The sequence below is a fragment of the Microbacterium sp. BH-3-3-3 genome (assembly GCF_007679045.1).
GTDB lineage: Bacteria > Actinomycetota > Actinomycetes > Actinomycetales > Microbacteriaceae > Microbacterium > Microbacterium algihabitans.
Genome location: NZ_VEFS01000001.1, coordinates 295,534 through 353,204 on the forward strand (window position 1 = coordinate 295,534; position 57,671 = coordinate 353,204).

A 57,671-nucleotide genomic window follows, 5' to 3' on the forward strand; every position below is an offset into this window, starting at 1 on the left:
GGTGAAGTCCTCGAGCGAGATGCGCTTGCGGGCCTTGGCCAGCTGGGCGTTGCGCTCGGCCGCTTCACGCTTCTCGGCGATCTGACGGGCGGTGCGGTCTTCTTCGGTGACGATGAAGACGTCGCCGGCGCGGGGCACGGAGTTGAGTCCCTGAACCGAGACGGGACGCGACGGGTAGGCCTCGTCGACCGCTTCGCCGTTCTCGTCCATCATCGCGCGGACGCGGCCGTAAGCCGTTCCTGCGACGATCGCGTCGCCGACGCGGAGGGTTCCGGACTGGATGAGCACCGTGGCGACCGAACCGCGACCCTTGTCGAGCTTCGCTTCGATCGCGACACCGCGGGCCGCCTTGTTCGGGTTGGCCGTGAGGTCGAGACCGGCGTCGGCGGTGAGCAGGACCGCATCCAGGAGGGCCTGGATGTTGAGGTTCTCTCGGGCCGAGACGTCGACGAACATGACGTCTCCGCCGTACTCCTCGGCGACCAGACCGTACTCGGTGAGCTGCTGGCGCACCTTGGCCGGATTGGCGTCGGGCTTGTCGACCTTGTTGACCGCGACCACGATCGGCACATTGGCCGCCTGGGCGTGGTTCAGTGCCTCGACCGTCTGGGGCATGATGCCGTCGTCGGCCGCGACCACGAGGATCGCGATGTCGGTCACCTGCGCACCACGGGCACGCATGGCGGTGAACGCCTCGTGACCCGGGGTGTCGATGAAGGTGATCGCGCGCTCGATGCCCTCGTGCTCGGTCCAGATCTGGTACGCACCGATGTGCTGCGTGATGCCGCCGGCCTCGCCCGCGACCACGTTGGTCTGGCGGATGGCGTCGAGCAGTCGCGTCTTACCGTGGTCGACGTGGCCCATGACGGTGACCACGGGAGGACGGATCTCGAGATCGTCCTCGCTCTCGGCCTCGAGCTCGGCGTCGAGGTCGAGACCGAAGCCCTCGAGGAGCTCCTTGTCTTCGTCCTCGGGCGAGACCATCTGGATCTTGTAGCCGAGCTCGGCTCCGAGCACCTCGAAGGTGGCCTCGTCGAGCGACTCGGTCGCGGTGGCCATCTCGCCCAGGTTGAACAGGATGGTCACGAGCGTGCCGGGCTGCACGGTGTAGCCGCGCAGGGCCTCGAGCTTGTCCGCGAAGTCGGCGATGGAGGCACCGCGACGCAGGCGGATGATCTCGCCGTTGCCCTTCGAGACGTTGACGCCGCCGACGACCGGCGCCGACCGCATCTCGAATTCCTGCCGCTTCGCCCGACGCGACTTACGCTGCTTGGACTTGCCGCCACCCTTACCGAAGGCACCTGCGGTACCACCGCCGGGGCCACGGCCACGGCCGCCACCACCGCCGGGACGACCGGCGAAACCGCCGGCCGGAGGACCGCCACCGGGGCGCTGGAAGCCGCCACCGGCACCGCCGGGACGACCGGGACCGCCGGGACGCTGCTGGAACGGAGCGCCGGGACGACCGCCACCACCGGGACGACCGGCACCACCGGGGCGCGGAGCACCGGGACGCGGGGCGCCGGGGCGCGGAGCCTGCGGACGCGGGATGTTGCCGGGGGTCGGGCGCTGGCCCATGCCCTGCGCCGAGGCGAAGGGGTTGTTACCCGGACGGGGGCCGGAGGGACGCTGGCCCATGCCCTGCGCCGAGGCGAAGGGGTTGTTGCCGGGACGGGCTCCACCCGGACGCGGGGGCGAGCTCGGGCCGGGCTTGGGGGCACCGGCGCCGGGAGCTGCGGCACCGGGGGTCGGAGGGGTCGAACCGGGGCTCGGCGGCGACGACGGAGTCGAGGGCTTGGCCGCCGACGGGGCCGCGGGGGCCTCGGGGGCGGATGCCGCGGGGGCGGCCTCGACCGGAGCCGCTTCGGGAGCGGCCGGAGCCGCGGGCTTCGCGGGTCCGGGCGTGGGACCCGACGGGCGGTTGCCGGGGGTCGCGGCCGGACGAGCCGGGCCGGGACGGGCACCGGGGCGCGCCGCGGAAGCGGCGGGCTTGGCATCCGAAGAGGAAGACGAGCCTTCGGAGGCCAGCGCAGCGCGGAGCTTACGGGCGACCGGGGGTTCGATGGTGGATGAGGGGCTCTTGACGAATTCGCCGAGCTCCTTCAGCTTCGCAAGCGCGACCTTGCTGTCGACGCCGAGCTCGGAAGCGATCTCGTGCACGCGTGGTTTTGCCACAATTCTCCTGTCTGAGGGCCTACCCCGGACAGGGCAGACCGTTAGTTGCGGACGGGTCTCATTTCGAGCCGTTCACTTCGTGTCCATAGCCGTTCAGCCTTTTCGCTGGTGGTGTGATTCGAAGGTCTGCGTGTCAAGCGGGCCTGACACACGCAATGCTCGTACGAAGGCGCGACGTGCGAGCGCTTTGCTCACACACGCGTCCGTCTCGTGCACCCACGCGCCCCGACCGGGAAGAACCGCCCGCTCGTCTGCGACGAGGACGGATCCGTCCGCGACCACACGCAGAAGCGAGGATCGGGGGGCACGTGCGCGGCATCCGACGCACGTTCGTACGGGTTCCATCCTACACCTCGCGATCGTGGGGACGATCGGTCGCTCAGTTGTCTTCGAGGATGCTGTCGGGCTGGATGTCGATCTTCGCACCGGTGAGCTTGGCGGCCAGGCGGGCGTTCTGGCCCTCCTTGCCGATCGCGAGCGACAGCTGGTAGTCGGGAACGAGGGCGCGCACCGCCTTGGTCGAGGCGTCGAGCACGAACGACGAGGTCACCTTCGCGGGCGACAGGGCGTTGGCGACGAAGCGCGGCAGCTCGGCGTCGTAGTCGATGATGTCGATCTTCTCGCCGGCGAGCTCCTCGGTGACGGCGCGCACGCGGCGTCCGAGCTCTCCGATGCAGGCGCCCTTGGCGTTCACCGTCGGGTCGTTCGCCTTGACGGCGATCTTCGAGCGGTGCCCGGCCTCGCGGGCGAGGGAGACGATCTCGACGAGTCCTGCGGCGATCTCGGGCACCTCGAGGGCGAAGAGCTTGCGCACGAGACCCGGGTGGGTGCGCGAGACGGTGATCTGCGGACCCTTGTTGCCCTTGGAGACGCTGGTCACGTACACGCGCAGACGCGAGCCGTGCGCGTAGGTCTCGCCGGGCACCTGCTCCTCGGGCGGGAGGATGGCCTCGACGGTGCCGAGGTCGACGTGCACCATGCGCGGGTTGGGACCCTGCTGCACGACGCCGGCGACGATGTCGCCCTCTTTGCCGCGGAACTCGCCCAGCACGGCGTCGTCGGCGATGTCGCGCAGACGCTGGCTGATGACCTGCTTGGCGGCGAAGGCGGCGATGCGACCGAAGTCGTCGGGGGCCTGCTCCTCTTCGCCGACGATCGCGCCCTCGTCGTCGGTGACGGGGGTGAAGATGCCGACGTGACCGGTCTTGCGGTCGAGAGTGGCGCGCGCTCCCGTGGGGATCTCACCGGTCGGCGAGATGTGCTTGGCGTAGGCCGTCAGGATCGCCTGCTCGATGATGCGCGCGAGTTCGTCGAAGGGGATCTCCTTCTCGCGTTCGATCGTCTTGAGTAGTGCGAGATCGATGTCCACAAGGCCCTCCGTTGTTCAGCTTTCGTCGGCACGACCGGCGCCGACAACCCTCCTACGATACCCGGGATAACCGGCCGCTCGCATCTCGGCGGGCGATCCCGGATGCCGCGACGTCGGGGATCAGAGGGTTTCGAGCGGATTCGCGGCGAGCTTGGCCACCACTCCCCCGTCGACGAGTCGTCGGGCGGCGGTGTCGGGCTTGCGGACGGCCTGATCGAGCACGCACGCGCCGAACTCCGCGGCGAGGGCTCCGCGCGGGTGGGCGGCGAGCACCTCGCGGCGGAAGTCCTCGGGCAGCGCGTCGGGGCGGGCGCCCGAGATGTCGAGGCCCGTCGCGATCTCGAGCAGGTGCCCCTCGGCATCCATCGCCGGATCCACGCGCGGCCAGTTGTGCCGCACGATCACCTCGAGCACGCGCTCGCGGCGGGGCTGGTCCCACCCCGCGCCCGCGGTGAGCGCGACGCCGACGTGCCCTCCCGCGTGTTCGTACGACAGCGTGTGGTTGTCGAATGAGCCGACGGTGCCGATGTCGTGCAGCACCGCGCCGACGTACAGCAGCTCGTGGTCGATGTCCCGGATGCCGTCGATGACGGCGAACGCCTCGGCCCACAACCACGACCGCAGCGCGTGCGCGGTGATCGCGGGCGATTGGTACTGCCGGGCGAGCGAGAGGGCCCCGCGGCCGGCGAGGGTGTCGGGAACGGGGAAGTCGCTGATGCGCACGGGGCCTCCGGGGTCGAGAGGCTTCCACTCTCGCGCAGGTCGCCCCTCGACGCCGTCGCCGGTCGGCCAGCCTTCGCAGCCTTTCCGCCAGCGCGCGTGCACAACGCAGGAGATGACGGCGCCGCGCGCGGTGATGCACGCGCGATGACGGGGTGCGCGGTCGGCGCGGCATCCGAATCTCCGGAGTTGTGCACGCACCGCGCCCGTCACCGACCCAGATTCAGACGCCGGAACGACGGATGCCGCGTCAGCTCACCGGGGTGGCGTGCCAGATGCGGTCCAGGTAGTCGCGCATGGCGCGGTCGGACGAGAAGTAGCCGCTGCGCGCGACGTTGAGGATGGCCGAGCGCACCCAGCCGTCCTGGTCGGCGTAGGCGGCGTCGACGCGGTCCTGGGCGTCGAGGTACGTCGAGAAGTCGGCGAGCGCCATGAAGCGGTCTTCGTACAGCAGGTTCGACACGAGCGGCTCGAATACGGTGCGGTCGCCGCCCGAGAAGGCCCCCGAGGCGATGAGGTCGATCGCGCTGCGCAGCCGTTCGTCCTTCTGGTAGAAGTCGGCGGGGCGGTAGCCCTCGGCCCACAGTTCCTCGACCTCGGGCTCGCTCATGCCGAAGAGGAAGAAGTTGTCGTCGCCGACGAGCTTGCGGATTTCGACGTTCGCGCCGTCGTCGGTGCCGATGGTGAGGGCGCCGTTGAGGGCGAGCTTCATGTTGCCCGTGCCCGAGGCCTCTTTGCCGGCGAGCGAGATCTGCTCCGAGAGGTCGGCCGCGGGGATGATGCGCTCGGCCAGGGTCACGTTGTAGTTGGCCGGGTAGACGACCTTGAGCTTGCCCTTGACCCGCTCGTCGGCGCTGACCACCTCGCCGACGGCGTTGATGAGGTGGATGATGCGCTTGGCCATGCCGTAGCCGGGCGCGGCCTTCGCGCCGAAGAGGAACGTGCGCGCCTGCACCTCGTCGACGTCGAGGCGGCCTGAGACGATGCCCTCGTAGGTGCTGACGATGTGCAGCACCTTGAGCGTCTGGCGCTTGTACTCGTGCAGGCGCTTGATCATGACGTCGAGCATGTGACCGTCGTCGAGAGGCGCTTCTCCGCGGGCCTCGAGCACGCTGCTGAGGCGACGCTTGTTCGAGGCCTTCACCGCGGCGAAGCGCTCGCGGAAGTCGGCGTCGTCGGCCAGGGCCTCGAGGCCGCGCAGGCGTTCGAGGTCGACGGTCCATCCGGCACCGAGGGCCTCGGTGATGAGGCTCGACAGGTCGGGGTTGGCCAGGCGCAGGAAGCGGCGCGGGGTCACGCCGTTGGTGACGTTGGTGAACTTGTCGGGCCACATGGTGGCGAAGTCCTTCAGCACGTTGTCGCGCAGCAGCTGCGAGTGCAGCTCCGCGACGCCGTTGACCTTCGACCCGGCGACCGTGGCGAGGTAGGCCATGCGCACCGAGCGCGAAGGGTGCTCGCCGATGATCGACATGTTGCGGATGAGCATCTCGTCGTCGCCGAAGCGCTCGCGCACCTCGAGCAGGAACTCGTCGTTGATGCGGTAGATGATCTCGAGGTGACGCGGCAGCAGGTGACCGAGCAGGTCGACCGACCAGACCTCGAGCGCCTCGGGCAGCAGCGTGTGGCAGGTGTAGGCGAAGCACTTCTGCGTGATCGCCCACGCGGCATCCCACTCGAGCTTCTTCTCGTCGACGAGCACGCGCATCAGCTCGGGCACCCCGATCACCGGGTGGGTGTCGTTGAGCTGGAAGATCACGCGCTCGGGGAGCTTCTCGATGTCGAAGTCGTCGGGCAGCACGTTGTCGATGAAGTCGGCGATGGATGCCGCCACGAAGAAGTACTGCTGCTGCAGGCGCAGCTCCTTGCCCTGGGGCGTGGAGTCCTCGGGGTAGAGCACCTTCGAGATGTTCTCGGCGAAGGTCTGCGCGCGCACCGACTCGACGTAGTCGCCGGAGTTGAAGGTGTGCAGGTCGAAGGCGTTGGTGGCCACCGCACGCCACAGGCGCAGGGTGTTCACGCGGCCGTTGTGGTAGCCCGGGACCATCATGTTGTACGGCACGGCGAGCACGTTCCACTCGGGTACCCAGCGCGTGCGCTCCACGCCCTCGTCGTCGTAGGTCTCGGTGGTGCCGGCGAACGAGATCGTCTGCGCGGCCTCGGGGTGGGCGAAGTCCCACGGCGAGCCCATGCGCAGCCACGCGTCGGGCTGCTCGACCTGCTGCCCCTCGTTGAAGGCCTGGCGGAAGATGCCGTATTCGTAGCGGATGCCGTAACCGATGGTGGGGATGCTCATCGTCGCGAGCGAGTCGATGAAGCAGGCCGCGAGGCGACCGAGGCCGCCGTTGCCGAGTCCGGGCTCGATCTCGACCTGGCGCAGGTCGTCGATGTCGATGCCGCACTGCGCGAGCGCCTCGGTCGCGATGTCGGTCAGTCGCGCGGCGAGGAGGTTGTTGTCGAGCTGGCGTCCCAGCAGGTACTCGGCCGAGAGGTAGCAGACGGTCTTGTTCTGCTGGGCCTTCTGCTGCGCGCGATCGTCGAACCAGCGCGCCATGAGGTAGTCGCGCACCGTGTACGCCAGGGCGAGGTACTGGTCGTTGACGTCGGAGTTCGACAGCGTGACGCCCTGGTCGAAGTTGAGGTTCTGCAGGAACTGCTTCGCGAAGCCGTCGACGGATGCCGCGGGGGCGACGACCGGCGCGATCGCGAGCGGGTGAGTGGGGCGCAGCTCAGCGGTGTTCTCGGGCATTCTCCGACCGTAATGAGTACGGCCCCCTTGCGCCAACGCGGAACGGGAACGACACACGATCTTCACTCCGGCGCCGTATTGCGCGGAGCGCGTGTCAGCGCAGGCCGCAGCCGTCGATCACCTGGTCTTTGCGTTCGATGAGCTTCTTCGTCCAGTCGTAGAGCACGGGCAGGAATCGCGACTTGGGCAGGATCGGGCGCAGGTGGTCGTAGCCCGCGTAGGTCGCCCAGCGCACGTCCTGACCCTCGGCGCAGAGCTTCGCGACGTAGTCGCGCTGCAGCTTCGGCGGGATCACCTCGTCGTCGGCGCCCCAGGCCACCAGCATGGGCGTGCCCAACGGGGCGGTCATCGCGTTCTCGGCCAGCCGCTCCCCGAGCGCCCCGTCGGTGAGGTCGGCGCTGTAGAGCGGCCTGTCCTCCGACACCCCGAGGGCGGCGAGCACCGACACGACCACGCCGGGTTCGCTCGGGCAGCGCTGCGTCATCTCGAGCACGATCGATCGCGAACCCTCGGCGATGTAATCGTCGAGGCGCACGTCGGGGTACGTGTCGGAGTAGGGCACCAGCACCCAGGAGGTGATCACCGACAGCATCGCGTTGGGCGGCCCCGACAGCAGCTCCTCGGCGAGCGCGGGCGGATCGGCGACGGGGGCGACCACCGCGGTGCCGAGCACGTCGAGGCCGGGCGCGTAGTCCTTCGCGATCGCGGTGGTCCACAGTGCCGCGTGACCGCCCTGGGAGTGACCCCACACGACGGTGTCGGGCGAGAGCGTCAGGTCGGTGCGCAGTTCGGCGGTCGCGAGCACCGCGTCGAGCGATGAGCGGGCCTCGCCCTCGCCGATCAGGTACGGGTAGGCCCCCGGTGCCCCCTGGCCGGAGAAGTCGGATGCCACGACCACCCACCCCGCTTTGAGCGCCTGTTCGAGGGCCGGGATCGACCACTTCGTCGCCGAAGCGTCGCGCAGGCTCGGCGCGCAGCCCTGGGCCACCCCGGTCGTGCCGTGGTTCCACACGATGACGGGGCGGGGGCCGGCGGGCGGGTCTTTGGGCACGATGACGAGCGCGCTGGCGACGGCCGGACCATCGAGCGCGTCGCGCGTGGTGTACAGGATGCGCGAGACGTCGCCGTTCTCGGGGAGTCGGCCGAGATAGGCGTCGGAGCGGATGAGGCGACCGTGCCCGCTCGGCACCTGCGCGGGCGGGTCGTAGAACGCGTCGACCACCGGGGCGCCGTCGTCGAGCCAGTCGTTGAGCCACCATCCGCCCGCCGCCGTCGCCACGAGCACGAGCGACAGGGCGTAGCGACCGGCCGCTGCCCAGCGGGCGCGGATCACCCGTCGGCGCACCGCGCGCTGCGCGTCGAAGGGCTCCTTCCGCTGCCGCGGGCGCCGGATGCCGACCACCCCGCGCCAGAACACGCCCAGGCCGAACACGACCGTGCGCACACCGAAGACGACCGCCAGCACCAACACCGTGACATCGGGCCACGTGAACGACAGCAGCCCGAACGCGATCTGAGCGACGCCCCACGCGAGCGCGAGGATGCGTGCGCTCGCGGGACCCGCGCCGGTCGCGCGCCCCACCGAGGCGAGACCACCGATCACCAGCAGCACCGCGAGCACGGGCGGAAGCAGCTCGAGGCTGCGGCCGAGCCATACGAGCACGGCGAGACCGGCGACGATCCACGCGGCCGAGACCGCGCGCTGCCACCAGCCCGCGGGCCGCCCCACGAGCTCGACGACGCCCATGGCCACGGCGCTCGCGCCGACGTACACGCCGAGCAGCACGAGGGAGGTCAGCGGACGCGACACGATGAGCACGCCCAGGGCCACCACGATCGCCCCGACCAGCAGCAGCACCCGCGGCGGCGCGTTGCGCACGAGCGCGGGGAGAGCGTTCCACCGGCGCAGGTGCGGTCGGCGGGTCGCGGGCATTAGGCAATGATAAGCACCGTCGCGCGGCGACCCGGGCGGGCCGCCGCGTGCGCTACCGGCTCGCGGGCGGGTGCCGTCGGCCGCTCCCCCGGCGGTCGGAGAGTGGCACGGTCAGGCGGTCGCGACCGGCTGCTGCAGCTCGGTGACCCAGTCGGACTGATCGTCGGACTCGGCCCGCACGTACAGCTCGCGGCACGGACCCGCGGGAACGAACCCCCGCGCGAGGATCTGGGAGTGGATCGACTGCCAGCTCTCCGCGATGCCGTCCATGGGGCCCAGGTGGATGCCGCATACAGCCTGATCGACAGCGGCCAGATCGACGAGGTCTATCCCCTCCCGCGCCGCCCCGCTGTACACGTACCCGGCCACGATCTCGAGCCCGTCCTCGACCGCGGTGTACTGCGCGATCGGGGTCTCGAGTGCACCGCCGACGTCGCCGATCACCGCGGCGACCTCGTCGGAGGCCGGACCGACGATGTCGGCGATTGCCGCCGACGACGGGGCGATCGTGCGCCGAGCCGCCAGGCGGACGGCGGGGAGGGGCTTCTGGATGGTCTCGATCTCGCGCATGCGCGTCTCTCTCTCGATCAGATGGAGCCGCCGTTCCACGTCGACGAGTCGAGCGGCCGCGATCCGGTGCTCTCGCTCGACCTCTGCGCGACGCGCGTGCAGCAGACCGGCGATGCGGTCGGCATCCACCCCCTGATCGAGGATGAGGGCGACGTCGTCGAGGCCGAAACCGAGCTGGCGCAGAGCCACGATCCGGTGCAGCCTCTCCAGCTGCGACGGGTCGTAGGAGCGGTAGCCGCTGAACTCGTCCACGTGCGCGGGCACGAGCAGACCCGCCGTGTCCCAGTGCCGGAGCATCCGGTGGGTCACCTGGCCGATCTGCGCGAACGCTCCGATGGACAACATGATTCCGTTATCCCCCCTCACACGGTGTCAGGGTCAAGCATCCCAGGAGCCGCGCGGCGCAACCGGCGCGGGGTAGGGCACGGAACCGCGTACGGTGCAGAGGTGTCCACCCCCGCCCGCGCCGCCGCCCGAGACGCGGAGGCCAACCCCGCGTTCCGCATCGCCGCGCGCGCGGGGTACGCGGCCAACGGCATCCTGCACCTGCTCATCGGCGGGCTCGTGATCGCGGTCGGCCTCGGCGCGAAGGAGGACAGCGATCAGACCGGAGCGTTCCGCGCGGTCGCCGCGGCGCCCCTCGGCGCCGCCGCTCTGTGGGCCCTGGCCGTCGGACTCGTGGCCCTCGGCGCCTGGCACCTGCTGCAGGCGTTCGCCCCGCGTCACCTCTCGGTGTGGCGCCGGATCGGCCGGATCTTCGCCGAGGCCCCGCAGGGCCTCGTCTTCGCCGCGGTCGGGCTGGTGTCGGCATCCGTCGCCCTGGGGGCCCGTCCACGCGCCGAGCAGGCGGCCGAAGACCTCAGCCAGGGCGTGCTCACCTGGCCGATCGGCGGATTCGTGCTCGGCGTGGTCGGTCTCGCGGTGGCCGCGGTCGGCGTCGGCTTCGTCTGGATGGGCCTGCGCCGGTCGTTCCACTCCAGGGTGCGCACGCCGGCAGGCCCCGGCGGCTTCGCCCTCACGGTGCTCGGCGTCGTCGGATTCGTCACGAAGGGCGTGGCCCTGCTGATCGTGGGGGTGCTCGTGGTCGTCGCCGCCGTCACCGTCGAGCCCGACACCGCGGGCGGGCTCGACGGAGCGACCGCCGCCGTCGTGGCCCTGCCCGCCGGCCCCGTGCTCGCCTGTCTCGTCGGTGTGGGATTCCTCGCCTACGGCGTCTTCACGGTCTTCCGCGCGCGGTACGCACGGCTCGACGCCTGAGCTCGGGCCTCAGTCGAGGTCGGGGTTGCGGCCCGTGCGCTCGCCCGTGTCGAGGGTCGCGATGACGGTGTGGTCGTCCTCGTCGAGCGTGAAGTCGAAAACGTCGCCGTTCTCGCGGATGCGGTCGAGCGACACCGACTTCGGGAACACCACGAGGTCGCGATCGAGGTGCCAGCGGATGACGACCTGGGCCGGCGTCTTGCCGTATTTCTCGGCGATGCGGGCGAGCACCGGCTCGTCGAGCAGGCCGCCGCGCGCGAGCGGCGCCCACGACTCGGTCACGATGCCGTTCGCGACGTGCCAGTCGACCAGCTCGTTCTGCGGGAAGCGCGGGTGCAGCTCGACCTGGTTCACGGCCGGCAGCAGTCCGGTCTCGTCGCGCAGGCGATCGAGGTGCACGACCGAGAAGTTGCTGACGCCGATCGAGGCCGCTCGTCCCTCCTGCTGCAGGCGCTGGAGCGCCCTCCAGGTGTCGACGTAGCGGTCGGCACTGGGGATCGGCCAGTGGATGAGGTAGAGGTCGACGCGGTCGAGACCGAGCTTCGCGGCGCTGGCGTCGAAGGCCCGCAGCGTTTCATCGAACCCCTGGTCGTCGTTCCACACCTTCGTGGTGACGAACACCTCGTCGCGCTCGAGGCCCGAGGCGCGCAGCCCTTCGCCGACCTCGGCCTCGTTGCCGTAGAGCGCGGCCGTGTCGATGTGGCGGTACCCGGCGGCGAGCGCGCCCTCGACGAGACCGGCGGTGACGTCTGCGGGCACCTTGTACGTGCCGACGCCGAGCTGCGGGATGGTGGAGCCGTCGCTCAGCGACAGGCGGGGTGCGGCGATCATGGCATCCACGCTACCGAGTCGCCCGCGCGTGCCGGGTCGCTTGACCACCCGCCCCGACTTGCTGCGTCGAAGACCGCGAAACTGCATCTCGCTGACATGTCGGTTGCAACCTGCAGCCGTGTCGTCAGCGAGATGCAGTCTCGCGATGAAAAGGCGGGGCGAAGGCTCAGCGCGTGAGCGCCGCCACGGCGTCGTCGACCGACACGGTGTCGCGTTCGCCCGTGCGGCGGTCCCAGAGCTCGACCTGACCCTCGGCCGCGCCGCGACCCACGATGAGGATGCGCGGGATGCCGACGAGCTCGGCGTCGCCGAACTTCACGCCGGGCGACACCTTGGGGCGGTCGTCGTAGAGCACGTCGAGACCGGCTGCCTCGAGCTGGTCGGAGACGGATGCCGCGAGCTCGAACGCCACGGCGTCGCGGCCGGTCGCGACCACGTGCACGTCGAACGGCGCGACGGACTCCGGCCAGATCAGGCCCTTGGCGTCGTTGTTGAGCTCGGCGATGATCGCGAGGATGCGGGTGACGCCGATGCCGTACGAGCCCATCGTGACGGTGGCGAGCTTGCCGTTCTCGTCGAGCACCTTCAGGCCCAGAGCCTCGGCGTACTTGCGGCCGAGCTGGAAGACGTGGCCGATCTCCATGCCGCGCGCCAATTCCACCGGGCCGGAGCCGTCGGGGGCGGGGTCGCCCGCGCGCACGGTCGAGACCTCGACGACGCCGTCGCCGACGAAGTCGCGGCCTGCGACGAGGGAGTGCACGTGCTTCTGGTCGATGTTGGCGCCCGTGATCCACGCCGTGCCGTCGACCACGCGGGGGTCGAGCACGTAGCGGATGTTCGTCGCCGACTCCTCGCCCAGCACGGGACCGGTCGGCGACCAGGGGCCGATGTAGCCCTTGACCAGCAGCGGGTTCTTCGCGAAGTCGGCCTCGGTGGCCGCCTCGACCTCGGCGGGGGCGAAGGCGACCTCGACGCGCTTGTCGTCGACGTCGCGGTCGCCGGGAAGGCCCACGACGACGAGCTCGCGCGTGCCGTCGAGGTGTGTGAGGGCGAGCACGACGTTCTTGAGCGTGTGCGCGGCCGTCCACTGGGTGGCCTCGGCGGTGGCCGGACCGGCGATGCCGGGCGCGGGGGCCTCGAGGTGCGCGTTCGCGTGGTCGACGAGGGTCGCGATCGTCGGAGTGTTCGGCGAGTCGAAGACCACGGCCTCGGGCTGCCCCTCGATGGGCAGCGACTCGGGAACGACGGTCGTGAAGGCCTCGACGTTCGCCGCGTAGCCGCCGGCCGAGCGCACGAAGGTGTCTTCGCCGATCGGGGTCGGGTGCAGGAACTCCTCCGACTTCGATCCGCCCATCGCGCCGGCGTCGGCGGCGACGATCACGTACTCGAGGCCCAGGCGGGTGAAGATGCGCTCGTAAGCGTCGCGCTGAGCCTGGTACGAGGCGTCGAGACCGGCATCCGTCGCGTCGAACGAGTACGCGTCCTTCATCGTGAACTCGCGGCCGCGGAGGAGGCCGGCGCGGGGACGCGCCTCGTCGCGGTACTTGTCCTGGATCTGATAGATCGTCAGCGGCAGGTCTTTGTACGACGAGTACAGGTCCTTCACCAGCAGGGTGAACATCTCCTCGTGCGTGGGCGCGAGAAGGTAGTCGGCGCCCTTGCGGTCCTGCAGGCGGAACAGCGCGTCGCCGTACTCCTCCCAGCGTCCCGTGACCTCATACGGCTCGCGGGGCAGCAGCGCCGGGAAGTGCACCTCGAACGCTCCGGCGTTCGCCATCTCCTCGCGGACGACGGCCTCGATCTTGGCCTTGACCCTCAGACCCAGAGGGAGCCACGCGAAGACGCCCGGGGCGTTGCGACGGATGTAACCGGCGCGCACGAGCAGGCGGTGGCTCGTGACCTCGGCATCCGAGGGATCTTCGCGGAGCGTGCGGAGGAAGTAGTTCGACAGACGGGTGACCACGAGAGACGAGTCTAGGCCTCAGCCGTAGACGCCCTCGAAGACCAGCTCGGCGATGCTCTTCACCGCCGCGGGACGATCACCCTCCGTCATGGACCAGGGCAGGGCGACGCGCACCCAGTTCCCGTCGACGAGAACGTCCGCGTAGTAGACGGTGCCCCCGCCCAGCGGCCCCTCGCTGAGTCGCGCGGCGTCGGTCGTTCGCCCGCCGGTCGCCGAAATCGGCTGGCCGGTGACCGCGGCGTCGAAGGCCCACTCGCCGCCCGGCAGCCAGGTCACGCGAACCGACTCCGTGTCGAGATCGTTCGTGGCACTCGCGGGGTAGTAGTGGCAGAGAGGTGCGTCCCAGTAGCCGTCGAGCATCCATGCCTGCACGCTCCATCCTCCCCACCCGTCTTCGACGGATTTGAGGCCGGGGATGCCGACGATCGGTCCCAACCGTTCCGGAGGAAGGACCGTCGCGCACTCACCCGGGAGCGCCCTCGACCCGGTCGGCGGGACCCATCGCGACGCGGATGGCGGAGACGCGCGGATGAGATCGCCGATCTGCGAGGCCGCGACCGCGCTCAGCGCGTCGTCCTCGGGCGTTCGCCCGACCTCGCCATCCGAGGTTCCCACGACGGAGAGGAAGGCGCCCTCGATGAGTTCGCACGGGAACTCGGCGCTACAGGTGTCGCCGAGCACGGCACGATGATGCTCCACGACGCCCTCGGCGTCGGGAACGATCGAAACCTCCGCCGAGCGCCCGTTGAGCTCACCGAACTCGCAGTAGAGCGCGCCCGCCTGCTCGAAGGAGTACTGCATCGGCCCGGGCAGCCAGGCGTTCCCCGTGAGACGCGGAATCGTGGAAGCGATCTCGGGCACCTCCCCACCGAAGAACGACGCGACGAATGGAGCCACGTCGGCGCAGCCGAACGAGAAGCGCGACGCGGGTTGTGCCACGATCCGCGCCGGCGGCGCCGTCGGGGTCGGAGTCTGCGAGGCCGTCGGGGTCGGCACCGGCGCCACGGTGGCCGTGGGGCTGGGCGACGGGGTGTTCGCGATCGGCGGTGCGCTGAGCGTCGTCGTGGCCGCCACTCCCCCGGCGAGCGCGACCACGAGCAGGGCCGCGACGGATCCGGCGATCCAGGCGCCGCGGTGGGCACCCGCGGGCTTGATGTCGCGGGCTCCGCCCACGATGCGGGCGCGCAGGGCGGCGCGCTCGTCGGGTGTCAGCTGGTCGATCATGCCCGGACCCCTTCCAGCGCGAGCTCGTCGCGCAACTTCGCCTTCGCGCGGGACAGCCGCGACTTCACCGTTCCGGCCGGAATGCCGAGTGCCTGAGCGATCTCGCGCTCGGGGTAGCCCTCGAGCACCGACAGCACCACGACCGCCTGTTCGCGCTCGGGCAACCGCTTGAGCGCCGAGAGCACTCCGCTGTCGTCGTGTCCCGACGTCGCGGTCGCCGCGACCGGTGCGCGATCGAGCAGGGCGCGGTACCTCCTGCTCGAGCGCTCGAGGTTCCGCGCGCAGTGGGCGACCGTCGTCAGCAGCCACGGCAGGGGCGACCCGTCGACCAGACGCACCGAGGCGCGTTTGCGCCACAGCTCGAAGAACGCCACGGTCACGGCGTCCTTGGCGTCCTCCCGATGGGTCAGCAGGCGCGACGCGTGCCGGAACAGCCGCGCGTCGTACCGATCGAACAGAGCGGCGAGCGCGAGCTCGTCGCCTTGGCGCACCCGGGTCCACAGCCCGGCGTCGTCGTCATCCACACTCTGTAATGTCCACGATCCGTCGATCGGTTCACGACCGACGTGGCGGTTTCGATAACGAAAAGGTGACGGGTCCGTCGCTCTCGAGACGGCCGTGCTCGCACGTCCCGTGCGATCACGAACGGAGGGGGCCGATTCGCCATCGCGCTTCGGCCCCCTCCGTCGCTCCTCTATCGACGCGAGGCGGTCCGTCGTGCGGTCCGCGCCCGTCGAACGGCCATCAGGGCCGCCCCGCCGCCCAGCAATAGCGACGCAGCCGTCACCGGTCCGGCTGGCGCGGCATCCGTTCCCATGACCGCGAGGGCACCCGCCGGCGATCCCGTGGCCGGGGCGGAGGTCGGCGTGGCCCCTGCCCCACCCGTGCCGGCACCCGCACCGGGACCGGTGCTCGACGACGGGCTCGGCGTGGGCGTCGGGCTCGGCGCGGCTTCAGCGGTGAACACGGCGCGCGCCACCTCCGCGCGGCCGGCGCACCAGCGACCCCGTCGACGTCAGCGTCAGGGCGAGGACGACGAGAAGACCGGCTCGGGCGCGGGCCGGGCGTCCGGAGGTCGAGCGGGACATGGAGCCACCTCGGGTGCGGGGGATCGGAAGGAGAGCGACGGCGTGCACCGGGCGTTCGCCGGATCGCCGCGGGCTCATGAAACCACTCGGAGAGAGTCACGCCCTCCGACGAAGCACAGAAGTAGTCGAGCATTCACCAGCTCTCGCGGCAGAATCACCTCCCTGCGCGCGGGCTCACAGGAAAAAGTCCGACCGCTCACGTCTCACCACTGAACGGCGAGGCCTGCCAGCCGAGAGAACGCGTCGTCGCTGCTGAGAAGCGTGAGGGACTCCACCATCGCCTGCGCGGCGAGCATCCGGTCGAACGGGTCACGATGATCCCACTGCAGGGCTCCGGCGAGGAGCGCATGCGTCTCGTCGATCGGGAGCCTCTCCGCGCCGAGGCGATCGAGATGGCGTGCGTAGCCCCCGACGAGCGCGTCGGCGTGCGGGAGTTTGCCGATCCGCTGCTTCGTCGAGATCTCCCACGCAGAGGCGGCGGACACGACGATCGTCGACGACGGGTCGGCAAGGATCGTCGAGGAGGCCGGGCCGAGGCGATCCGGGGCGGTCAGCGCCCAGAGAAGCGTGTGCGTGTCGAGCAGATACCTCACGCACCGGCCTCCCAGGCCGAGAGCTCCTCTTCGGGCAGGGGGTCGGAGAACGACTCCGGGATCGCGTAGGCCACGAAGCCCAACTCCCGCTCCGCCGGCGGCTCGACGGCGACCAGCCGCGCGGCCGGGGTATCGCCCCGCGCGATGACGACCTCGTCGCCGCGTTGCACGGAGGCGATGAGGGCGGACAGATGCGTCTTGGCGTATTGCACCTTCACTCGCGACGTCTTCATGAGAGCAGACTCGCACCCACCTCCGACATCGGTCAACCGCACTTGGTCAACCTGGTCACGCGGCGCGACGCCGCCCCACGTGCAGCACGGTGCGCACCACGAGCCCCGCCAGCAGGGCCCAGAACGCCGCGCTGACCCCGAAGACGGCGATCCCGGATGCCGCGACGAGGAACGTCACCACGGCGGGAACCCGCTCGCCGGGGTCGTCGATGGCCTGCTGCACGGCCGAGCCGAACGCACCGAACAGGGCCACGCCGGCCACCGCGGGGATGACCCCCGCCGGGGCGAGAAGCACGATCGCGGCGAACGCGGCCGACAGCGCGCCGAGCACGAGGTAGGTGCCCCCGGCCGAGACTCCGGCGACCCAGCGTCTTTTCGGGTCGGGGTGCGAGTCGGGGCCGGCGGCGATCGCCGCGCTGATCGCGCCGAGGTTCATCACGTGCCCGCCGAAGCCCGCGGCCGCGGCCGAGCCGAGGCCGGTGACGAGCATCGCGGGGCGCCACGGGATCGTGAACCCGAGGCTGCGCATGACCGCGACGCCGGGCACGTTCTGCGACGCCATCGTCACCACGAACAGGGGCAGCCCGACGCCCACCACCGCGCCGAGGGTGAGGGTCGGGGCGGTGAACTCCAGATGCGGCAGGAGCGAGGCGGCATCCGCGTTCACGCCCGTGCGCGCCAGCTCGATCGCCACCACGACGATCGCGGCGACGAACGCCAGCGGCACGGCCCATCGGGGAAGAACCCGCGAGGCGACCAGCCACACGATCAGCACCGGCGCGACACCCCACGGGTCGTCGACGAGGCCGACGAAAGGCGCGACGCACAGCGGCAGCAGCACCCCCGCGAGCATCGCCTGCGCGATCGAGGGCGGGATGCGCGCGATGAGCGCCCCCAACGGCGGGAACAGCGCCGTGCACAGGATCAGCGCCGCGCACACGAAGAACCCGCCCACCACGGCCGACCAGCCGCCGTCGACCGTGCCGGTGGCCGCGAGCAGCGCGACACCCGGCGTCGACCACGCCACGGTGATCGGGATGCGATACCGCGACGCGAGGATCACGCAGCCGATGCCGACCACGAGGGTGATCGCGAGCAGACCGCTCGCCGCCTGCGCGGGCGAGGCGCCCACCGAGCGAAGACCCGTCAGCACGACGGCGAAGGTGCTGGTGAAACCGACCAGGGCGGTGACGACCCCGGCGATGAGGGGACGAGCGAGGGAGGCGGGGGGAGTCTCGGTCATGAGAATCCCGACGCTATCGGACCGCGGGGGTCGCTCCCGGACGCGGGTGCGTTCGGCGGCCGGGCGTCGCGCCCGGGTGAATCAGGCCGTGATGACCTGGGCCGTCCCGGTCGCGGCATCCGGACCCATCTCCGCAGCGAGGCGGTTCGCCTCGGCGATGAGGGTCGCCACGATCTCGCTCTCGGGAACGGTCTTGACGACCTCTCCCTTGACGAAGATCTGGCCCTTGCCGTTGCCGGAGGCCACACCCAGGTCGGCGTCGCGCGCCTCGCCGGGTCCGTTGACGACGCAGCCCATGACGGCCACGCGCAGCGGAACAGTCATGTCCTTGAGGCCCTCGGTCACGTCGTCGGCGAGCGTGTACACGTCGACCTGGGCGCGACCGCACGAGGGGCACGAGACGATCTCGAGCTTGCGCTCGCGCAGGTTCAGCGACTGCAGGATCTGGTGGCCGACCTTGACCTCTTCGGCCGGCGGGGCCGACAGCGAGACGCGGATCGTGTCGCCGATGCCCTCGGACAGCAGGATGCCGAACGCCGTGGCGCTCTTGATCGTGCCCTGGAACGCGGGGCCGGCCTCGGTCACACCGAGGTGCAGGGGCCAGTCGCCCCGCTCGGCGAGCATGCGATACGCCTTCACCATCACGACGGGGTCGTTGTGCTTGACCGAGATCTTGAAGTCGTGGAAGTCGTGCTCTTCGAACAGCGAGGCCTCCCACACGGCGCTCTCGACGAGGGCTTCGGGCGTGGCCTTGCCGTACTTCTCGAGCAGGCGACGGTCGAGCGATCCGGCGTTGACGCCGATGCGCAGCGAAACGCCGGCGTCTTTCGCGGCCTTGGCGATCGCGCCGACCTGGTCGTCGAACTTGCGGATGTTGCCCGGGTTCACGCGCACCGCGCCGCATCCGGCGTCGATCGCCTGGAACACGTACTTCGGCTGGAAGTGGATGTCGGCGATGACCGGGATCTGGCTCTTCTTGGCGATGATGTGCAGCACGTCGGCATCGTCCTGCGACGGCACCGCCACGCGCACGATCTCGCATCCGGATGCCGTGAGCTCGGCGATCTGCTGCAGCGTGGCGTTGATGTTGGTGGTGGGCGTCGTGGTCATCGACTGGACGCTGACGGGGGCGTCGCCACCGACGAGCACCTTGCCGACCCGGATCTGACGGGTCTTGCGACGAGGCGCGAGGGTCTCCGGCACGCGGGGCATTCCGAGGTTCACAGCAGGCACGGGCTCAGCCTACGCCGCCCGCACCGCACGGGGCCTGAACCGCCGCCGAGAGCCCCCTGTGGTAGGTTCGGCGCCATGCATGCACCCCTGTCTTGGTGGCCCACCGTCTAGGCGGTGAGCACGCATGCGCAGACCGCCCCTCCCCTGGAGATCCGGGCGGTCTTGTTGTTTCCGGCGGCCGCTTTGGACCCACGATCACAGACGGAAGTACCTCGATGACCGGGCCCGACCCCTCCACCCTGCTCGCCGACCTCGCGGCGGGATCCGCCCCCTTCGCCCTCATCGCCCGTGACGGCGAGTCGGTCGAGGTGCTCACCGGCGATGTCGTCGACGTCGAGCTGCTCGCCGACATCCCGCTGATCGACGCCTCGGGCGCGCCGCGCGAGGTGCTCGCCCTCGTGCCGTACCGCCAGGTGCGCGAGCGCGGGTTCGTCTGCCACGACGACGGCGCGCCGCTGCGGTGCCTCGTGATCGACGAGCGGGTGGCCCTGCCGCGCGCCGAGGCCATGGCCGCCCTGCCCTCCTCCCCCGTGCCGCTCGACGACGCCGGCTTCGACCTCGCCGACGAGGACTACGCCGACATCGTGCGCCGGGTGATCGCCGACGAGATCGGTCGCGGCGAGGGGGCGAACTTCGTGATCCGTCGCGACTTCGTCGCCGGCGTCGACGTCGATCCGCGCGTCGCCGCCCTCACGTGGTTCCGCGCTCTGCTCGAGCACGAGAAGGGCGCCTACTGGACCTTCGCGGTCGTGACCGAGGGGCACATCGCCGTGGGCGCGAGCCCCGAGGCGCACGTGAGCGCCAAAGACGGCATCGTCACGATGAACCCCATCTCGGGCACCTTCCGTCACCCCGCCGGCGGGGCGACCGCCGAGACCCTCGCGGAATTCCTGCGCTCGACCAAAGAGACCGAAGAGCTCTTCATGGTCGTCGACGAGGAGCTGAAGATGATGAGCGCCGTCTGCAGCGACGGCGGACGCATCACGGGCCCGCACCTCAAAGAGATGTCGCGCCTGACCCACACCGAGTACATGCTGCGCGGCCGCAGCGACCTCGACCCGCGCGACATCCTGCGCGAGACGATGTTCGCCCCCACCGTGACCGGCTCGCCCATGCAGAACGCGTGCACGGTGATCGCGCGCCACGAGACGACGCCGCGCGGGTACTACTCCGGCGTCGCCGCGCTCTTCACCCCGAACGGCAACGCCGAGGGGCCCACGCACGACCTCGACGCCCCGATCCTCATCCGCACGGCCTATCTGGTGGACGGCCGCCTGCGCGTGCCGGTGGGAGCCACCCTCGTGCGCCACTCCGACCCCTACGGCGAGGTCGGCGAGACCCACGGCAAGGCCGCCGGCGTGCTCGGTGCGATCGGCGCCATCCCCCGCGACGTGCCCGTGGCCCCCGCCGACGCCGATCCCGACGCCCCGGCCACCGCACGTCGGCCGCTGGCCGAGGATCCCGCGATCGCCGAGCTGCTGGCATCCCGCAACGAACGCCTCGCGCCGTTCTGGATGAACCCGCAGGACCCCGACGGATCGGGTCCCTTCGCCGGTCGCACCGCCCTCGTGGTCGACGCCGAGGACCGCTTCACCACGATGCTCGCGCACCAGCTGCGTCACCTCGGCCTCGACACCCGCATCGTCCACTGGTCGGAGGCGTCGGATGCCGACGTCGACGGCGCCGACCTCGTCGTGTCGGGCCCCGGGCCCGGCGACCCGCGCGACGACAGCGCGCGCATGAGCGCGATGCGCCACGTGGTCTCGCGGCGGCTGACGAACGACGCCCCGCTGCTCGCGGTGTGCCTCAGCCACCAGATCCTCGCCGACCGGCTCGGCCTCGACCTCGCCCCGCTCGCGCAGCCCCACCAGGGTCTGCAGAAGAGCGTCGACGTGTTCGGCGAGCCCGCCTCGATCGGGTTCTACAACACCTTCACGGCACGGGCGACGGATGCCGCGGCCCCGGGCGTCGACATCGCCGCGGATGCCGAGACGGGCGACGTCTACGCGCTGCGGGGCCCCGGCTTCGCGAGCGTGCAGGGCCACCTGGAGTCGATCCTGTCGCGCGACGGCATGCGCACCCTCGAGCGTCTCATCGCCCACGCGCTCTGACGCGCGCCGAGGTGGCTGAGCCTGTCGAAGCCCCCGCCACCCGCGAACTCCCGGGCCCTTCGACAAGCTCAGGGACCTCTGCTCCCAGGGTGGCTGAGCCCGTCGAAGCCCCGCCACCCGCGAACTCCCGGGCCCTTCGACAAGCTCAGGGACCTCTGTTCCCAGGGTGGCTGAGCCCGTCGAAGCCCCCGCCACCCGCGGCGCGGAGCGCTAGAGCAGCTGCACCGGGTTGAAGACGTCGGCGAGGAACAGCACCCCGCCCATGCCCACCAGCAGCACGACCACCACGAAGGTCAGGGGCACCAGCTTCGTCGCGTCGACCGGCCGGGCGACCGTGCCGCGCAGCCGCGCGAACCAGCGCTTGATGCCGTCCCACAGCGCGACGACGACGTGACCGCCGTCGAGGGGCAGCAGCGGGATGAGGTTGAACACGAACAGCGCGATGTTCAGCGCCGCGAGCAGACCGATGATCGCGCCCACGCGATCGAGGATCGGCGCGTCGATGGCGGCGAACTCGCCGGCCAGGCGCCCGGCGCCGACGACGCTCAGCGGACCGTTCGGGTCGCGCGGCTGACCGGTGAACAGGTCGACGGCCGTGTCGTAGACGCGCACCGGGAGCTGCGTCATGATCTGCGCGACGCTGCCCACCTGCTGGATGGTCGCCTCGGGGCCGGCCCAGATCGGCTGCGGAACCAAAGTCTGCTGCGCGGTGAGCCCGGCGAAGCCGAGGGTCTCGTACTCGGGCGCGCCGGAGGCGTCGGTGACGGCCTTGCCCTGCGCGTCGGTGACGGCGCGATCGGTCTGCGCCGGCGTCACGCTGACCGTCCGCTGCGTGCCGTCGCGGTCGATGACGACCGACAGCGCCTGGCCCGGCGACTTCTGGATGATCGCCGCGGCTTCTGCGAACGTCGACACCGGGGTCCCGTCGACCGACACGATCTTGTCGCCGGGCTGGATGCCGGCGGCGGCGGCCGGGGCGACGGGGTCGGTCGAGGTGCAGTCGGTGCGGTTGTCGCTGGCCGGGATCACGCACTGCGACACCGCCGCGACGGTCGTGGTGGCCGTGGCCACGCCGATACCGCTGAGCGCGATGGCAGAGAGCACGAACGCCAGGATGAGGTTCATGATCGGTCCGCCGAGCATGACGATGATGCGCTTGTAGACCGGCAGCTTGTAGAAGACGCGGTCGTCGGCGGCGATCAACGTCTCGGCGTTCGCGTCGCGGGCGTCCTGCACCATCGTGGCGAAGAAGCGCGAGCGCTTCTTCTCGGGGGTGCCGTCGTCGGGGGCCGGCGGGTACATGCCCGCCATCGAGATGAATCCCCCCAGGGGAAGCAGCTTGAAGCCGTACTCGGTCTCGCCGATGCGCTTGGACCACAGCGTCGGTCCGAAGCCGATCATGTACTGGCCCACGCGCACGCCGAAGAGCTTGGCGGGCAGCAGATGTCCGATCTCGTGCAGCGCGATCGAAACGGCGAGTCCGACGACGAGCACGACGACGCCGATGAGGAACGCGATCGCAGTCACCCGCCGACGATACCGCCGCGGGCCTTTGAACCGCCCGTGCGGCCGCGATGCGGTGTCTGTGCGACCCCGGATGAGACAATGGTGGGGATGTCCTCCGACGCCCCCTCGAACCTGCCGCCCGTCCTCCGACCGGAGCGTCCGCCCCGCCGCGACCTCGCCGAGCTCGCCCGCCGCTACGGCGTGCGCACCGTGGGAGATGTCGAGGGCACGACCCTGACCGGCATCACGCTGGCCACCGCCGATCTGCGCGCGGGCGAGGCCTTCGTGGCGATCCGCGGCGTCAACCGTCACGGCGCGGAGTTCGCCGCCACCGCCGCCGAGCGCGGCGCCGTCGCGGTGATCACCGACGACGCGGGCGCCGAGATCGCCGCCCCCACGGGGCTTCCCATCGTCGTGGTCGACGACCCGCGCGCGCTGCTCGGCGACCTGTCGGCCTGGGTCTACGGCACTGGCCCCGACGACCGGCTTCCTCAACTGTTGGCGACCACCGGCACCAACGGTAAGACGAGCGTCTCGCACCTGCTCGAGGGCATCCTCGGCCAGCTCGGCGTCGTGACCGGACTGTCGTCGACCGCCGAGCGTCACATCGCGGGTGAGGTCATCGTTTCTCGACTGACCACGCCCGAGGCCTCGGAGTTCCACGCCCTGCTCGCCCTCATGCGCGAACGAGGCGTCGAAGCCGTCGCCGTCGAGGTCAGCGCGCAGGCCCTCACCCGGCACCGCGTCGACGGCCTCGTCTTCGACCTCGCGGGCTTCACCAACCTCACGCACGACCACCTCGACGACTACGCCGACATGCGCGAGTACTTCGAGGCGAAGCTCCCCCTCTTCCGCCCCGATCGCGCGCACCGCGGCGTGGTGTGCCTCGACTCCGCCTCGGGCGCCGAGATCGCCGCGCGGGCCGAGATCCCCGTCGTGACCATCGCGACCCCCGCCATCGCCGAAGACGCCGCCTCCGCGGCATCCGCCGACTGGACCGTCGAGATCGTGGACGAACGACAGGAGGGCACCGAGTTCACCCTCAGCGACGGCAAGGGTCGCGCGTTGACCACCGTCGTGCCCGTGATCGGCCGACACATGGCCGCCAACGCGGGCCTCGCGATCGTCATGCTGCTCGAGGTCGGCTACACCTGGGAGCACGTGTTCAGCACCCTCGACGGCGAGCGCATCGACGCGTCGTTGCCGGGTCGCACGCAGCTCATCTCGGGCCCCGAGGGTCCCGCGGTCTACGTCGACTTCGGTCACTCCCCCGACGCCTTCGAGAAGACGCTCGCCGCCGTGCGCCGCGTCACGCCCGGCCGCGTCGTCATGCTCTTCGGCGCCGACGGCGACCGCGACGCCACGAAGCGCCACGACATGGGGCGCACCGCGGTCGAGGGCAGCGACATCCTCATCGTGACCGATCACCACCCGCGTCACGAGAATCCCGACACGATCCGCGAGGTGCTCGTCGAGGGCGCTCGTCGTGCGCGTCCGGATGCCGAGATCCATGAGTTCACCCCGCCCGAGCGCGCGATCCTCGAGGCCGTGAAACTCGTCGGCGAGGGCGACGCGATCCTCTGGGCCGGCCCCGGGCACCAGGACTACCGCGACATCCGCGGAGTGCGCACGCCCTACTCGGCGCGCGAGCTGTCCCGCCGTGCCCTGCGGGCCGCAGGGTGGGCTGTGCCCGACCCCCAGTGGCCCGTGCCGTACCCGGCCGACAGCACGCCGTCGTCCGACCCCGAGCGCCCGGTCGACTTCCCCGCCTGAGAACGCGAGGGCCGCGCCCCTTCGCACGCGAGGTCGCTGAGCCCGTCGAAGGCCCCGGGGCCGACGCACGCCCGAACGCAAGGTGGCTGAGCCTGTCGAAGGCACCGGGGCTGCGCACGCGCTAACGCAAGGTGGCTGAGCCTGTCGAAGCCACCGGGGCCTGCGCACGCGCGAACGCGAGGTGGCTGAGCCCGTCGAAGCCACCGGGGCCGACGCGCGCGCGAACGCAAGGTGGCTGAGCCTGTCGAAGCCACCGTGGCCGGCGCACGCCCGAACGCGAGGTGGCTGAGCCTGTCGAAGCCACCGGAGCAAACGCACGCCCGAACGCAAGGTGGCTGAGCCCGTCGAAGCCACCGGAGCAAACGCACGCCCGAACGCAAGGTGGCTGAGCCTGTCGAAGCCACCGGGGCCAACGCACGCCCGGCCCCTTCGACAAGCTCAGGGACCTCCCGAACGCGAAGGTCCAACGCACGCGCGAACGCAAGGTGGCTGAGCCTGTCGAAGCCACCGGGGCCAACGCACGCCCGGCCCCTTCGACAAGCTCAGGGACCTCCCGAACGCGAAGGTCCAACGCACGCGCGAACGCAAGGTGGCTGAGCCTGTCGAAGCCACCGGGGCCAACGCACGCCCGGTCCCTTCGACAAGCTCAGGGACCTCACGAACGCGAAGGTCCAACGCACGCGCGAACGCAAGGTGGCTGAGCCTGTCGAAGCCACCGGGACCCATGTAAGCCCGGTCCCTTCGACAAGCTCAGGGACCTCCCGAACACGAGGGTCCAGCGCACGCCCGGTCCCTTCGACAAGTTCAGGGACCTCCCGAACGCGAGGGTCCAACGCACGCCCGGTCCCTTCGACAAGCTCAGAGACCTCCTACCCCCGGGGTCAGCGCGCGGCGATGATCTCGTCGGCGGTGCGGCGCGCCCAGGTCTCGGCCTCGGCGAGCGACGCGCGCGTGAGCTGCGCCGGGGCCTCGTGGCGGTCGACGACGCGCTCGATGAGCTCGACGATGTCGAGGAAGCCGAGGCGCCCCTCGTGGAACGCGTCGACGGCCTGCTCGTTCGCGGCGTTGAACACGGCCGGGTAGGTCGCCCCCGCGCGTCCGACGCGCTTGGCGAGCGCGACCGAGCCGAAGGCCTCCTCGTCGAGCGGCTCGAAGGTCCACTGCGAGGCGCGGGTCCAGTCCAGGGGCACTCCGACGCCGCCGACGCGGTGCGGCCAGTCGAGGCCGAGCGAGATGGGCAGGCGCATGTCGGGCGGCGATGCCTGCGCGATCGTCGAGCCGTCGACGAACTCGACCATCGAGTGCACGATCGACTGCGGGTGCACGGTGACGTCGATGCGGTCGTAGTCGACGTCGAACAGCAGATGCGCCTCGATCACCTCGAGGCCCTTGTTGACGAGGGTCGCGGAGTTCGTCGTGACGACGCGGCCCATGTCCCACGTCGGGTGGGCGAGCGCCTCGGCGGGGGTGACGTCGACGAGCTGATCGCGCGAGCGTCCACGGAAGGGGCCTCCGGATGCCGTGAGCACGAGCCGGCGCACCTCCGACGCCTCGCCCGAGCGCAACGCCTGCGCGATGGCTGAGTGCTCGGAGTCGACGGGGACGATCTGTCCCGGGGCAGCGAGCGCGGTGACGAGGTCGCCGCCGACGATCAACGACTCCTTGTTGGCGAGGGCGAGAGTGCGCCCTTCTTCGAGCGCGGCGATGGTGGGGCCGAGCCCGACCGAGCCGGTGATCCCGTTGAGCACCACGTCGGCCTTGACGTCGCGGACCAGCTGCTCGGCCTCGACCGCGCCGAGGGCGAGGTGCTCGACGCCGAACTCGCGCGCCTGCGCCTCGACGCCGGCACGGTCGCTGCCGGCGGCGAGGCCCACGACCTCGAAGCGTTCGGGGTTGGCCCGGATGACGTCGAGCGCCTGCGTGCCGATCGAACCGGTGGACCCGAGGATGAGGACGCGGCGCATCCCGTCAGCCTACCGAGCCGGTGCCCGTCGGGTGCCGGGCGCCGGACGCGGCCTGCTTATCCGGCGGCGGTCGCGTGCTGGACGCCGAGGATGTCGACGACGAAGACGAGCGTCGAGTTCGCGGGGATCTCGCCCTGCGCCTGATCGCCGTAGCCCGAAGCGGGCGGGATCACGACGACGACCTGCGAGCCGACGGTCTGTCCCTCGAGCGCCTGGCGGAAGCCGTCGACCACCTGGTTGGTGACGAACTGGGCGGGCTCGCCGCGCTGCCAGCTCGAGTCGAACACGGTGCCGCCGTCGTACAGCGCACCGGTGTACTGCACGATGACCTGGTCGCCGGGGTTGACGACGTCGCCGGTGCCCTGGCGGAGGTTCTCGATGCGCACGTCGGTGGGGGCCGGAGCGTCGGGCATGGTGATGGTGGGGGCGCCCGAGTCGTCGAAGGTGACGGTGGGCATGCCGTCGACGGGGGCGACCTCGGCACCGTCGGCGCGGGTGGGCAACTCCGAGATCGCGTCGGCGACCAGCACGAAGGCGGGCGAGCCCTCGCCGAGCGTTCCGGCGGGGAACGACGAGACCGTGCGCGCGCCGATGTTCTCGCACTCGAGGGCGGCTCCGAAGATCTGCTGCGAGTTGATCAAGGTGTCCATGCCGGCGGGCGCGGTGTCGAGCGACTGCAGCTGCACCTGGCCGGAAGCCGCGTCGATGAGCGTGTAGTTCGCCTTCAGGACGTCGCCGGCCTTGACCTGCTGGCCGGAGCCCTCGACGAGGGTCGTGCGCTGCAGCTCGGTGGGGGCGTACCCCGAGGGGAGGGTCACGTTCACCTTGCCCTGGAAGTCGCCGGAGACGACGAGGCCGTCGGGCGCAGGAGCGTCCGTCAGAGCGCTCTGGCACTGGCCGGCGTCGGCGGAGGCCGTGGCATTCGGAGTCTCCGCGGCGTCGGGCGAGCCGGCGCACCCGGCCAGCAGCAACGCCGCAGCGGCGGCGACGGACAGGGAAGCGATCGGGCGGAAGCGCACAGGTGACCTCTCGAAGAAGACGGGGAAGCTCCATCCTCGCGTATCCGGCTTTGGCGGGGCTGAGAGAGCGCAGCCGATCACCCCCATGCACACGCGGGCATGCTGCGGCGAGTAGCCTCGTCGAGTGAGTTCCGACGTGCCCGCCGAGACCCCCGCCGCACCGCCGCAGCAGATGGGCGCGGCCTACGGCCTGGGGCGGTTCTTCATCGCCCCCCTTGCCCGCGCCGTCTATCGGCCCCGCATCGAGGGGCGCGAGAACGTCCCCCGCACGGGACCGGTGATCTTCGCGAGCAACCACCTGTCGTTCATCGACTCGATCGCCATTCCCGTGGCCGCTCCCCGCCCGGTGCACTTCATGGCGAAGTCGGCGTACTTCGAGAAGTGGGCCTCGCGGCAGTTCTTCACCGCCATCGGGGCGATCCCTGTCGAGCGCGGCGCCGGCCAGAAGGCGCTCGACGCCCTCGATCAGCAGCGTGCGTTCCTCGATGACGGGCGCGCCGTGGCGCTCTACCCCGAGGGCACGCGCTCGCTCGATGGCCGCCTCTACAAGGGCCGCACCGGCGTCGCCTTCCTCGCCCTGCAGACGGGAGCCCCGGTCGTGCCGGTCGGGCTGATCGGCACCGACAAGGCCATGCCCGTGGGGGCGAAGTTCCCGAGCACCTCCGAGCGCATCACGGTGCGCTTCGGCAAGCCGCTCGATCTCTCACCGCACGGCCCCGCCACCTCGGGGCGCGCGCGCCGCGGCGCCACCGACGAGATCATGGCGGCCATCCACGCCCTCAGCGGGCAGGAACTCGCGAACGCGTACAACGAGGCCCCCGCGCAGAACCCTCTCGAGCGCATCAAGCAGGTGCTCCCGCACGAGCGTCTCTGACGAACCCGCTCCTCTCGCGCACCGACCCTTGACGTGAAGCCGCGCGGCGACCAGGGTCGTGACTGACGGCCCGAACCGTCGACGCCACAACGAGGAGGCAGCGTGAAGAAGTTCGTCAACGACCCCGCGAACGTGCTGGCAGAGGCCCTGCGCGGCATCGAGGCAGCGCACCCGGATCTGCGGGTGGATGCCGAGAATCGGGTCATCCTGCGGGCCGAACCGACCCGCGCCGGCAAGGTCGCCCTCGTTTCGGGCGGAGGCTCCGGCCACGAGCCGATGCACGGCGGGTTCGTCGGTCGCGGCATGCTCGACGCCGCCGCCGCCGGAGAGGTGTTCACCTCCCCCACTCCCGACCAGGTGCTCGCGGCGACGCAGGCCGTCGACTCGGGTGCGGGCGTGCTCCATATCGTGAAGAACTACACCGGCGACGTGCTGAACTTCGAGATGGCCGCCGAACTCGCCGCCGGTGAGGGCGTGCAGGTCGAATCCGTCGTCGTGGCCGACGACGTCGCGGTCACCGACTCCACCTGGACCGCGGGTCGCCGCGGCACCGGCACCACCGTCATCCTCGAGAAGGTCGTCGGAGCCCTCGCCGAAGAGGGCGCCGACCTCGCCGCCGTCGCCGCCCTCGCGCGCCGCGTGTCCGAGGCCGGTCGGTCGATGGGCGTCGCGCTCACCAGCTGCACGGTCCCCGCCGCGGGGCGGCCCACCTTCGAACTGCCCGACGACGAGATGGAGGTCGGCGTCGGCATCCACGGCGAGCCCGGCCGTTCGCGGGTGAAGTTGGCATCCGCTCACGAGATCGCGAAGCTCATGGTCGATCCGATCGTGCACGACTTCGGCGAGGCCGTGGGCCCGGCGATCGTTCTGCTGTCGGGTCTGGGCGGCACCCCGCTCATCGAGCAGTACCTGCTCTACGGCGAGATCGCCCCGCTGCTGGCCGAGGCGGGCGTCGACGTGCAGCGCGTGCTGATCGGCGACTACATCACGAGCCTCGACATGGCGGGCGCCTCGCTCACCGTGGTGAAGGCCGACGACGAGATGATCCGCCTGTGGGACGCGCCGGTCGTCACCCCCGGCCTGCGGTGGGGCGCATGAGCGACGCCGTCTCGACCGACGACCTCGTCGCGTGGATCCGCGCGTTCCGCGACGCCGTGCACGCGCACAAAGACGAGCTGACGCAGCTCGACTCCGAGATCGGCGACGCCGACCACGGCTCGAACATGGCGCGCGGTCTCGACGCGGTCGTCGCCAAGCTCGACCCCGTGCCGGCCACCGCGTCCGACCTGTTCAAGACGGTCGGGATGACGCTCGTCTCGTCGGTGGGCGGGGCGAGCGGGCCCCTCTACGGCACGCTCTTCCTGCGCATGGGTCCGCCCCTCGCGGGTGACGGAGAGGCGGATGCCGCCGCGCTCGGCGCCGCACTGCGCGCGGGCGTCGAGGGCGTCGTCGCCCGCGGCAAGGCCGAGCTCGGCGACAAGACCATGATCGACGCCCTCTCCCCCGCGCTCGACGCGTGGGACGCCGCCGTCGCCGACGGACCGGCCGCCGCCGCGCGCGCCGCCGCCGACGCCGCAGCGCGCGGGCGCGACGCCACCGAACCGCTCGTGGCGCGCAAGGGCCGCGCGAGCTACCTCGGCGAGCGCAGCGCCGGACACATCGACCCGGGCGCGACCTCGGCGACCCTGCTGCTCGAGGCATTGCGCGACACACTGGCGGGCGCGGAGTGATCGGCATCGTCGCGGTCTCGCACTCGCGCGCGCTCGCGGAGGCCGCCGTGCATCTGGCCCTGCAGATGGGCGGGGATCAGCCGCCCGCGGTGCGCGTGGCCGCGGGCGGGCCCGACGACGATCTGGGCACGGATGCCGTGGCGATCGCCGCGGCCATCGACGAGGCCGACTCCGGAGACGGGGTGCTCGTGCTGATGGACCTCGGCTCGGCGATCCTCAGCGCCGAGACGGCGGTGGAGTTCGTCACGGCGCCGGAGCGGGTTCGGCTGAGTCCCGCGCCGTTCGTGGAGGGCCTCGTCGCCGCAGTGGTCACGGCCGCGGGTGGGGCCGATCTCGCCGCGGTGGCGGCGGAGTGCGCCACCGCGGGCGAGGCGAAGCGCCGTCAGCTCGGCGACGGGGCGTCGACGGTTCCGGATGCCGCGCCCCCGGCATCCGCCGATGACACCGCCGGCGACTCGCTGTCGTTCGAGGCGGTCGTGTCGAACCCCTCGGGGCTGCACGCCCGGCCGGCCGCGACGTTCGTCAAAGCCGCGTCGCGCTTCGGCGCGGAGGTGCGCATCGCCGACCTCGACACGGGGAGCGCCGAGGTGTCGGGGCACAGCCTGCTCGCGCTCATGGCCCTCGGGGTGCGTCAGGGTTCGCGCGTGCGCGTCAGCGCCTCCGGGCCGCAGGCGCGGCAGGCGCTCGACGAGCTGCGGGCGCTGATCGACGACGGCTTCGGCGAGCGCTGATCCGGGCGTTCCGGCTCCTCGGACGCCCGCGGGTCAGCGGGTGACGGCGAGGAGTCGGCGCGCGAGGGACTCCTCGACGACGAGCTCGGTGATCAGTCCCGCGGCGAGCGCCCCGCGCAGCCCGTCGAGCTTCGACAGGCTCGACACGACGCAGAAGCGTCGCGGGATGCGCCGCACCGTGTCGAGGTCGGGTCCGCTGGAGCGCGCGTTCAACTCGGGGATGTCGCTCGACCCGTCGGCGCGGTAGAACACCGTCGCGCAGTCGCCGACCACGCCTTCGCGCTCGATGACCGCGCGGTCGCGCTCGTCGAAGTAGTCGCCGCTGTAGACGTGCGAGGGGACGTCGGCGTGGGGCGAGCCGAGTCCGAACACGAACAGACCGACGCGCTGCTGGATCTCGAGCACCGAGCGCACCGACCGTTCGCGCCACATGGCCTGCTTCGTGCGGGGATCGTCGAAGAGGGCCGGCACCGGGAATTGGTGCACCGACGACGACCACGCCGCACCGAACTTCGACAGGATCTCGCCCGCGTAGGGGATGCCGGAGGTGCGCACGTTGGCGGCGCCGTTCATCTGCACGATGTGCGTGTCGTGCACGTCTTTCTGCGGCACGTGGCGCGCCATCGCCGACAGGGTCGAGCCCCACGCGACGCCGACCGTCATCGACGATTCCACCCGCTCGGCGAGGATGCGCGCTGCCGTCAGAGCGGTTCGCTCCAGGCGCTCGGCCTCGGAGGTGCGCGCGGGCGTGGGCACGATGTGCGCCGTGATGCCGAACCGGTCGGCGATGCGCTGCGCCATCTGTCCGCGCGCGTCGTCGGGCGGGCTGATCGAAATGGTCACCAGGCCCACGTCGCGCGCGTGCTGCAGCAACCGCGACACCGAGGAACGCGACACCCGCATCTCGTGCGCGATGGCGTCCATCGTGAGGTCTTGCATGTAGTAGAGCTGCGCCGCGCGCAGCGCGTCGCGGGAGCGCTCTTCGGCCTGTGTGGTCATGGTCTTCTCACCCGCATGAACACCATTGTGCACGTTTGTTCAAGGGGCTTGCAACAACGTGCAGACGAGCGCAATGTGGTCGACGTACCAACTACGAAAGGTCGCAGTCGACATGTCGTCCCCTACTTCTTCGCTCCGCGCCGACGTCCAGGCGCTCCGTGACGCCGAAGACCTCGACGTCCTGATCATCGGTGGGGGCATCAACGGCCTCGCCACCCTCCGCGACCTCGCGCTCCAGGGCGTCAGCGTCGCCCTCGTGGAGCGCGGCGACTTCGTGTCGGGCGCCTCCTCGGCCTCCAGCCACATGGTGCACGGCGGCATCCGCTACCTCGAGAACGGCGAGTTCCGTCTCGTGAAAGAGGCGGTCACCGAGCGCAACGACCTGCTCAAGACGGCCCCGCACTACGTCAAGCCGCTCGAGACGACCATCCCGATCTACAAGACGTTCTCGGGCATCCTCTCGGCGCCCTTCCGCCTGCTCGTCACACACGGCCGCGGCAAGCCCAACGAGCGCGGCGCCCTGCTGATCAAGGTCGGCCTGATCATGTACGACACCTTCTCGCGCGACGGTGGCTCGGTTCCCCGCCACACGTTCCTCGGCAAGAAGAAGTCGCTGCAGGCCCTCCCGCAGCTCAACCACGACCTGCGCTACACCGCGACCTACTTCGACGCGTCGATGCACGACCCTGAGCGCATCGCCCTCGACGTGCTGCGCGACGGCATCGAGGCCGGCGGCGGCCGTACTCAGGCCGTCAACTACGTCTCGGCCGTCGGCGCCGACGCGAACGGCGTCCGCGTGCGCGACGAGGTCTCCGGCGAGGAATTCAGCGTGAAAGCGAAGGTCGTGCTCAACACGGCCGGGCCCTGGACCGACCTGGCCAACTCCGCGATGGGCCTCGACACGAAGTTCATGGGCGGCACCAAGGGCTCGCACATCGTGCTCGACAACCCCGAGCTGCTGGCCGCCACCGGCGGGCGCGAGATCTTCTTCGAGCACTCCGACGGCCGTATCGTGCTCATCTACCCGCTCAAGGACCGCGTCCTCGTCGGCACCACCGACATCGACGCCGACCCCTCGAAGCCCGTGGTGTGCACCGACGACGAGATCGAGTACTTCTTCGACCTCATCGGACACGTCTTCCCGAAGGTGGGCGTCGACCGCTCGCAGATCGTCTACACGTTCAGCGGCATCCGCCCCCTCCCCCGCCACGACGACACCGCGCCCGGCTTCGTCTCGCGCGACTACCGCATCGTCGAGGACGAGGTCGCCGGCGTCCCCGCGATGAGCCTGGTCGGCGGCAAGTGGACCACCTTCCGCGCCCTCGCCGAGCACCTCAGCATGAAGACGCTGCAGAAGCTGCGTCGCCCGCACCGTGTGAGCACCCAGGGTCTCGCGATCGGCGGCGGCGCCGGCTTCCCCGCCACGCCCGAGCAGCGACGCCGCTGGGTGTCCGCACGCACGAATGCGCACTCCGGCGAGATCGTCGAGGCCATGCTCGAGCGCTACGGCACGCGCGCCGACGCCATCCTCGCCGCCCTCCCCACGGAGCCGACGCCCGTCCCCGACGCGCCCGGCTACTACCGCGAGGAGCTCGCCTGGATCGCCGCGAACGAGCAGGTCGTGCACCTCATCGACGTGCTGCTGCGCCGTACGCACCTCGCCTTCGTCGGCGGCATGACCGAGCGGACCCTCCGCGAGGTCGCCGAGGCCGTCGCCGAGCCGCTCGGGTGGGACTCCGCCCGCGTCGACGACGAGGTCGCCCGCTCGACGGAGATCCTGCGCTCCGCGCACCGCGTGGATCTGGCACAGGCCGGGGTCGCTCGAATCTGAGAGAACGTGCGGGCGCGCCGACTATTGCGCGCCCGCACGTGACCCATAGGTTCGGATCACCGAGCCGCATCACGCTCGAGCCGATGGAGGCCGAGCAGTAGGAGAAAGGTCGATGACGACATGCAAGATGTGAACCTGGGGCTGTACTTCCTCTCGGAGGTGGTCGGAACCGCGATGCTCATCCTCTTGGGCTGTGGTGTGGTGGCCAACGTGGCCCTCGCCAAGACCAAGGGCAACGGCGGCGGAACCCTGATGGTCAACTGGGGCTGGGGCCTGGCGGTGTTCGCCGGTGTCATCGTCTCCGCGTACTCCGGAGCACAGCTGAACCCCGCCGTGTCGATCGGTCTGCTGGTGGCCGGCAAGATCGGCATCGCGCAGTTCTTCGTGGCCGTGGCCGCGCAGATGGTCGGTGCCATCATCGGTGCCGTACTCGCCTGGGCCTCGTACAAGCAGCACTTCGACGACGAGCCCGACCCCGCCGCCAAGCTGGGCGTGTTCTCGACGGGCCCCGCGATCCGTTCGTACGGCTTCAACTTCCTCACCGAGGTCATCGCCACCTTCGTGCTGGTCTTCGTGATCTTCGGCTTCGGCGACTACGGCGTGGCCGACATCGGCGTCCCGGGCGGGATCGGCGGCCTCGCGGCCGTGCCCGTCGCCCTGCTCGTGGTCGGTATCGGTGCGAGCCTCGGTGGCCCCACCGGCTACGCGATCAACCCGGCCCGTGACCTCGGCCCGCGTATCGCCCACGCCATCCTCCCGATCAAGGGCAAGGGCTCCAGCGACTGGGGCTACGCCTGGGTCCCGGTCGCCGGCCCCCTCGTCGGTGGTCTGCTCGCGGGTCTGCTGGCCCCCGTGCTGCTCGGCCTCGGCAAGTAATACCTCCGCGGGGGCGTCACCCGGCGCCCCCGCCTCCCTTCTCCACCTCTTCACCTCTCACTGATTCAGACAAAGGAGTCCATCCATGGCTGACTACGTCCTCGCCATCGACCAGGGCACGACCTCGACGCGCGCGATGATCTTCGACAAGTCCGGGAGCGTCGTCTCCGTCGGGCAGAAGGAGCACGAGCAGATCTTCCCGCGCGCGGGATGGGTCGAGCACGACCCCGCCGAGATCTGGCGCAACACCCAGGAGGTGATCGGCCTGGCCCTCAGCCGCGCCGACATCACCCGTCACGACATCGCCGCCGTCGGCATCACCAACCAGCGCGAGACCGCGGTGGTCTGGGACAAGAACACCGGTAAGCCCGCGTACAACGCCATCGTCTGGCAGGACACGCGCACGCAGTCGATCGTCGACCGTCTCGCCGATGGCGACCCCGAGCGTTACAAGAGCATCGTCGGCCTGCCGCTGGCGACCTACTTCTCGGGCACCAAGATCGTGTGGATCCTCGAAAACGTCGAGGGAGCCCGCGAGAAGGCCGAGGCCGGCGACCTCATCTTCGGCACCACCGACTCCTGGGTGCTGTGGAACCTCACCGGCGGCATCGACGGTGGCGTGCACGCCACCGACGTCACCAACGCCAGCCGCACGCTGTTCATGGACCTCGAGACCCTCGAGTGGCGCGACGACATCCTCGCCGACTTCGGTGTTCCGCGCTCGATGATGCCCGAGATCCGCTCCTCCTCCGAGGTGTACGGCACGGTCGAGTCGTCGTCGCTGCTGCGCGAGACGCCGATCGCCGGCATCCTGGGCGACCAGCAGGCCGCGACCTTCGGCCAGGCCGCCTTCGATCCGGGCGAGAGCAAGAACACCTACGGCACGGGCAACTTCCTCATCTTCCAGACGGGCGAAGAGATCGTCCACTCGAAGAACGGTCTGCTCACCACCCTCGGCTACAAGCTCGGCGACCAGCCCGCCCGGTACGCGCTCGAGGGCTCGATCGCGGTGACCGGTTCGCTGATCCAGTGGCTGCGCGACCAGCTCGGCATCATCTCCTCGGCCCCCGAGGTCGAGGCGCTGGCCAGCTCGGTCGACGACAACGGCGGCGTGTACTTCGTGCCGGCGTTCTCGGGCCTGTTCGCCCCGTACTGGCGTCCCGACGCCCGCGGCGCGATCGTCGGCATGACCCGCTACGTCAACAAGGGCCACATCGCGCGCGCTGCGCTCGAAGCGACGGCCTTCCAGACGCGCGAGGTGCTCGACGCCGTCAACGCCGACTCCGGTGTCGACCTGGCCGAGCTCAAGGTCGACGGCGGCATGACCGCCAACGACGCGCTGATGCAGTTCCAGGCCGACATCCTGGGCGTGCCGGTCGTGCGTCCGGTCGTCGCCGAGACCACCGCCCTGGGCGCCGCGTACGCCGCGGGCCTCGCGGTCGGCTTCTGGGACAACCTCGACGACCTGCGTGCCAACTGGCAGGAAGACAAGCGCTGGGAGCCGAACATGGACGGCGTCGAGCGCGACCGCGAGCTGCGCCTGTGGAAGAAGGCCGTCACCAAGTCGATGGACTGGGTCGACGACGACGTGCAGTAAGCACCACCGAACGATACGGAACCCCGTCGGCATCGCGCCGGCGGGGTTCCGTCGTTCTTCGTGGGGGGCTGAGCCCGTCGAAGAGGGTCCCTGAGCCTGTCGAAGGGGGTCCCTGAGCCTGTCGAAGGGCCGGATGCCGCGCCCTCAGCGCTGCGGCTTGGGGAACGCCGCACGCACGGGATCCGACTGCAGGTAGTCCGAGACGCCGATGAGCAGGATCGCGAAGAGGATCTGCTCGGTCACGACCCAGAAGGGATACAGCCCCGGGATCGCGGCGAGCACGAGGGCGACGATCGGGAAGATGCGACTGAACAGCTGCAGGCGCCGGAACGCCCAGTACCACCCGGCATGAGCGCGCCAGAGGAAGTAGAACAGCGTCGTCGTGATCGCCAGCACCACCAGGCACCGCATCCACACCGCGAAGCCGACGTCGTCGCCGTTCAGCGTCATCACCAGCGCGATGACGACGGTCGCGACGCCGAGCACGAATCCCGCGGCCAGCAGCAGCGTGATGGCTCGGAACGCACGGCGCACCTTCGGGTCGTCCGAGACGTCGACGCGGTGGTCGGCCTGCCGCCCGCCGGCCAGGCGGTCGAGTCGGCGCAGGGTCGGTTCGAGCTGCATCCGCTCACTCTACGATCAGCCGACGGTGACCTCGGGCTCGTGGTGCACCGGGAAGTTGACGGAGTTGGCGATGAAGCACCACTCCCGCGCCTGCTTGTGTGCGGCGAGAGCCGCCTCGACCATCGACTCGTCGGCGACGCGCACGCGCGGGCGCAGCGTCACCTCGGTGAAGGCTCCCCCGCTGTTGCCGTCCTCCTGCAGGGTCCCCGAGGCGTCGTCCTCGTACCCGGTCACGACGACCCCCGTGGTCACGCACGCGTGCAGGTACGACAGCAGGTGGCATTCGCTGAGGGCGCCCAGCAGCAGCTCCTCGGGGTTCCACTTGGCGGGGTCGCCGCGGAAGGGTTTGTCGGCGGATGCCGCGATGGCGGGCTTGCCGTCGACCTCGAGGGTCACGGCGCGGTCGTACTCGCGGTACCCGCTCGTGCCGGTGCCCCGGTCGCCGGTCCAGGTCGAGCGCAGGCGGTAGTGGTGCTCTCCGTTCATGCCTCCAGTCTGCCCCTCTCCGTCGCGTGCGTCGCCGGAATCCGTCCCTTCGAGAGGACCGGAGGCGACGGATCCCTGCGACTCGCACCGGCGTCCACCCGGGGGCGGAGCGACCCTGCGCGATACGATGAAGGGATGCCCGCCACGCCCCCCGCCTCCGTCGAACTCGCCGTCGTCGATCGCAACGGATTCGTCGAATCACGCCACTTCGGCGTCGCCGTCGTGCTCGCTCCCGACGGCACCGAGAAGATCACCCTCGGCGATGCGTCGGCGCCGTTCCTCCCGCGATCGAGCATGAAGCCCCTGCAGGCGCTGGCGTGCCTGTCGGCCGGAGCCGATCTCGCCGACGAGCGGCTCGCGATCTCGATGGCGAGCCACTGCGGCACCGACCGCCACGCCGAGCTCGCCCGCGACATCCTGCAGTCGGCCGGTCTCACCGAAGACGACCTCGGCTGCCCCGCGGCGTGGCCCACCGACACCGCCTCGCGCGACGAGCTCGTGCGCGATCACGGCGCCCCCTCCCCCCTGCGCATGAACTGCTCGGGTAAGCACGCCGCGATGCTGCTCACGTGCGTCGCCAACGGCTGGTCGACGACCGACTACCTCGACCCGCAGCACCCGCTGCAGGTGCACATCCGCGAGGTGCTCGAGCGTCTCGTGGGCGAGCGCATGACGACCACCGCGATCGACGGCTGCGGCGCCCCCGTCTACGCGATGAGCATGGTCGGCCTCGCCCGGGCGATCCAGCGCATCGCGACCTCGTCGGAGCGCTCGCCCTTCGCCCTGCACCGCAGCGCCGGCGCTCTCGTGCGCGCGGTCAAGGAGCACCCGTGGACCATCGACGGTCCGGGCCGCCCCGACACGATCGTCATCGAGCGCCTCGGGGTGTTCTCGAAGATGGGCGCCGAAGGCGTGCAGGTCATGACCGCGCCCGACGGCACGACCGTCGCGTTGAAGATGTTCGACGGCTCCAACCGCGCCGCGCACGCCGTGGCGCTCCGCCTCCTCGAGCGCGCCGGTTCTCTCACCCCCGAGGCGGTCTCCGACACCCTCGCGCTGCTGCCCCTGACGGTGTCGGGCGGCGGAGGCGTGGTCGGCTCGATCCGCGCCGTCGTCTGAGCCCTGCCGCACCGCGCTTCGCGGCACGACCGCGAACACACGCACGGCCACCGCACGGCATCCGCCCGCCCTTTTCGAGAGCGGATGCCGTCACGCCTCAGATTCCGCCGTCGACCGACCGCGGGTAGGCGATCGGCTCGTCGGGCACGAGCACCTCGGTCTCGCGATTGAGGCTCTCGCCGCGGAAGAAGGGCTTCGACCCGGGGAACGCGAACCACACGAGCATGAGCACCACGCCGATCGCGAGGGCGCCGATGCCCACGACGAACGTGCCGCCGATTCCGAGCAGCACGGTGTTGCCGTACTCGGGGTCGTACATGTCGATCGCCGACTGGATGAACGCGTAGGTCAGCATGAGCGCACCCAGCAGCGGCAGGATGCCGCGGTAGAACAGGCTCTTCGCCGACGAGAACAGCTCGCGGCGGTAGTACCAGACGCACGCGTACCCGGTCATGGCGTAGTAGAACGCGATCGCGAGCCCGAGCGACAGGATCGAGTCCTGCAGGATGTTGTCACTGATGAGCGTCATGCCGATGTAGTACAGGCTCGCCACGATGCCCATGACGAGCGTCGAGAACGACGGCGTCTTGTACTGCGGGTGCACCGTCTTGAACCGCTCGGGCAGCGCCTTGTACGCCGCCATCGCGAGGGTGCCGCGCGCGGTGGGGAGGATCGTGGTCTGCGTCGACGAGACGGCCGAGATGAGCACGGCGACGATCAGCAGCCACCCGAACGGGCCGAAGAGGCCGTCCTTGAGGGCGAGAAAGACGTCGTCGGCGTTATCGGGGTTGGCCAGGCCCGCCCCGTCCTCGCCGACCCCGGCGTACATCATCGCGGCGACGGTGACGGTGACGTAGGTGCCGAGCAGGATCACCGTCGTCAGGAGGGCCGCCCGACCGGGGATGCGCTTGGGGTCTTTGGTCTCTTCGTTCAGCGCCAGGCACGTGTCCCAGCCCCAGTAGATGAACAGCGCGAGCAGCACGGCCTCGGTGAAGCCGCTCCAATCGGTGAACCCGAGCGGGTTGAACCAGGCCAGGTCGAAGGGGGTGGGGTTCGGAGCCGTGCCGTCGAAGAACTTCCACAGCGCCAGCACCACGAACAGGGCGAGCACGAGGTACTGCACCGCGAGCAGCACGTTCTGCAGCTTTTCGCCGATCTCGACGCCGCGGTAGCTGACGTAGGTCATCGCCGCGATGAAGGCGACTCCGGTGGCGGTCACCAGCGGCACGTTCTCGGCGAGCGAGCCGTCGCCGATCAGCGACCAGAGGTAGATGCCGGCGATCTGCGAGAGGTTGGCGAGCACGACCATGCCGGCCACGGCGACACCCCAGCCGCCCATCCAGCCGACCCACGGACCGAACGCCTTGGTCCCCCACGTGAACGTGGTGCCGCAGTCGGGGATCTCGTTGTTCAGCTCGCGATAGGCGAAGGCGATGAACAACATCGGCACGAAGGCGACGACGAAGGCGATCGGCGCTTGAGCGCCCACGGCCAGCACGACGAATCCGAGGGTGGCGACGAGCGAATACACGGGGGCGGTGGATGCCAGACCGATCACGGTCGAGCCCCATAGGCCCAGGGTGCCGGTGGCCAGGCCCTTGCCGGCCGTCCGTTCGGGTGCGGAGGTCATATGCCGAACGTAGAATCCGCGGCCAGCCGCGGTCAAGAGCGGATTCTCAGGAAGAGCGGCGCGCGACGTCGAGCACGACGATGGTGATGTTGTCGCGGCCGCCGTTCTCGAGCGCGGCGGCCATCATCGCTTCGACGGCCGCGGCGGGGTCGGCGTTGTTGTCGAGGAAGTGGCGGATGCCGAAGTCGGTGAGCTCTTTCGTCAGCCCGTCGGAGCAGATGACGAAGCGGTCGCCGTCGAGCACGTCGAGGCGGAGGTAGTCGGGCTTGACGCTGTCGCTCGGGCCCACCGCGCGCGTGATGACGTTGCCGTACGGGTGGTTCTCGGCCTCTTCGGGGCTCAGACGCCCGGCGGCGATCAGCTCCTGCACGACCGAGTGATCCGTCGTGACCTGCACGATCTCGCCGTCGCGGAGCAGGTACACCCGGGAGTCGCCGATGTTCAGCGTGACCCAGTGCGGCTCGTCGGTGTGCGTCTCGAGATAGAGACCGGTGAGGGTCGTGCCGGTGCCCTCGTCGGTGGTCTCGGGGTGGGCGATGATGTCTTTGACGGCGCGCGAGAGGGCCTTCTCGATGTTCTTCGTCGAGACGGTCTGATTGTCGACGACGGCGCGGAGGCGGTCGACCGTGCTGGCGCTGGCGATCTCGCCGCCGAGATGCCCGCCCATGCCGTCGGCGACGACGAACAGGGGGTACTCCGCGAGGACCGCGTCCTGATTGACTTCGCGGCGACGGCCGGTGTCGGTGCTGGCCGCCCACGACAGATCGAGCGTCGCGTCGTCGAGAGCGACGGTACGCGTGTGGGTGGTCACCTCGGGCACGAACGATCCTCCGGTTGGCCGACAGCTTCGCCGGCGGAAACGCACGGCCCTGTCATCTTAGTCGACGAGGGCACGCGAACCGCGGATACGCGGGCGCGTTGCATGACGGATGCGGCATCCACCGTCGAGGTTTACCCGGCTGCGGGGTCGGCGGGCAGGGGCAGGATCCCGTCGAGCTCGGCGATGTCGGCCGCGCTCGGGGTCCACGCGGTCGCTGCGGCGACGTTCGCGCGGACCTGCTCGGGGCTCGTCGCGCCCGCGATGACGCTCGAGACGACCGGGTGCGCGAGGAACCATCCGAACGTGGCCTCGAGCATGCTGATCTCGCGCGCGTCGCAGAACGCCTGGTATCGCTCGAGCGCGTCCCACGGGGCGTCGCGCCACAGGTGCGGGCGCTGACGCATGATGCGACTGCCCTCGGGTCCGCCCTCGCGCGTGAACTTTCCGGTCAGCAGACCGTTGTGCAGGGGGAAGAAGGGGAAGAACCCGAGCCCCCATCGCTCGGCGGCCGGGAGCACCTCGCGCTCCGCCGCGCGCGCCAGCAGGCTGTACTGGTTCTGCGCCGAGACGAAGCGCACTCCGGATGCCGCGTACTCGGCCTCGGCGATCTGCCATCCCGCGAAGTTCGAGTGACCGACGTAGCGCACCTTCCCCTCGCGGACGAGATCCGCCAGGGCGTCGAGCGTCTCGTCGACGGGCGTGGAGGGATCGGGCGTGTGCAGCTGGTACAGGTCGATCCAGTCTGTGCGCAGCCGCCGCAGGGAGTCCTCCACCGCCCGGCGGACGTGCGTGCGCGAGCCCTTCGCGCCGCCGCGGACGGGCGGGGCGAAGTCCGCGTGGCCGAACTTCGTCGCGAGGACGACCTCGTCACGGCGCCCCTCGAGCGCCTCCCCCATCAACGTCTCCGACAACCCGAACTCGCGGCCGTACATGTCGGCCGTGTCGAGGAAGGTGACTCCCGCCTCGATCGCCGCGTCGAGCACCGCGCGCGTTCCGTCGAGCGTTTCGGTGGCGGTTCCCGCTCGCCCGAAATTGTTGCACCCGAGTCCGATCGCCGACACGCGGAGTCCGGAGCGGCCGACGGGACGGAGAGGCAGGTCTGCGGGGGTCATCCCTCCACGCTAGCGGCGGGAACGGCGAAGGGCTCCCCGCGAGTGCGAGGAGCCCTTCGTGAACCAGTCCGTGTGTCAGACCACGGGTCCGGCCGGCGGCGGCGGGGGCGTGGTGCCCGTCGCCGGCGGCGGCGGAGTCGTGCCGGTGGCCGGCGGGTTGTACGACTGCGGGGCCGGGGGCGGGGGCGTGCTGCCGTAACCGGGAGCGCCGTAGCCGGAGCCGCCGACACCCGGGCCGCCGTTGCCGGAAACCTGCTGGGAGGGCTGCACGGGGATGCCGTTCCACACCGTCTTGTCGGCGAGGAAGGAGTTGGCCCACGGGGCGGGGCGAATGGCGGGGTTCCACGGGTTGTTGCCGAACGCGAGGATCGCGAGGAAGATCCACTGCCCCAGGGGGCCGAGGATGAACAGCAACAGGATCGGCCACTCCCGACCGAACTTCGCGTTGACGCGGTACGACACCATGATCAGCGCGACCACGATCGCGATGCCGGCCAGGAAGTTGAGGATCGGAACCGCGGTCGCCACGACCAGGGCCAGGATGACCCACGGCGAGAGGTCGCCCAGCTTGGCGAAGACCATGTAGTTGTAGATCGGGACCCAGGCGCGCCACTTGCCCTGGACGCCGGCCTTGTCGAAGATGCGCATCAGAAGGAATGCGCTGATGACGTACCCGGCGATGGAGAACAAGAAGATGAACAGGTAGACGATGCCGACCAAAGCGGCTTCGGCTCCGCTCGTCGTCCCGTAGTCGCTGTAGGCGAGATAAGAAGTGTTCACGAGGTTCCTCTCGTACGGAGTCGTGCGCGTCGCGCGACACCGGCGGGGCTCTCCCGCGACTCACATGGTAGCGAAGCTGTGACTTTCCTGACAGGGGTCGGGCGATGTCATAAAATCAGCGCGATCTCTCCGGCATCCGCGTCCTGCAGCGCCCACCCTGCCGCTCGAGCCCACTTCCGGAACTCCGCCAGACTCTCGATCCGGGGCCGCGTCAGCGCCAGGGACCGCACGAGGTCGCCCTTCGCGTGCTTGTTGAAGTGGTTTAGCGCTCGCACGGCGCCACCCTCGCCGGGGGTGACCACGCGCACGTACACCGAGGAGACCCCGGTCGGCACTGGCCCGAGGGCGGCATAGGCCTCCGACCGCAGGTCGAGCACGAAGCCGGGCCGCAGCTCTGCGAGGGCGTCGGTCACCGCATGCGCCCATACCCGCCGCAGCGCGGGGAGCCCCGGGATCGACGTTCCGGCGGCCAGTCGATACGCCGGGATCCCATCGAGCGCACCCACCGGACCGAACGGCGCCGAGTGGATCATGATGTGCTCCCCCAGCCACGCGCGGGCGTCGGCGTCAAGGCCGGCGGCATCCAGGGCGTCGAAGAGCACGCCCGTGTACCGATCGATCGCCGGCATGGTCGCGGCGGTCCGCAGCGCTGCGTTGTCGGCGATCTCGTGCCGACGCTTCTCGCTGAGCTTCAGCACGCGCGCGGCGAGGTCCTCGTCGGCCGCCAGGGCCACGAGCGCGTCGACCACCGCGTCGCGAGGCTCGCGCAGCAGGGTCAGCGCCAGCCCCTCGAGGTCGAGAGGCGGGCCCTCACCGCCGGGGCGCTTCGTCTCGGACGGGGGAAGCAGGACGAGCATGGGTACTCCGGAGAAACAGCGACGCGCGCCGCCCGGAGAACCGGGCGACGCGCGTCAGCGATGAAGCGGCGTCAGGAGACGAGAGCGGCGTTTCCGGCGACGATGGTGAGTTCGTCGTCGGCCATCGACAGGAAGCCGTCCTCGGCGTTGGCCAGGATCTTCGTGCCGTCGGTGCGGGTGATGCGCACCTCGCCCTGGGCGAGGATCGCCAGCACCGGCTCATGCCCCTGCATGAAGCCGATCTCACCCTCGACGGTCTTGGCGACGACCAGCGTCGCCTCCCCCGTCCACACCTCGGCGTCTGCCGACACCAGGCTCACGCGCAACGACATGTCAGCCGTTCTCCTTCTGGATCTGCGCCCACTTGGCCTCGACGTCGTTGATACCGCCGACGTTGAAGAACGCCTGCTCGGCGACGTGGTCGAAGTCGCCCTTGACGATCGCGTCGAACGACTCGATGGTCTCCTTGATCGGGACGGTGGAGCCCTCGACGCCGGTGAACTTCTTGGCCATGTAGGTGTTCTGCGAGAGGAACTGCTGGATGCGACGTGCGCGCGACACGACGATCTTGTCCTCTTCCGAGAGCTCGTCGACACCGAGGATCGCGATGATCTCCTGCAGTTCCTTGTTCTTCTGCAGGATCTGCTTCACGTCGGTGGCGACGCGGTAGTGGTCGGCACCGATGTAACGCGGGTCGAGGATGCGGCTCGTCGAGGTCAGCGGGTCGATGGCCGGGTACAGACCCTTCGACGCGATCTCACGCGAGAGCTCGGTGGTGGCGTCGAGGTGCGCGAACGTGGTCGCGGGGGCCGGGTCGGTGTAGTCGTCGGCGGGCACGTAGATCGCCTGCAGCGAGGTGATCGAGTGGCCACGCGTCGAGGTGATGCGCTCCTGGAGCACACCCATCTCGTCGGCGAGGTTCGGCTGGTAACCCACGGCGGAGGGCATGCGGCCGAGCAGCGTCGAGACCTCGGAACCGGCCTGCGTGAAGCGGAAGATGTTGTCGATGAACAACAGCACGTCCTGCTTCTGCACGTCGCGGAAGTACTCCGCCATCGTCAGGGCCGAGAGGGCCACGCGCAGACGCGTTCCCGGCGGCTCGTCCATCTGGCCGAACACGAGGGCTGTCTTGTCGAAGACACCCGCCTCTTCCATCTCGCCGATGAGGTCGTTGCCCTCACGGGTGCGCTCGCCGACACCGGCGAACACCGACACACCACCGTGGTCCTGCGCGACGCGCTGGATCATCTCCTGGATGAGGACGGTCTTTCCGACACCGGCGCCACCGAACAGACCGATCTTTCCACCCTGCACGTAGGGGGTCAGGAGGTCGATCGACTTGATGCCGGTCTCGAACATCTCGGTCTTCGACTCGAGCTGGTCGAAGCTCGGCGCCTTGCGGTGGATGCCCCAGCGCTCGGTGACCTCGATCGTCTCGCCGGGGGCGCCGTTGAGCACCTCGCCGGTCACGTCGAAGACCTTGCCCTTGGTGACGTCGCCGACGGGCACCGAGATGGGGCCGCCGGTGTCGCGCACTTCCTGACCGCGGACCATGCCGTCGGTGGGCTTGAGCGAGATGGCGCGGACGAGGTCGTCACCGAGGTGCTGTGCGACCTCGAGGGTGATCTCGGTCGACTGGTCACCGATGGTGATCGTGGTCTTCAGCGCGTTGTAGATCTCGGGGATCGCGTCATGCGGGAACTCGATGTCGACGACCGGGCCGGTGACGCGCGCGACGCGTCCGACGACGGCCGCGTCGGTCTTCTCGGCGGTGAGGCTCATGGCTTCTTCTCTCCTTGGGAACTTACTTGCCGGATGCCAGGGCATCGGCGCCGCCGACGATCTCGGCGATCTGCTGCGTGATCTCCGCCTGACGCGCGTTGTTGCGCAGGCGGGTGTAGTCGGTGATGAGCTTGTCGGCGTTGTCGCTGGCCGACTTCATCGCCTTCTGCGTCGCGGCGTGCTTGGCCGCCGACGACTGCAGGAGGGCGTTGAAGATACGGCTCTGCACGTACACCGGCAGGAGCGCATCGAGCACGGTCTCGGCATCCGGCTCGAACTCGTAGAGCGGGTAGACCTCGGCCTGAGCCGGAGCCTCGTCCGCCTCGAGGACCTCGAGCGGGAGCAGGCGCACCGATTCGGGCGACTGCGTCATCATGCTCACGAAGCGGTTGTACACGAGGTGGATCTCGTCGACACCGTCGTTGTCGCCGCCGGCGCGGTAGGCCTTCAGCACGGCATCCGAGATCTCCTCCGCCGTCGAGAACTGCGGCGTGTCGGTGTCGCCGACCCACTGCTCGATGCTCGGCATGCGACGGAACTGGAAGTACCCGACGGCCTTGCGACCGACCAGGTAGAAGACGACCTCTTTGCCCTGCGACCGCAGCAGCTCGGCCAGCTCGAGAGCCTCACGGAGGATCTGCGAGTTGAACGCGCCGGCGAGGCCGCGATCGGAGGTGAAGACCACGAGGGCCGAACGGCGGATGTTCTCGCGCTCGGTCGTCAGCGGGTGATCGACCGAGGAGTGCGTGGCCACCGCGGAGACGGCGCTCGTGACGGCTCGCGCGAAGGGAGATGCCGCACGCACACGCGCCATCGCCTTCTGGATGCGCGACGCCGCGATGAGCTCCATCGCCTTCGTGATCTTCTTGGTCGTCTGAGCAGAAGAGATCTTCTGCTTGTAGACCCGCAGTTGTGCGCCCATGATTTACGTCCTCGTGTCGTCGCTATTCAGCGACGGCCCTTGACGATTCGCTCCTGATTGACGTCTTCGGCCTCGGCGGCGTCGACCTTCTCGGCACCGACGACGCTGGTGTCCTGACCCGGCTGGAACTCCTTCGAGAAGGCATCGACGTGCTTCTCGAGCTCAGCGAGCGTGTCGTCACCGAGCACGTTGGTCTCGCGCAGGGTGTCGAGCACGGTCGAGTTGCGACGGAGGTAGTCGAGCAGCTCGCGCTCGAAGCGGAGCACGTCGGAGACCTCGACGGTGTCGAGCTTGCCGTTGGTTCCGGCCCAGATCGAGACGACCTGCTCCTCGACGGGGTACGGCGAGTACTGGGGCTGCTTGAGCAGCTCCGTCAGGCGCGCACCACGAGCCAGCTGACGACGCGAAGCCGCGTCGAGGTCGCTCGCGAACATCGCGAAGGCCTCGAGCGAGCGGTACTGCGCGAGCTCGAGCTTCAGGGTTCCGGAGACCTTCTTGATCGACTTGACCTGAGCGTCACCACCCACGCGCGACACCGAGATACCCACGTCGACCGCGGGACGCTGGTTGGCGTTGAAGAGGTCGGACTGCAGGAAGATCTGGCCGTCGGTGATCGAGATCACGTTGGTCGGGATGTACGCCGAGACGTCGTTGGCCTTGGTCTCGATGATGGGCAGGCCCGTCATCGAACCGGCGCCGAGCTCGTCGGACAGCTTCGCGCAACGCTCGAGCAGACGCGAGTGCAGGTAGAAGACGTCGCCGGGGTACGCCTCGCGGCCCGGCGGGCGGCGCAGCAGAAGCGAAACGGCACGGTAGGCCTCGGCCTGCTTCGACAGGTCGTCGAAGATGATCAGAACGTGCTTGCCGCCGTACATCCAGTGCTGGCCGATGGCCGAACCGGTGTAGGGGGCGAGGTACTTGAAGCCGGCGGGGTCGGAGGCGGGGGCCGCGACGATGGTGGTGTACTCCATCGCGCCGGCGTCCTCGAGCGCGCCCTTCACCGAAGCGATGGTCGAGCCCTTCTGGCCGATGGCGACGTAGATGCAGCGCACCTGCTTGTCGACGTCGCCCGACTCCCAGTTGGCCTTCTGGTTGATGATCGTGTCGATCGCGATGGCCGTCTTACCGGTCTGGCGGTCGCCGATGATGAGCTGACGCTGGCCGCGGCCGACGGGGATCATGGCGTCGATGGCCTTGATGCCGGTCTGGAGGGGCTCGTGCACGCTCTTGCGCTGCATGACGCCGGGAGCCTGGAGCTCGAGGGCACGACGACCCTCGATCGCGATCTCGCCGAGACCGTCGATCGGGTTGCCGAGCGGGTCGACGACACGGCCGAGGAAGCCGTCGCCGACGCCGACCGAGAGCACCTCGCCGGTACGGGTGACGCTCTGGCCCTCTTCGATGCCGGAGAACTCGCCGAGCACGACGACACCGATCTCGTTCTCGTCGAGGTTCTGGGCGAGGCCCAGCGTGCCGTTCGCGAAGCGGATGAGCTCGTTGGCCATCACGCCCGGGAGGCCCTCGACGTGAGCGATGCCGTCGGCCGCGTCGACGACGGCGCCGACCTCGGTCGCCGCAGCGCCGGTGGGCTCGTAGGCGGTGACGAAGTCCTTCAGCGCGTCACGAATGACGTCGGGGCTGATAGAGAGATCTGCCATTGTCTTCCTTCGTTCGTGGGGCACTGGGCCCCCAGATCCACGCCCACTCGGGCGGAAAGTCTTAGCCTGCGATCCGCTGGCGGAGGTCGGCGAGACGTGCGGACACGCTCGCGTCGATGACGTCGTCGGCGACCTGCACGCGCAGTCCGCCGAGGACCGAGGTGTCGATCACGGTGTTCAGCGTGATCGCCGAACCGTAACGCGCGCTGAGAGCGTTCTGCAGGCGCGTCTGCTGGTCGGCGTTCAGCGCCACGGCCGTGTAGACGGTCGCGACGATGCGCGAACGCTGGTCGGCGACGATGCGCTCGGCGCGGCGCAGCAGGGCGCGTACGCGACGACCGCGTGCCAGCCCGACCAGCGACGACACGATGAGCTCGGTGCCCGCGCTCGTGCGTCCGCCGAGCAGCGTCGACACCAGTGCGCTCTTCGCCGACGCGTCGCCGAGGCGACCGCCGAGGGCGAGTTCGAGCTCACCGTTCGAGGCGACCGTGCGCGAGAACGCGAACAGTTCGGACTCGATGTCGGCCGACTCGGCGACGGAGGTCGCCTGGACGGCGAGCTCCTCGAGTCCTTCGATGAACTCGCCGGCGTTCGACCAGCGCTGCTGCGCGGCACTGCTGAGCAGCGACACGGTCTGGGGCCGGTACGACGGTCCGAAGACCGCCGAGACGAGCCCTGCACGCGCCGCGGGCGGCACCGACGAGTCGGACAGCGCGCCGCTCAACTGCGCCGAACCGCTCACGGCACCGACGGCCGCGAACAGTTCGCGCGCGACGTCGAGATCGACGCCCGAGGTGGAGGCCAGGGCCTCCGCGGTCGCGGTCCGCGCCTGAGTGGTCGCGCTGCCCATCAGTTACCCACCGGTCCCTGAGCCTGTCGAAGGGTTTCGGAAGCCTCGAGCTCGGCGAGGAAGCGGTCGACCACGGCGTTGGCGCGCGCGTCGTCCGTCAGGGTCTCACCGATGACGTTGCCCGCGAGGTCGACCGCGAGGGTCCCGACCTCGGAGCGCAGCTGGACGAGGGTCGACTGACGCTCGGCCTCGATCTGCGCGTGGGCGGAGGCGGTGATGCGCGCAGCCTCTGCGGCGGCGGTCTCCTTCGCCTCGGCGACGATCTTGCGACCGTCCTGAGTCGCGCCCTCGCGGATCTCACCGGCCTGCTTGCGCGCCTCGGCGAGCTGAGCGGTGTACTCCTCGAGCGCGGCCTCGGCCTGGCGCTGGGCCTCGTCGGCCTTCGCGATGTTGCCCTCGATGGCGGCACTGCGCTCGTCGAGCAGCTTCGCCATGCGGGGCAGGGCGACGCGCCACACCACGACGACGATGATGATGAAGCACACCAGCGACCAGACGATGTCGTACACCGCCGGGATCAGCGGGTTCGGCGGCGCCTCGCCCGCGGGTTCCGCGGCGAGAGTGACAAGAGCGTTCAGCATCCTGTCTCCTTACAGTGAGTCGAGAGCGGCCGGATCAGGTGAAGATGAAGCCGGTCGCGATACCGATGAAGGCGAGCGCCTCGGTGAAGGCGATACCGATGAACATCAGGACCTGCAGGCGGCCCGCGAGCTCGGGCTGACGGGCGACACCCTCGATCGTCTTGCCGACGACGATGCCCACGCCGATGGCGGGGCCGATGGCGGCGAGGCCGTAGCCGATCGTGGCGACGTTACCGGTGACCTGGGCGAGAACCGTAGTTGCGTCCACGGGTTTTTTCCTTTCGTTGGGTGGCTCGGCGTGCGCCGGGCCGCTCAGTGCTCTTCTGCGACCGCGAGCTGGATGTAGACCGCGGTGAGGATCGCGAAGACGTACGCCTGGAGGAAGGCGACGAAGATTTCGAACAGGGTGAAAGCGAGACCGAAGGCGAGGGAGCCGGCGCCGAGCGCGATCCATCCGCCGCTGAGGCCGAACACGAAGAACTGCGTGGCCGAGAAGAACAGCACCAGCATGAGGTGGCCGACGACCATGTTCATCAGCAGTCGCAGCGTCAGAGTGACGGGGCGGATGATGAAGGTCGAGAGGAACTCGAGCGGGACGATGATGATGTACAGCGGCCACGGCACGCCCGAGGGCAGCAGCGCGTTCTTGAAGAAGCCGCCGGGGCTCTTCTTGATGCCGGCGTAGATGAAGGTCACGTAGGCGACGATCGCGAGCAGCATCGGCACCGCGATGACGCTGGTACCGGCGATGTTCAGACCTGGGATGACGCCCGTGATGTTCATGAACAGCACCATGAAGAAGATCGTGGTGAGGATCGGCAGGAACCGCTTGCCGTCTTTCCGGCCCAGGATGTCTTCGGCGATGTTGACGCGGACGAAGTCCAGGCCCATCTCGACGATGCTCTGGAAGCGGCCGGGGACGATCTTCATGCGGCGCGTACCGACCACGAGGAAGATCACCAGGACGGCGGTCGCGAGGAACTGGACCAGGTTGATGCGCGTGATCTCGAACGGCGCACCGAAGATGAACAGCCCCGGGAAGGTGATGACCGCGTCAGGGAAGAACTCCGAAATGGACGGCGGGTGAAATTCCGCACCCGCAGACGCGAAGTTCGTGATCAGGGTCGCAGCTTGAGTGGACAGCGCTGGCTCCAGCTTCGGGGCATCGGTGTGAACCGTTGCGACGATGGTCGGTGAGAGTACCCGAAGTGCGAACCTGGAGAAGATTTCCCATCGCGGGTGGGTACTTATGCAACCCTATCAAACTCCCGGCGGATCCATGAGTCCGGGCATCCGATCGTCTCGCCGCCGGACTAACGTGCACGGCTGCGGCGAGAGGTGGGTTATGGGCGATTCAGTCCCGTCGGTCGCCCGCATCGGGGTCGGTCGGAAGCGTCACATCGCTCGCGCTCGGGATACGCATGCGCAGCAGGACCACGACGTCGACGGCCAGTGAGGCGATCACGCTGACCACGAGGGCGACGTAGAAGACGACCGGGTCGACCCAGTCCTGTCCGCGCAGCACGACGATCGCGACGATGAACAGCACGAGCTTCAGCAGCCACCCGCCCAGCACGATGCCGAAGAAGATCGGCACGTAGAGGGGGTCGCCGAACCAGCGGTTGGCGATCAGGATGCTGGTGGCCGTGACCGCGAGGAAGATCGCGCTGACCGCGACGCCGGCGAGCGCGCTGCCGAGGCCGCCCGCTCCCCCGACCAGGAAGCCGACGACACCGCCGATCACGAGGAGCGCGAGAGTAACGAACCCTCCCCAGACGAGCGCCGTGCGCAGCACGGGAGTGCTCGAGAGGGGACGACGATGGGCGGGGGCGGTGCTGCTCATGAGGGGGACTCCGGTCGGGTGGGTCGGGGGCGCCGCGCGAGGCGGCGCAGACGATGCTGTGAGGGCAGGAGGGTGAGCACCGCGCACGCGGCGACGCCGACTACTCCGAAGGCGATGCCGAACGCGTAGTCGCCGGGCCAGCTCTGCTGCGTGCCGATGTACATCAGCAGGAACGCCAGGCTCACCACGGCGGTCCAGCTGTAGAAGATCAGCACGGCGTCGCGGTCGGAGTGACCCATGTCGAGCATGCGGTGGTGCAGGTGCTTGCGGTCGGGTGAGAAGGGCGAGCGCCCGGCCCATTGGCGGCGGGCGACGGCCAGACCGAAGTCGAGCAGCGGCAGCAGCACGATCACGACCGGGAGCAGGATCGGGATGAACGCACCGAGGAGCTGCGAACGGCCGATCTTCTCGGGGTCGAGCACCGCGGGGTCGAGCTGACCGGTGATGGCGACGGCGGAGCTGGCCATCAGCAGGCCGAGCATGAGAGCCCCGGCGTCGCCCATGAAGAGCTTGGCGGGCGTCCAGTTCATCGGCAGGAAGCCGAGGCACGCCCCCACCAGCACGGCCGCGATGAAGGAGGCGAGGTTGAAGTAGGTGCTGGCGCCGGTGTCGCGCACGAGCAGGTAGGAGTAGGCGAAGAACACCCCGTTGGCGATGAGGCACACCCCCGCGACGAGGCCGTTCAACCCGTCGATGAAGTTGACGGCGTTCATGACCACGACGAGGGCGAAGACCGTCAGCAGGAAGCTCACCCAGCTCGAGCCCACCGTCAGAGCTCCGATGGGCAACGACAGGATCTGCAGTTGCCCGAACCAGGCGATGACGCCGGCGGCGATGAACTGCGCGCCGAGCTTGATCATCCAGTCGAGGTCCCACAGGTCATCGGCCACTCCGACCAGCACGATGAGCAGCACGGCTCCGAGCAGAGAGAGCACGGGGACCGGATCGGTCCAGAAGATCGCGAAGTAGGGGTTGCGGCTCGACAGCGCGAACGCCGCGACGACACCGAGGAACATCGCCACCCCGCCCAGGCGCGGCGTCGGCGTCTTGTGCACGTCGCGATCCCGGATGCCGGGATAGAGCTTGAACCGCAGAGCGAGCTTCCACACCACCCACGACAGCGCGAGCGTCACCGCGGCCGTGAAGAGGATGGTGAGGAGGTATTGGGTCACGGACCCGGCGCCTCGGCATCCGGGGTCGCGTCGGCGATCGGCGCGGCGTCGGACAACGCGGCGTCGGATGCGGACGGGGTCGGGCCCTCGTCGACCGGGTCGGGCTCGAGCAGGTCGCCCAGCACGGCACGCAGGCGATCGCGCGAGATCGCGCCCTCGCGCAGCACGCGCACCTGCGGCTCGGCGCCGCCCACGAGCGTCGTGGCGTCGATGATGGTGGAGGCGACGCCGGTCTCGCTGGGACCCGCGTCGAGGTACGCCGCGACGTTGTCGCGCAGCATGTCGCGCGCGGAGTCGATGTCGACGGCCGCCGGACGACCCGTCAGATTGGCGCTCGAGACGGCGAGGGGGCCGGTCTCCTCGAGCAGCTCGAGCGTGAGCTTCTGCGCGGGCATGCGCACCGCGACGGTGCCGTGCGTGTCACCGAGGTCCCACGATAGCGAGGGCTGCGCGGGCAGGACGATGGTGAGCCCGCCGGGCCAGAACTCGCGCACGAGGTCGTCGACCGCGGGCGGGATCTCGGCGACGAGCGCGCGCAGGGTGGCGACGCCCGGAACGAGCACGGGCGGCGGCTGCTGGCGACCGCGGCCCTTCGCCTCGAGCAGACCCGCGACGGCGCGCGCGTTGAACGCGTCCGCGGCGATTCCGTAGACCGTATCGGTGGGGAGCACGACGAGTTCGCCTCTGCCGATCGCCTGACGCGCATGGCGCATCCCGGACAGCAGTTGCGACTCGTCACGGCAGTCGTAGACGGGAGACATGTCGGGCCACAGTCTAGTCGGGCCGCGTGGGAGCCGTGATCGGCCGCGATCAGGGACGGACGGCCGTCGTCGCGCGGTCGCGGGTGGTCAGGTCGGGGTGCGTCGCGGCCGATCTCCAGCCGTCGGCCGAGAGGATCGCGCGGATCGCCTCGCCCTGCCACTCGCCGTGCTCGATGACGATCGTGCCGCCCGGGTGCGCGAGGCGCAGACCCACACGACTGAGAGTACGCACGGCATCCAGCCCGTCCGGTCCGCCGTAGAGCGCCGCGGGAGGGTCGTACAGCCGCACCTCGGGGTCGCGCGGGATGGCGTCGTCCGGAACATACGGGGGGTTGGATGCCACGACCGAGACCGTGCCGTCGAGCTCGGGGAACGCCTCGGCGAGGTCGATGAAGGCGAGCTGCAGATTCTGCGCGCCGATGCGGGCGAGGTTGAGCTTGGTCCAGACGAAGGCGTCGACGGAGTTCTCGGCGGCGAAGACCCGGGCGTGCGGGACCTCGGTGGCGAGGGCGAGGGCGATCGCTCCGCTCCCGGTGCCGAGGTCGACGGCGATGGGGGCATCGGATGCCGCGACGCGCAGCGCGTCGATCGCCAGCTGCGCCACCATCTCGGTCTCGGGGCGCGGAACGAACACCCCCGGCCCGACGGCGAGCTCCAGGGCGCGGAAGGGCGCGAGTCCGGTGAGGTGCTGCAGCGGCTCGCGGGCGCAGCGTCGGTCGACGAGGGGCGCGAGAGCGCGAACGGCGGACTCCGGCATCCGGTCGCCGCGGATGGCCGCCGCCTGCACTCCCCCGCGCGAGGTCTCGAGCACGTGGCCGACGAGCAGTTCGGCGTCGACCTGCGCGTCGGGGATCCCGGCGGCGGCCAGTCGGGCGGCGGTCGCGCGCACCGTCTCGACGACGCTCGCGGCGGCGGGGGCGGGCGCGGGCGCGGGCGCGGAAGCTGTCTCAGGCATGACGGGAGTCGAGTTTAGTCGTGCGGGTCCCGCCCCCGCCGGGGCGCCTGCGCGCATCCTGCCGCACGGCGTCACACAGGCGTCGGTGTCGGAGGGCTCACCTAGGATGATCGCGACCCGAACGACGGCGAAAGGCGAGCCATGCCCGGCATCCACCCCGACATCACGACAGCTTTCGGCGACACTCCGCTGGTGCGCCTGAACCGCGTCGCCGAAGGCACCGACGCGCAGATCCTGGCGAAGCTGGAGTTCTACAACCCCGCCTCGAGCGTCAAGGACCGCCTGGGCATCGCGATCGTCGATGCGGCCGAGGCCTCGGGCGAGCTCAAGCCCGGCGGCACCCTGGTCGAGTCCACCAGCGGCAACACCGGCATCGCGCTGGCCATGGTCGGCGCCGCCCGCGGCTACAAGGTCATCCTCACGATGCCCGCGTCGATGTCGAAGGAGCGCCGCATCCTCCTGAAGGCGTTCGGCGCCGAGCTCGTGCTCACCGACCCCACCAAGGGCATGTCGCACGCCGTCGACGAAGCCAAGCGCATCGTCGCCGAGACCCCCGGCGCCGTCTGGGCCCGTCAGTTCGAGAACGAGGCCAACCCCGCGATCCACCGCAAGACGACGGCCGAAGAGATCCTGCGCGATACCGAGGGCAAGGTCGACTACTTCGTCGCCGGCATCGGCACGGGCGGCACCATCACGGGTGTCGGCCAGGTGCTCAAGGAGCGCGTACCCGGGGTCAAGATCGTCGCCGTCGAGCCCGCCGACTCCCCCGTCCTCACCAAGGGCCACCCCGGCCCGCACAAGATCCAGGGCATCGGCCCCAACTTCGTGCCCGCGATCCTCGACCGCGACATCATCGACGAGGTCATCGATGTCGAGTTCGACGACGCGATCCGCCTGGCCCGCGAGACCGCGGCGAAAGACGGCATCCTCGTCGGCATGTCGTCGGGTGCCGCCATCTGGGCCGCGCTCGAGGTCGCACGTCGCCCCGAGGCCGCGGGCAAGAACATCGTCGTCATCATCCCCTCGTACGGCGAGCGCTACCTCTCGACCGCTCTGTACGAGCACCTGCGCGAAGACTGACGTGGGGGTCCTCTCCCGAATCCGCGAAGACGTCTCCTCCGCCAAGCTCCGCGACCCCGCGGCGCGCGGCGCTCTCGAGATCGCCGTGCTCTACCCGGGTCTTCACGCCGTGTGGTCGTACCGCATCGCGAACCGCCTGTGGCGGCGGGGTCTGCGCTTCCCGGCGCGGGCCCTGTCGCAGGTGACCCGGTGGCTCACGGGCATCGAGATCCACCCCGGAGCCACCATCGGGCGCCGGTTCTTCATCGATCACGGCATGGGTGTCGTCGTGGGCGAGACGGCCGAGGTCGGCGACGACGTCATGCTCTACCACGGCGTCACTCTCGGCGGTCGTCAGCGCGAGGGCGGCAAGCGCCACCCCACGCTGCACGACGGGGTCGCCGTGGGCGCGGGGGCGAAGATCCTCGGCCCGATCACTCTGGGCGCGCGTTCCGTGGTCGGAGCGAACGCCGTGGTGACGCGGGATGCACCGGCCGACAGCGTGCTGGTGGGGGTGCCGGCCACGGCCCGCACGCGCCGCGGGGGCGAAGACACCCGCGCGCTGCTGACCACGCCCGAGTACTGGATCTGATCGCGACCGCCTGCGCCGGCATCGCCGTAGGCTCGGACAATGCCCCGTCTGCACGACCTCTCGCTCGTGGCCCAGGTCGACGGACTCCGCAGCGGTGATCTCTCACCCGCCGAGCTGACGACCCACTACCTCGATCGCATCGACCGCCACCGCGGTCTCGGCGCCTTCGCCGAGGTCACTCCGGATGCCGCGCTCCGACGGGCGGCCGACCTCCCCCGACCGGCCGACAGACCGCTGTGGGGCATTCCGCTGGCGGACAAAGACCTCGTCGCCCGCGCCGGCGTGCCCACGCGGTACGGATCGCGCGCGCGGGTCGACCACGTGCCCACGGCATCCGATCCCCTCGCCGCGGCACTCGACGCCGCCGGAGCGATCAACGTCGGTAAGACCAGCACCTCGGAGTTCGGTCTCACCGGGTTCACCGAACCGCTGATCCACGACCCGGCGCGCGATCCCTGGCGCCCCACCGCGGGCGCGGGCGGCTCGAGCGGTGGGGCGGCGGTGGCCGTCGCCGCGGGACTCCTCCCTGCGGCCGTCGGCTCGGACGGCGGCGGCTCGATCCGCATCCCCTCGGCGACCGTGGGGGTCGTGGGCCTGAAACCCTCGCGCGGGCGGCTTCCGATCGGCTCGGGCTTCGACTCCCCCGACGGACTGTCGGTCACGGGACCGATCGCACGCACGGCGGAAGACGCGGGCCTCCTGCTCGACGCCCTCGTCGGCCTCGCCCCCTTCTCGTACGCGACGGCCGCCCCCGGAGCCGGGCCCTTCGTCGACGCCGCCCGACGCGTCCCCGGCCACCTGCGCCTCGGCGTCACCACCGTCTCACCGTGGGATGACGACGAAGACATCGTCCTCGACGCCGACGCTCGCACGGCCCTCGACACGGCCACCGCCTGGCTCGACGACTCTGGGCACGCGGTGGCGGATGCCGACTGGCATCCGTTCGGCTATGCGGAGCTCTTCCACGTGCTCTGGCGGGCGAGTGCCGCACGCATTCCGCTGAGCGACGCCGATGCCGAGCTCGTCGAGCCGCTCACGGCCTGGCTCGTGCAGGAGGGGCGTCGCCTGTCGGCCCTCGACCTGCTCGGCGGACTCGCGGCCGCCCGGGCGTTCGAGCGTCGCACCATCACCGACTTCTCGGCCTTCGACGCCGTGCTCACCCCGGCTCTCGCGCAGCCGCCCCAGCCGGTCGGCTCGTACGCGGAGCACAGCCCCGAGCGCACGTTCGCGATGCAGGTCGAGTACGCGCCGTACTCGAGCTTCGTCAACGTCGCCGGGTTGCCCGCGATCACTGTGCCGGTGACGACGGATGCCGCGGGCCACCCCGTGTCGGTGCAGCTCGTCGGCCGCCCGGGGGGTGAGGCGACGCTGCTGTCGCTCGCCGCTCAGCTCGAGGCCCGCCGGGGCCCGCTCCCCCATCCGCCCGCCTGGGACGTGTGACGCTCCCTGCGACACAGCGCAGGAGATCCGACTTCATCCCCGCGCCGGCCTCGGCATGTAGACGGGGTGACGTCCCTGGATCCTGCGTTGTGGTCTCGGGATGGTGTCAGGGCAACAGGCCGGCCGCGGTGAAGGCTCGGGCGTAGATCTCGCGGATCACACCCTCTTTGCGGGCGTTGTACTCGCTCATCAGGCCGTCGGCCGCGACAGCGCGCTTGACCGCGGCGTACCGCTCGCGATCGGCCTCGTCGGCGCGCAGCCAGTCGCGGAAGATGCGGTGCCGTGCGGCCTCGGGGCTGTCGGGCGGCCACACGTGAAGGTTGGCGGCCGGCTCGGCCGAGACCAGGCAGCGATGGCCGAACCACCACGGCTCGCGCACGCGCAACACGAAGCCGAGTGCTTCGAGTGCCGGCACGTAGGCATCCTCGTCGTCGGTGTC

The 57,671-nt window shown here is 70.2% G+C and carries 53 protein-coding genes (2 of these 53 only partly in view); 14 read left to right on the top strand and 39 right to left on the bottom strand.

What is annotated here, in order from left to right:
- The 7 genes from infB to FS769_RS01490 form a co-directional block, all read right to left on the bottom strand.
- Positions 1-2,175 carry the 5' portion of a translation initiation factor IF-2 gene (infB, locus tag FS769_RS01460; RefSeq protein ID WP_186325379.1) on the bottom strand. It extends 639 nt beyond the left edge of the window, so the window shows 2,175 of its 2,814 coding nt (coding positions 1-2,175); it begins with the start codon at positions 2,173-2,175; its stop codon lies beyond the left edge, outside the window.
- 93 nt (positions 2,176-2,268) lie between these two features.
- On the bottom strand, positions 2,269-2,520 hold the full coding sequence (locus tag FS769_RS01465; protein WP_074694212.1) for a YlxR family protein: 252 nt from the start codon (positions 2,518-2,520) through the stop codon (positions 2,269-2,271).
- 34 nt (positions 2,521-2,554) lie between these two features.
- On the bottom strand, positions 2,555-3,544 hold the full coding sequence (gene nusA, locus FS769_RS01470; protein WP_144828446.1) for a transcription termination factor NusA: 990 nt from the start codon (positions 3,542-3,544) through the stop codon (positions 2,555-2,557).
- 120 nt (positions 3,545-3,664) lie between these two features.
- Positions 3,665-4,267 (bottom strand): HD domain-containing protein, encoded by a 603-nt coding sequence (locus FS769_RS01475; RefSeq protein WP_144828449.1) that lies wholly within the window; start codon positions 4,265-4,267, stop codon positions 3,665-3,667.
- Between the two features lie 247 nt (positions 4,268-4,514).
- Positions 4,515-7,010: a glycogen/starch/alpha-glucan phosphorylase gene (locus tag FS769_RS01480; RefSeq protein ID WP_144828452.1), complete on the bottom strand. Its 2,496-nt coding sequence runs from the start codon at positions 7,008-7,010 to the stop codon at positions 4,515-4,517.
- A gap of 94 nt (positions 7,011-7,104) precedes the next feature.
- Positions 7,105-8,943, bottom strand: coding sequence for a lipase family protein (locus FS769_RS01485; protein WP_144828455.1), 1,839 nt, complete (start codon positions 8,941-8,943; stop codon positions 7,105-7,107).
- 111 nt (positions 8,944-9,054) lie between these two features.
- Positions 9,055-9,858 (bottom strand): MerR family transcriptional regulator, encoded by an 804-nt coding sequence (locus tag FS769_RS01490; RefSeq protein WP_144828458.1) that lies wholly within the window; start codon positions 9,856-9,858, stop codon positions 9,055-9,057.
- A gap of 102 nt (positions 9,859-9,960) precedes the next feature.
- Between FS769_RS01490 and FS769_RS01495 the strand changes: the two genes are divergently transcribed.
- Positions 9,961-10,770 carry a DUF1206 domain-containing protein gene (locus FS769_RS01495; RefSeq protein WP_186325380.1) on the top strand — a complete coding sequence of 270 codons (810 nt, stop codon included), beginning with the start codon at positions 9,961-9,963 and terminating at the stop codon, positions 10,768-10,770.
- A 9-nt stretch (positions 10,771-10,779) separates the two neighbouring features.
- On the opposite strand, the gene FS769_RS01500 is transcribed toward FS769_RS01495, so the two are convergent.
- The 8 genes from FS769_RS01500 to ispG all read right to left on the bottom strand — a co-directional run bounded on the left by FS769_RS01500 (position 10,780) and on the right by ispG (position 19,157).
- Positions 10,780-11,601, bottom strand: coding sequence for an aldo/keto reductase (locus tag FS769_RS01500; RefSeq protein ID WP_144828464.1), 822 nt, complete (start codon positions 11,599-11,601; stop codon positions 10,780-10,782).
- Between the two features lie 166 nt (positions 11,602-11,767).
- Positions 11,768-13,564, bottom strand: coding sequence for a proline--tRNA ligase (locus FS769_RS01505; RefSeq protein ID WP_144828467.1), 1,797 nt, complete (start codon positions 13,562-13,564; stop codon positions 11,768-11,770).
- Between the two features lie 18 nt (positions 13,565-13,582).
- Positions 13,583-14,788, bottom strand: coding sequence for a hypothetical protein (locus FS769_RS01510; RefSeq protein WP_186325381.1), 1,206 nt, complete (start codon positions 14,786-14,788; stop codon positions 13,583-13,585).
- Positions 14,785-15,312, bottom strand: a complete 528-nt coding sequence (locus FS769_RS16715; protein ID WP_186325382.1) for an RNA polymerase sigma factor — start codon at positions 15,310-15,312, stop codon at positions 14,785-14,787. The genes FS769_RS01510 and FS769_RS16715 overlap by 4 nt, the downstream gene beginning before the upstream one ends.
- Positions 15,313-16,079: 767 nt before the next feature.
- Positions 16,080-16,469: a type II toxin-antitoxin system VapC family toxin gene (locus FS769_RS01525; RefSeq protein WP_230704371.1), complete on the bottom strand. Its 390-nt coding sequence runs from the start codon at positions 16,467-16,469 to the stop codon at positions 16,080-16,082.
- Positions 16,466-16,702, bottom strand: a complete 237-nt coding sequence (locus FS769_RS01530) for a type II toxin-antitoxin system Phd/YefM family antitoxin (RefSeq protein WP_144828478.1) — start codon at positions 16,700-16,702, stop codon at positions 16,466-16,468. Before FS769_RS01530 ends, FS769_RS01525 begins: the two co-directional genes overlap by 4 nt.
- Before the next feature lie 55 nt (positions 16,703-16,757).
- On the bottom strand, positions 16,758-17,945 hold the full coding sequence (locus tag FS769_RS01535; RefSeq protein ID WP_144828481.1) for a benzoate/H(+) symporter BenE family transporter: 1,188 nt from the start codon (positions 17,943-17,945) through the stop codon (positions 16,758-16,760).
- 81 nt (positions 17,946-18,026) lie between these two features.
- On the bottom strand, positions 18,027-19,157 hold the full coding sequence (gene ispG / locus FS769_RS01540) for a flavodoxin-dependent (E)-4-hydroxy-3-methylbut-2-enyl-diphosphate synthase (protein WP_144831737.1): 1,131 nt from the start codon (positions 19,155-19,157) through the stop codon (positions 18,027-18,029).
- 236 nt (positions 19,158-19,393) lie between these two features.
- On the opposite strand from ispG, the gene FS769_RS01545 reads away from it, so the two are divergent.
- Positions 19,394-21,289 carry an anthranilate synthase family protein gene (locus FS769_RS01545; RefSeq protein ID WP_144828484.1) on the top strand — a complete coding sequence of 632 codons (1,896 nt, stop codon included), beginning with the start codon at positions 19,394-19,396 and terminating at the stop codon, positions 21,287-21,289.
- Between the two features lie 210 nt (positions 21,290-21,499).
- On the opposite strand, the gene FS769_RS01550 is transcribed toward FS769_RS01545, so the two are convergent.
- A complete protein-coding gene (locus FS769_RS01550; protein WP_144828487.1) occupies positions 21,500-22,816 on the bottom strand; it encodes an RIP metalloprotease in 1,317 nt (438 codons plus the stop codon).
- An 87-nt stretch (positions 22,817-22,903) separates the two neighbouring features.
- Here FS769_RS01550 and FS769_RS01555 point away from each other — a divergent pair, with 87 nt between their 5' ends.
- Positions 22,904-24,568, top strand: coding sequence for a Mur ligase family protein (locus tag FS769_RS01555; RefSeq protein ID WP_144828490.1), 1,665 nt, complete (start codon positions 22,904-22,906; stop codon positions 24,566-24,568).
- An 881-nt stretch (positions 24,569-25,449) separates the two neighbouring features.
- Here the strand turns inward: FS769_RS01555 and dxr are convergent.
- Positions 25,450-26,532, bottom strand: a complete 1,083-nt coding sequence (gene dxr, locus FS769_RS01560; protein WP_144828493.1) for a 1-deoxy-D-xylulose-5-phosphate reductoisomerase — start codon at positions 26,530-26,532, stop codon at positions 25,450-25,452.
- A 56-nt stretch (positions 26,533-26,588) separates the two neighbouring features.
- Positions 26,589-27,551, bottom strand: a complete 963-nt coding sequence (locus FS769_RS01565) for an FKBP-type peptidyl-prolyl cis-trans isomerase (protein WP_144828496.1) — start codon at positions 27,549-27,551, stop codon at positions 26,589-26,591.
- A 172-nt stretch (positions 27,552-27,723) separates the two neighbouring features.
- Here FS769_RS01565 and FS769_RS01570 point away from each other — a divergent pair, with 172 nt between their 5' ends.
- The 4 genes from FS769_RS01570 to dhaM all read left to right on the top strand — a co-directional run bounded on the left by FS769_RS01570 (position 27,724) and on the right by dhaM (position 30,886).
- Positions 27,724-28,425, top strand: coding sequence for a 1-acyl-sn-glycerol-3-phosphate acyltransferase (locus FS769_RS01570; RefSeq protein WP_230704530.1), 702 nt, complete (start codon positions 27,724-27,726; stop codon positions 28,423-28,425).
- A gap of 102 nt (positions 28,426-28,527) precedes the next feature.
- Positions 28,528-29,523 (top strand): dihydroxyacetone kinase subunit DhaK, encoded by a 996-nt coding sequence (gene dhaK, locus FS769_RS01575; protein ID WP_144828502.1) that lies wholly within the window; start codon positions 28,528-28,530, stop codon positions 29,521-29,523.
- Positions 29,520-30,155, top strand: a complete 636-nt coding sequence (dhaL, locus tag FS769_RS01580) for a dihydroxyacetone kinase subunit DhaL (protein WP_144828505.1) — start codon at positions 29,520-29,522, stop codon at positions 30,153-30,155. The genes dhaK and dhaL overlap by 4 nt, the downstream gene beginning before the upstream one ends.
- Complete coding sequence (gene dhaM, locus FS769_RS01585) at positions 30,152-30,886, top strand: dihydroxyacetone kinase phosphoryl donor subunit DhaM (RefSeq protein WP_144828508.1); 735 nt, start codon at positions 30,152-30,154, stop codon at positions 30,884-30,886. The genes dhaL and dhaM overlap by 4 nt, the downstream gene beginning before the upstream one ends.
- A 33-nt stretch (positions 30,887-30,919) precedes the next feature.
- Here the strand turns inward: dhaM and FS769_RS01590 are convergent, their stop codons facing one another.
- Complete coding sequence (locus FS769_RS01590) at positions 30,920-31,885, bottom strand: sugar-binding transcriptional regulator (RefSeq protein WP_144828511.1); 966 nt, start codon at positions 31,883-31,885, stop codon at positions 30,920-30,922.
- Between the two features lie 112 nt (positions 31,886-31,997).
- On the opposite strand from FS769_RS01590, the gene FS769_RS01595 reads away from it, so the two are divergent.
- The 3 genes from FS769_RS01595 (at position 31,998) to glpK (ending at position 36,189) form a co-directional block, all read left to right on the top strand.
- Entirely contained in the window at positions 31,998-33,716 is a 1,719-nt protein-coding gene (locus tag FS769_RS01595) for a glycerol-3-phosphate dehydrogenase/oxidase (RefSeq protein ID WP_144828514.1), read from the top strand.
- A 120-nt stretch (positions 33,717-33,836) separates the two neighbouring features.
- On the top strand, positions 33,837-34,592 hold the full coding sequence (locus FS769_RS01600; protein ID WP_144828517.1) for an MIP/aquaporin family protein: 756 nt from the start codon (positions 33,837-33,839) through the stop codon (positions 34,590-34,592).
- Positions 34,593-34,677: 85 nt separating this feature from the next.
- Entirely contained in the window at positions 34,678-36,189 is a 1,512-nt protein-coding gene (gene glpK / locus FS769_RS01605; protein ID WP_144828520.1) for a glycerol kinase GlpK, read from the top strand.
- Between the two features lie 144 nt (positions 36,190-36,333).
- Here the strand turns inward: glpK and FS769_RS01610 are convergent, their stop codons facing one another.
- Positions 36,334-36,813: a hypothetical protein gene (locus FS769_RS01610; RefSeq protein ID WP_144828522.1), complete on the bottom strand. Its 480-nt coding sequence runs from the start codon at positions 36,811-36,813 to the stop codon at positions 36,334-36,336.
- 15 nt (positions 36,814-36,828) lie between these two features.
- Positions 36,829-37,299: an OsmC family protein gene (locus FS769_RS01615; RefSeq protein ID WP_144828525.1), complete on the bottom strand. Its 471-nt coding sequence runs from the start codon at positions 37,297-37,299 to the stop codon at positions 36,829-36,831.
- 135 nt (positions 37,300-37,434) lie between these two features.
- Between FS769_RS01615 and FS769_RS01620 the strand changes: the two genes are divergently transcribed.
- Entirely contained in the window at positions 37,435-38,418 is a 984-nt protein-coding gene (locus FS769_RS01620; protein WP_144828528.1) for an asparaginase, read from the top strand.
- A 97-nt stretch (positions 38,419-38,515) separates the two neighbouring features.
- Here FS769_RS01620 and FS769_RS01625 read toward each other — a convergent pair whose 3' ends face one another.
- The 17 genes from FS769_RS01625 to prmC form a co-directional block, all read right to left on the bottom strand.
- Complete coding sequence (locus FS769_RS01625) at positions 38,516-40,048, bottom strand: APC family permease (RefSeq protein ID WP_144828531.1); 1,533 nt, start codon at positions 40,046-40,048, stop codon at positions 38,516-38,518.
- 46 nt (positions 40,049-40,094) lie between these two features.
- Positions 40,095-40,868, bottom strand: coding sequence for a PP2C family serine/threonine-protein phosphatase (locus tag FS769_RS01630; RefSeq protein ID WP_144828534.1), 774 nt, complete (start codon positions 40,866-40,868; stop codon positions 40,095-40,097).
- Positions 40,869-40,999: 131 nt separating this feature from the next.
- Positions 41,000-41,980, bottom strand: coding sequence for an aldo/keto reductase (locus FS769_RS01635; RefSeq protein WP_144828536.1), 981 nt, complete (start codon positions 41,978-41,980; stop codon positions 41,000-41,002).
- Positions 41,981-42,055: 75 nt separating this feature from the next.
- Complete coding sequence (locus FS769_RS01640) at positions 42,056-42,760, bottom strand: DUF5684 domain-containing protein (RefSeq protein WP_260979667.1); 705 nt, start codon at positions 42,758-42,760, stop codon at positions 42,056-42,058.
- Between the two features lie 107 nt (positions 42,761-42,867).
- Positions 42,868-43,617: a YaaA family protein gene (locus tag FS769_RS01645; RefSeq protein ID WP_144828539.1), complete on the bottom strand. Its 750-nt coding sequence runs from the start codon at positions 43,615-43,617 to the stop codon at positions 42,868-42,870.
- Between the two features lie 71 nt (positions 43,618-43,688).
- The gene (locus FS769_RS01650) at positions 43,689-43,949 is read right to left on the bottom strand and encodes a F0F1 ATP synthase subunit epsilon (protein ID WP_056227136.1); all 261 of its coding nucleotides are present in this window, start codon (positions 43,947-43,949) and stop codon (positions 43,689-43,691) included.
- A 1-nt stretch (position 43,950) separates the two neighbouring features.
- Entirely contained in the window at positions 43,951-45,399 is a 1,449-nt protein-coding gene (gene atpD, locus FS769_RS01655) for a F0F1 ATP synthase subunit beta (RefSeq protein WP_144828542.1), read from the bottom strand.
- Between the two features lie 22 nt (positions 45,400-45,421).
- The gene (locus FS769_RS01660) at positions 45,422-46,321 is read right to left on the bottom strand and encodes a F0F1 ATP synthase subunit gamma (protein WP_144828545.1); all 900 of its coding nucleotides are present in this window, start codon (positions 46,319-46,321) and stop codon (positions 45,422-45,424) included.
- A 26-nt stretch (positions 46,322-46,347) separates the two neighbouring features.
- Complete coding sequence (atpA, locus tag FS769_RS01665; RefSeq protein WP_144828548.1) at positions 46,348-47,979, bottom strand: F0F1 ATP synthase subunit alpha; 1,632 nt, start codon at positions 47,977-47,979, stop codon at positions 46,348-46,350.
- 61 nt (positions 47,980-48,040) lie between these two features.
- Complete coding sequence (locus FS769_RS01670; RefSeq protein WP_144828551.1) at positions 48,041-48,829, bottom strand: F0F1 ATP synthase subunit delta; 789 nt, start codon at positions 48,827-48,829, stop codon at positions 48,041-48,043.
- Positions 48,829-49,410: a F0F1 ATP synthase subunit B gene (locus FS769_RS01675; RefSeq protein ID WP_144828554.1), complete on the bottom strand. Its 582-nt coding sequence runs from the start codon at positions 49,408-49,410 to the stop codon at positions 48,829-48,831. The genes FS769_RS01670 and FS769_RS01675 overlap by 1 nt, the downstream gene beginning before the upstream one ends.
- A 34-nt stretch (positions 49,411-49,444) precedes the next feature.
- Positions 49,445-49,678, bottom strand: coding sequence for a F0F1 ATP synthase subunit C (gene atpE, locus FS769_RS01680; protein ID WP_043360904.1), 234 nt, complete (start codon positions 49,676-49,678; stop codon positions 49,445-49,447).
- A gap of 44 nt (positions 49,679-49,722) precedes the next feature.
- On the bottom strand, positions 49,723-50,553 hold the full coding sequence (atpB, locus tag FS769_RS01685; protein ID WP_186325458.1) for a F0F1 ATP synthase subunit A: 831 nt from the start codon (positions 50,551-50,553) through the stop codon (positions 49,723-49,725).
- Positions 50,554-50,764: 211 nt separating this feature from the next.
- Entirely contained in the window at positions 50,765-51,253 is a 489-nt protein-coding gene (locus tag FS769_RS01690) for a hypothetical protein (protein ID WP_144828560.1), read from the bottom strand.
- Complete coding sequence (locus tag FS769_RS01695) at positions 51,250-52,425, bottom strand: MraY family glycosyltransferase (RefSeq protein ID WP_144828563.1); 1,176 nt, start codon at positions 52,423-52,425, stop codon at positions 51,250-51,252. The genes FS769_RS01690 and FS769_RS01695 overlap by 4 nt, the downstream gene beginning before the upstream one ends.
- On the bottom strand, positions 52,422-53,186 hold the full coding sequence (locus FS769_RS01700; RefSeq protein ID WP_144828565.1) for an L-threonylcarbamoyladenylate synthase: 765 nt from the start codon (positions 53,184-53,186) through the stop codon (positions 52,422-52,424). The genes FS769_RS01695 and FS769_RS01700 overlap by 4 nt, the downstream gene beginning before the upstream one ends.
- Before the next feature lie 49 nt (positions 53,187-53,235).
- Positions 53,236-54,141 (bottom strand): peptide chain release factor N(5)-glutamine methyltransferase, encoded by a 906-nt coding sequence (gene prmC / locus FS769_RS01705; RefSeq protein WP_144828568.1) that lies wholly within the window; start codon positions 54,139-54,141, stop codon positions 53,236-53,238.
- Positions 54,142-54,282: 141 nt separating this feature from the next.
- Between prmC and cysK the strand changes: the two genes are divergently transcribed.
- Genes cysK through FS769_RS01720 form a run of 3 tightly spaced genes read left to right on the top strand, consistent with a single transcriptional unit; the run spans position 54,283 to position 57,232 of the window.
- Positions 54,283-55,221: a cysteine synthase A gene (cysK, locus tag FS769_RS01710; protein WP_144828571.1), complete on the top strand. Its 939-nt coding sequence runs from the start codon at positions 54,283-54,285 to the stop codon at positions 55,219-55,221.
- Position 55,222: 1 nt separating this feature from the next.
- Positions 55,223-55,792: a serine O-acetyltransferase EpsC gene (gene epsC, locus FS769_RS01715; protein WP_144828574.1), complete on the top strand. Its 570-nt coding sequence runs from the start codon at positions 55,223-55,225 to the stop codon at positions 55,790-55,792.
- 39 nt (positions 55,793-55,831) lie between these two features.
- Entirely contained in the window at positions 55,832-57,232 is a 1,401-nt protein-coding gene (locus FS769_RS01720) for an amidase (protein WP_144828577.1), read from the top strand.
- A gap of 106 nt (positions 57,233-57,338) precedes the next feature.
- Here the strand turns inward: FS769_RS01720 and FS769_RS01725 are convergent, their stop codons facing one another.
- Positions 57,339-57,671 carry the 3' portion of a GrpB family protein gene (locus FS769_RS01725; protein ID WP_144828580.1) on the bottom strand. The gene runs 261 nt beyond the window's last position, so 333 of the gene's 594 nt are visible here — the last part of the coding sequence; the start codon falls outside the window, past its right edge; its stop codon occupies positions 57,339-57,341.

Excerpts from the sequence above, each read along its gene's own strand:
- FS769_RS01465 (WP_074694212.1), bottom strand. The coding sequence starts at position 2,520 with ATGGAACCCGTACGAACGTGCGTCGGATGCCGCGCACGTGCCCCCCGA.
- FS769_RS01480 (WP_144828452.1), bottom strand. The coding sequence starts at position 7,010 with ATGCCCGAGAACACCGCTGAGCTGCGCCCCACTCACCCGCTCGCGATC.
- FS769_RS01485 (WP_144828455.1), bottom strand. The coding sequence starts at position 8,943 with ATGCCCGCGACCCGCCGACCGCACCTGCGCCGGTGGAACGCTCTCCCC.
- FS769_RS01490 (WP_144828458.1), bottom strand. The coding sequence starts at position 9,858 with ATGTTGTCCATCGGAGCGTTCGCGCAGATCGGCCAGGTGACCCACCGG.
- FS769_RS01500 (WP_144828464.1), bottom strand. The coding sequence starts at position 11,601 with ATGATCGCCGCACCCCGCCTGTCGCTGAGCGACGGCTCCACCATCCCG.
- FS769_RS01510 (WP_186325381.1), bottom strand. The coding sequence starts at position 14,788 with ATGATCGACCAGCTGACACCCGACGAGCGCGCCGCCCTGCGCGCCCGC.
- FS769_RS01530 (WP_144828478.1), bottom strand. The coding sequence starts at position 16,702 with ATGAAGACGTCGCGAGTGAAGGTGCAATACGCCAAGACGCATCTGTCC.
- FS769_RS01535 (WP_144828481.1), bottom strand. The coding sequence starts at position 17,945 with ATGACCGAGACTCCCCCCGCCTCCCTCGCTCGTCCCCTCATCGCCGGG.
- ispG (WP_144831737.1), bottom strand. The coding sequence starts at position 19,157 with ATGCCCCGCGTGCCGGAGACCCTCGCGCCTCGTCGCAAGACCCGTCAG.
- FS769_RS01545 (WP_144828484.1), top strand. The coding sequence starts at position 19,394 with ATGACCGGGCCCGACCCCTCCACCCTGCTCGCCGACCTCGCGGCGGGA.
- FS769_RS01555 (WP_144828490.1), top strand. The coding sequence starts at position 22,904 with ATGTCCTCCGACGCCCCCTCGAACCTGCCGCCCGTCCTCCGACCGGAG.
- dxr (WP_144828493.1), bottom strand. The coding sequence starts at position 26,532 with ATGCGCCGCGTCCTCATCCTCGGGTCCACCGGTTCGATCGGCACGCAG.
- FS769_RS01570 (WP_230704530.1), top strand. The coding sequence starts at position 27,724 with ATGGGCGCGGCCTACGGCCTGGGGCGGTTCTTCATCGCCCCCCTTGCC.
- dhaL (WP_144828505.1), top strand. The coding sequence starts at position 29,520 with ATGAGCGACGCCGTCTCGACCGACGACCTCGTCGCGTGGATCCGCGCG.
- FS769_RS01590 (WP_144828511.1), bottom strand. The coding sequence starts at position 31,885 with ATGACCACACAGGCCGAAGAGCGCTCCCGCGACGCGCTGCGCGCGGCG.
- FS769_RS01595 (WP_144828514.1), top strand. The coding sequence starts at position 31,998 with ATGTCGTCCCCTACTTCTTCGCTCCGCGCCGACGTCCAGGCGCTCCGT.
- FS769_RS01600 (WP_144828517.1), top strand. The coding sequence starts at position 33,837 with ATGCAAGATGTGAACCTGGGGCTGTACTTCCTCTCGGAGGTGGTCGGA.
- glpK (WP_144828520.1), top strand. The coding sequence starts at position 34,678 with ATGGCTGACTACGTCCTCGCCATCGACCAGGGCACGACCTCGACGCGC.
- FS769_RS01610 (WP_144828522.1), bottom strand. The coding sequence starts at position 36,813 with ATGCAGCTCGAACCGACCCTGCGCCGACTCGACCGCCTGGCCGGCGGG.
- FS769_RS01615 (WP_144828525.1), bottom strand. The coding sequence starts at position 37,299 with ATGAACGGAGAGCACCACTACCGCCTGCGCTCGACCTGGACCGGCGAC.
- FS769_RS01620 (WP_144828528.1), top strand. The coding sequence starts at position 37,435 with ATGCCCGCCACGCCCCCCGCCTCCGTCGAACTCGCCGTCGTCGATCGC.
- FS769_RS01625 (WP_144828531.1), bottom strand. The coding sequence starts at position 40,048 with ATGACCTCCGCACCCGAACGGACGGCCGGCAAGGGCCTGGCCACCGGC.
- FS769_RS01635 (WP_144828536.1), bottom strand. The coding sequence starts at position 41,980 with ATGACCCCCGCAGACCTGCCTCTCCGTCCCGTCGGCCGCTCCGGACTC.
- FS769_RS01645 (WP_144828539.1), bottom strand. The coding sequence starts at position 43,617 with ATGCTCGTCCTGCTTCCCCCGTCCGAGACGAAGCGCCCCGGCGGTGAG.
- FS769_RS01650 (WP_056227136.1), bottom strand. The coding sequence starts at position 43,949 with ATGTCGTTGCGCGTGAGCCTGGTGTCGGCAGACGCCGAGGTGTGGACG.
- atpD (WP_144828542.1), bottom strand. The coding sequence starts at position 45,399 with ATGAGCCTCACCGCCGAGAAGACCGACGCGGCCGTCGTCGGACGCGTC.
- FS769_RS01660 (WP_144828545.1), bottom strand. The coding sequence starts at position 46,321 with ATGGGCGCACAACTGCGGGTCTACAAGCAGAAGATCTCTTCTGCTCAG.
- atpA (WP_144828548.1), bottom strand. The coding sequence starts at position 47,979 with ATGGCAGATCTCTCTATCAGCCCCGACGTCATTCGTGACGCGCTGAAG.
- FS769_RS01670 (WP_144828551.1), bottom strand. The coding sequence starts at position 48,829 with ATGGGCAGCGCGACCACTCAGGCGCGGACCGCGACCGCGGAGGCCCTG.
- FS769_RS01675 (WP_144828554.1), bottom strand. The coding sequence starts at position 49,410 with ATGCTGAACGCTCTTGTCACTCTCGCCGCGGAACCCGCGGGCGAGGCG.
- FS769_RS01690 (WP_144828560.1), bottom strand. The coding sequence starts at position 51,253 with ATGAGCAGCACCGCCCCCGCCCATCGTCGTCCCCTCTCGAGCACTCCC.
- FS769_RS01700 (WP_144828565.1), bottom strand. The coding sequence starts at position 53,186 with ATGTCTCCCGTCTACGACTGCCGTGACGAGTCGCAACTGCTGTCCGGG.
- prmC (WP_144828568.1), bottom strand. The coding sequence starts at position 54,141 with ATGCCTGAGACAGCTTCCGCGCCCGCGCCCGCGCCCGCCCCCGCCGCC.
- cysK (WP_144828571.1), top strand. The coding sequence starts at position 54,283 with ATGCCCGGCATCCACCCCGACATCACGACAGCTTTCGGCGACACTCCG.
- FS769_RS01720 (WP_144828577.1), top strand. The coding sequence starts at position 55,832 with ATGCCCCGTCTGCACGACCTCTCGCTCGTGGCCCAGGTCGACGGACTC.